Here is a 47,652-nt window from a genome sequence, read left to right on the forward strand (position 1 = left end):
ACGCCCTTGGCGTGCAGGATGTCCAGCGACTCCTTGATCCAGCCGTCCAGGTTGTCGGCGTACGCCTTCTTCGCCGGGGCGGCGGGCTTCGCAGCGGGCATCGGCTTGCGGGCCTCACTACGGCTGGCACGCTCCTGGTCGGCCTTCGCCTGTCCGGCAACCTTGGCCTTGGCGGCGGTCTTCGCCTGGCCGGCGGCCACGTCGGCGGCCTTGGCCAGCTCGTCGTGCTGTGTCACACCGAAGTCCTGGGCGTTCTGCGCGACCGGCTGCACGGCGACCGCGTGCGCGTCGGCGGCGGCGGCCTGCGGCACCAGCGCGAACGCGAGGGCGGCACCCGCCGCGACGGTGATGCCGGCGGCGGCGGCCTTGTGGGCCTTGGGCAGACGGGTATAGCCAGAGATGGTGGAACGCATGACTGAGCTGGACCTTCCTGTCGGGAGCGTCGCAGTGGCCGTCGTGGGCGCATGAGAAGAGCGCCGTGTCTCGGTCGACGGCGCCGTGCGACCCGGTCATTGTTAGCGGCGGCGAAAGGCGCTGGCAAAGGTGTGACCTACGGCGGAACGCCGTAATGCAGCGACCCGCACGAGGGGAATCGCCCGGTTTCCGGGCCCGGTTGTCACTAACCCGCTTCGTATGTGATCTGGCCCCCATGAGGGGCCTCACACGACGGCCCTCGTTTCCGCACGGAGCGGAACGGTTCGTCGCCGCCCGTGAGCGCGCGGCGGCTACGGTGGGGCGGTGATGACGACGTGGACTGCCGACGGCACCGGGGTCCTGCGGCTTCCCTCCGGGCGTCTGGTCCGGGGCCGGGGATTGCGGCGGGCGCTTCCGGACGGGCCGGTGCCCGACTTCGGCGTGTACCTCCTGGGCAAACAGCCCGCCGACGTCCCCTGGGAGGCACGGTGGCTGCAGTGGCGGGACTTCCGGCTGCCGAGCAGCCCGGAGCGGGCCCGGGCCGTGCTGGCCGAGGCATGGCGACGGGCGGGGGCCGAGCGGGTCGAGATCGCCTGCGGCGGCGGCCGCGGCCGGACGGGGACAGCCTTGGCCGCTCTCGCCGTCCTGGACGGGATCCCCGCAGATCAGGCGGTGGAGTTCGTCCGCCGGCACTACGACCGCTACGCCGTCGAGACGCCCTGGCAGAAACGCTACGTCCGGGACTTCGGCGGCTCCCCGGCGTGACCGGCCGAGTACCGGCCGCACGGCGGACAGGGGCCCGAGGGGCGGAAGTCTCTCCCGTGCCTCCCGCCCCCGTCCCCGTCAGACCGCGTCAGCCCCTGTCAGACCCTGTCAGACCCTGTCAGGAAGGCGTACCGGGCAGGTCCTCCCTGACCTCGCGCGCCGCCGCGACCAGGTTCCCGAGCGAGGCGCGGACCTCCGGCCAGCCGCGGGTCTTCAGGCCGCAGTCGGGGTTGACCCACAGGCGGTCGGCGGGGATGGCCTCCAGGCCCTTGCGCAGCAGCGCGGCCGCTTCCCGCGTGCCCGGCACGCGCGGCGAGTGGATGTCGTAGACGCCGGGGCCGACCTCGCGCGGGTAGCCGGCGGTGGCGAGCTCGCCGGCCACCTGCATGTGGGAGCGGGCGGCTTCCAGGCTGATGACGTCGGCGTCGAGGTCGTCGATGGCCGCCAGGACGTCACCGAACTCGGCGTAGCACATGTGGGTGTGGATCTGGGTGGCCGGCCGGACACCGCTGGTGGCCAGGCGGAACGCCTCGGTCGCCCAGGCCAGGTAGGCCCCGCGGCCGGCTTCCCGCAGCGGGAGCGTCTCGCGCAGCGCCGGCTCGTCGACCTGGATCACGGAGGTCCCGGCGGCCTCCAGGTCGCCGACCTCGTCGCGGAGGGCGAGGGCCACCTGACGGGCGGTGTCGGCGAGCGGCTGGTCGTCGCGGACGAACGACCAGGCGAGCATGGTGACGGGACCGGTCAGCATGCCCTTGACGGGGCGGTCGGTGAGCGACTGGGCGTAACGCGTCCAACGGACCGTCATCGCCTCCGGGCGGGAGATGTCGCCGGCGAGGATCGGCGGGCGGACGTAGCGGGTGCCGTAGGACTGGACCCAGCCGTGCTGGGTGGCCAGGTAGCCGGTGAGCTGCTCGGCGAAGTACTGCACCATGTCGTTGCGTTCGGGCTCGCCGTGCACGAGGACGTCGATGCCGGTCTTCTCCTGGAAGGCGATGACCTCGCGGATCTCGGCCTCGATGCGCTCCTCGTAGGCCGCGGTGACGATCCGCCCGGCGCGCAGGTCGGCGCGGGCGGTGCGCAGGTCGGTCGTCTGGGGGAAGGAGCCGATGGTGGTGGTGGGCAGCAGTGGCAGCCCCAGGTGGTCGCGCTGCGCCGCCGCCCGGTCGGGGTAGGGGTGGGAGCGGCGGCCGTCGGCGTCGGTGACGGCGGCGGTGCGGGCCCGTACGGCCGGGTCGTAGGTGATGGCGGAGTTCGCGCGGGAGGCCAGGTCGGCGCGGTTGGCGGCGAGTTCGGCGGCGATGGTGTCGGTGCCGTGGGCCAGGCCGCGGGCCAGGGTGACGACCTCTGCGGCCTTCTGCCGGGCGAAGGAGAGCCAGCGGAGGATCTGCGGGTCGATGTCGCGCTCGGCCGTGACGTCGAGGGGGACGTGCAGCAGGGAGCAGGAGGCCGCGACGTCGACCCGGTCGGCGAGGCCGAGGAGGGTGCCCAGGGTGGACAGCGACTTCTCGAAGTCGTCGATCCATACGTTGCGTCCGTTGACGACGCCTGCGACGAGGCGTTTTCCGGGGAGGCCGCCGACGGCGGCGAGGTCGTCGAGGTTGGCGGCGGCGGACCGTGTGAAGTCCAGGGCGAGGCCCTCGACGGGGGCCTTGGCCAGGACCGGCAGGGCGTCGCCGAGGCGGTCGAAGTAGGAGGCGACCAGCAGCCGGGGGCGGTCGGTGAGGCCGCCCAGTTCGCGGTAGGCGCGGGCGGCGGCGTTCAGCTCGGCCGGCGTGCGGTCCTGGACGAGCGCGGGCTCGTCGAGCTGCACCCACTCCGCTCCGGCGGCCCGCAGGTCGGCCAGTACCTCGGCGTACACCGGCAGGAGGCGGTCGAGGAGCGTCAGGGGTTCGAAGCCCTCGGCCACGTCGGGCGCGGGCTTGGCCAGCAGGAGGTAGGTGACGGGGCCGACGAGGACCGAGCGGGCGGCCAGGCCGAGGGCCAGGGCTTCCGTGAGCTCGGCGACCTGCTTGCCGGAGTCCGCCGAGAAGACCGTGTCGGGGCCGAGTTCGGGCACCAGGTAGTGGTAGTTGGTGTCGAACCACTTCGTCATCTCCAGCGGCGCCACCTCCTGGGTGCCGCGGGCCATCGCGAAGTAGCCGTCCAGGGCGTCGGCCTCGACGGCCGCGCGGTGCCGGGCGGGGATCGCGCCGACCATGACGCTGGTGTCCAGGACGTGGTCGTAGTACGAGAAGTCGCCGGTGGGCACCTCGTGGATGCCGGCCCCGGCGAGCTGCCGCCAGGCGGCTCGGCGCAGTTCGGCGGCCGTCTCCCGCAGGGCCTCCGCGGTGACGCGGCCCTTCCAGTAGCCTTCGATCGCCTTCTTCAGTTCACGGCCCTGGCCCTGGCGGGGGTAGCCGTGCACGGTGGCCCGTGCTGCCGCGGCTGCGGACTTGCTGGTCACGGAACTCTCCTTCGCGAGCTTCATTCCAGGATCTCGGATCGCCCGGGGCGCGAAGGGACGACGGACCGGACGGCGACGCGGCCGTCGCGTCCCGCCTGGTGTGTACGCCGACCCGCCCGAGAGGTCACCGGGATGTCCGTGCGCGATCGGTCGCGCGCGGGCAGCGGCAGGTCTTCGGACTCGCGGGCTCGTCCGGCCGAGGGGCCGGACACCTAGTGGCCGTCGCTTCCCGGCCCGTACGGGCCAGTGCGTATGACGGCGGTCGTTCCCGCTCACCGCTGCGGGGCAGTCCCGGATTCGCACCGGGTTCCCTCTTGCGACGCGCCTGCCTGGCGGGCAGGGCGAACCAGCTGCACCGGCAACCCTAAAGGCTGCTCCCGGTGTTCGCACAGTGCTGTTCACATGCCGGCCACACGACCGGCCGGGAGGGCCGCCCTCCGGAGGGCGAGGCGGAGCGCGAGGCGGCCGGGGCCGCTTCGCGCTCCGCTTTCCCGTCGCCCGGGCCCCCTCAGGCCCGGCCGCCGACCCGGGCCCCTCAGCCCTGGTCGTAGGTGTGGAATCCCCTGCCGGTCCTGCGGCCGAGGTGGCCCGCCTCCACCATGCGCAGCAACAGCGGGGGCGGGGCGTAGAGGGGCTCCTTGAACTCCTCGTACAGGGACTCGGCGATGGCGACGACCGTGTCCAGGCCGATGAGGTCGGCGAGCCTGAGCGGTCCCATGGGGTGGGCGCAGCCGAGTTCCATGCCGGCGTCGACGTCGGCGGCGGTGGCGAAGCCGGACTCGGCCATGCGGACGGCCGAGAGGAGGTACGGGACGAGCAGGGCGTTGACGACGAAGCCGGCCCGGTCCCGGGAGCGGACGACGGCTTTGCCCAGGGCGTTCGTCACGAAGTGCTCGACGGCGACGACCGTGGCCGGTGCGGTGTGCAGGGAGGGGACGACCTCGACCAGGGGCAGGACGGGCACCGGGTTGAAGAAGTGCAGGCCGACGACGCGGTCGGCGCGGCGTGTCGCCATTCCCAGCCGCATCACGGGCAGGGAGGAGGTGGTGGTGGCGAGCAGGGCCTCGGGATCCTCGACGATCTTGTCGAGGGCCGTGAAGACCTCGCTCTTCACGGCCGCGTTCTCGGTCACGGCCTCGATGACGAGGTGCCGGTCGGCCAGGTCGTCGGGGCTGCCGGTGACGACGAGCCGGGACAGGGCGTCCTCGGCCGCCGTCCGCTCCAGTCTGCCGCGCCCGACGGCGCGTTCCAGGGAACGCGCCACGCGGTCGCGGGCGGCGTGCGCGGCGGTGGCGTCCACCTCGCAGAGCACGGTGCCGAGCCCGGCGCGGGCGCAGACCTCGGCGATGCCGGCGCCCATCCGACCGCCGCCGACCACGCCGACGCGCTGGACGTTCATGGTCATGACCTCCTAGTGGAACTGCTCTTCTTCGGTGGAGCCCGCGAGCGCCGTCGTGGAGGAGGCGGGGTTGACGGCGGTGGAGACGAGGTCGAAGTAGCCGGTGCCGACCTCGCGCTGGTGCTTGACGGCGGTGAAGCCGTGCTGCTGGGCGGCGAACTCGCGCTCCTGCAGGTCGACGTAGGCGGTCATGCCGTGCTCGGCGTAGCCGCGGGCCAGGTCGAACATGCCGTGGTTGAGGGAGTGGAAGCCGGCCAGGGTGATGAACTGGAAGCGGTAGCCCATGGCGCCCAGCTCCCGCTGGAACTTGGCGATCTGGTCGTCGTCCAGGGCCGCCTTCCAGTTGAACGAGGGCGAGCAGTTGTAGGCCAGCATCTTGCCGGGGTACCGGGCGTGGAGCGCCTCGGCGAACTCACGGGCCTGCGTGAGGTCCGGGGTGCCGGTCTCCACCCAGATGAGGTCCGCGTAGGGGGCGTAGGCCAGGCCGCGCGCGATCACCGGTGCCATGCCGTTCCGCACCCGGTAGAAGCCCTCGGCCGTGCGTTCGCCGGTGCAGAACTGTGCGTCGGTCTCGTCGACGTCGCTGGTCAGCAGGTTCGCGGCCAGGGCGTCCGTACGGGCCACGATCAGCGTGGGCACGTCGGCGACGTCGGCGGCCAGCCGGGCGGCATTGAGGGTGCGGATGTGCTGGGCGGTGGGCACGAGGACCTTGCCGCCGAGGTGGCCGCACTTCTTCTCGGAGGCGAGCTGGTCCTCGTAGTGGATGCCCGCCGCACCCGCGGCGATCATCGCCTTGGTGAGTTCGAAGGCGTTGAGCGGTCCGCCGAAGCCGGCCTCGGCGTCGGCGACGATCGGCACCAGCCAGTCGGTGGTGTCGGCGCCGCCCTCGGCGGTGGCGATCTGGTCGGCGCGCAGCAGGGCGTTGTTGATGCGGCGCACCACCTGGGGGACGGAGTTGGCGGGGTAGAGGCTCTGGTCGGGGTAGGTGTGGCCGGCCTGGTTGGCGTCGGCGGCGACCTGCCAGCCGGAGAGGTAGACGGCCTGCAGTCCGGCCTTGACCATCTGCACCGCCTGGCCGCCGGTGAGGGCGCCGAGGGCGTGGACGTAGTCGCGTTCGTGCAGCTGCCGCCACAGGCGCTCGGCGCCCCGGCGGGCGAGGGTGTGCTCCTCGCGCACGCTGCCGGACAGGCGGATCACGTCCTGTGCGCCGTAGGTGCGCTCGATGCCCTTCCAGCGGGGGTCGGTCGCCCACCGCCGGGCGAGGTCCTCGGCGGTCGTCCGGGTACCCGTCGCTGCCTGTGCCATGGCTGTCTCCTGGGATCGGGGTGGGAGCAGGGGTCGGGGCTCCGGGGGGTTCCTGCCAAGCATGTGAAGGGCAGGGAATCTCCCTGGGGAGCGCGGCCCGCCGTGCCATCGGTGGTGAGCGGAAGTGGAGTTGACCGGGCCGGCGGGCCGCACTACGACTCTGGCAGTGGCACGCAGTGCCATCAAGCGTGGCCTTCTGCCAAGTGTTGCGAATCTTCTGCGGGCGTTCTGCCAACTCTGCGAAGGTTGGCCCCTGGTACCGGTGCGCAGGGGTGGACAGGAGTCGACGGTGAGCAAGACCTATGCGGGGACGCGGCTGCGGAGGCTGCGCGAGGAGCGGCGGCTCAGCCAGGCGGAGTTGGCCCGTCTCCTCGCCATCTCCCCGAGCTACCTGAACCAGATGGAGCACGACTCCCGTCCACTGACCGTCCCCGTCCTGCTGCGCCTGACCGAGACGTTCGGCGTGGACCCCGGCTTCTTCTCCGAGGCCGACACCACCCGTGTGCTCGCCGATCTGCGCGAGGCGCTGGCCGATGAGATCGCCGCCGCCGAGGTCTCCGCCTCCGACCTGACCGAGCTCGCCTCCCGGCTGCCGGCCGTCGCCGCGGTCCTGCTCGACCTGGGGCGGCGCAACCAGGCGCTGACCGAGCGTCTGGCGCAGGCGGCGGAGGGCCGTGCGGGCGCGGCCGACCCGGGCGCGCCGCGCCCGCCCCACGAGGAGATCCGGGAGTTCTTCTACCGCCGCCAGAACTACCTGCACGATCTCGACCTCGCCGCCGAGGAGTTGGCCGGCAGCCTGGGCATCCGCCCCGGCGGGGTGCTCGCGGCCCTGTCCGCCCGGCTCACCGAACGGCACGGCGTACGGCTGGCGACGGGCTCCGACCGCCTGCACCACTACGACCCGGCGCGCCGGGTGCTGCACCTGTCCAGCGGTCTGCGGCCCGGGCAGCGGGCCTTCCGGATGGCCACGCAGCTCGCCCTGCTCGAATGCGCGCAGGAGCTGTCCGCGCTCGCCTCCGAGGACTACGCCGAGGGTTCCACGACCTGGTCGCTCGCGCGGATCGGCATCGCCAGTTACGTGGCCGCCGCCCTGATCCTTCCGTACCGGGCGTTCCACGCGGCGGCCGAGGAGATGCGGTACGACATCGAGCGGCTGACCGACCGCTTCGGGGTCGGCTACGAGACCGTCTGCCACCGCCTCAGCACGCTCCAGCGGCCGCGGTTGCGCGGGGTGCCGTTCTCGTTCGTCCGCGTCGACCGCGCGGGCAACATGTCCAAGCGCCAGTCCGCGACCGGTTTCCACTTCTCGCGGGCGGGCGGCACCTGCCCCCTGTGGAACGTCTACGAGGCGTTCGCCGCCCCCGGCCGCATCCACGTCCAGATCGCCGCCATGCCCGACGGGCAGCGGTACTTGTGGACCGCCCGCACGGTGACCCGGCAGCGCGGCGGCTGGGGGGAGCCCGGCAAGACCTTCGCCATCGGTCTGGGCTGCGAGATCCGGCACGCGTCCCGGCTCGTGTACTCCGACGGGCTCGACCTCGGCAACGCCTCGGCGGCCACGCCCATCGGCATGGGCTGCCGCATCTGCGAGCGCCTGGACTGCCCGCAGCGGGCGGTGCCGCCGCTCGGCCGGCCCCTCGCCGTCGACGAGAACAGCAGCACGTTCGTGCCGTATCCGGTGGCGGACCGGGAGCGGTGACGGCCGGCCGGCTCAGCCGCGGCGGCGCCGGACGACGTAGGCGGCCGTCACGGCGAGGAGCAGCGGGCCCCACAGGAGCAGGGGGGCGTAGCAGATGGTCATGATCAGGCCGGCCGTGCCCTTCGGCGCCTCGGGGTCGCCCATCTTGTCCGCGTCGTTCCAGTTGAGGGCGCCGCTGACGGTCAGGAAGACGAGGACGGACGCACCGAGCCCCGCGAGCGTCACGGCGAACGAGATGGGCACCCTCCGGCCGCCGATGAGCGGGAACCAGCGCGGGAAGACCTCACCCCACGGCCGGACGAGCCCCAGGGTGAGCAGGCCCAGGCATTCGGAGAACGCGGTCAGGACGATCATGTAGAGGGAGAACCAGCTGCCGAAGGTCACGTGGGCCATCGCGTTCTCGCCCGTGAAGCCGACCGGTATCCCGAGGGCCGCTGCCAGTCGCCAGATGCAGCTCGGCAGGATGGTGAGTGCGGTGGCCTTGGCCGCGATCACGGCCCAGCGCGGCGGCTCCGTCCACCGGCCGTCGCCCGCGGGGGCGTTGCCGGTGCCGTGGGCGGCGGCGAGCGACGAGGTGGGGCTGGGCGCGGTCATGGGTGTACTCCCGGGAAGGGGCTGTGGCGGCGCGGCACTGTCCGGCTGCCCGATCAGCCTCTCCGACGGCCCGGGGCGTGACCATCTGCCGATGGGGAGATCCGCGGACGGTCCGGGGCACTTTCTCCGCCCTTCGGCACAGACGGGGCATGGCGAGGGGCGCCTGCCGACAGACGACGACGGGCCCGTGGCCGCCGCTCGGGGCGGTGGTCCACGGGCCCGCTGCCGGTGGTGGCCCCGGGGGCGTCGCCTGTCGGCGGGCGCCCCCGGAGGCACCTAGGTCAGCCGGGCGGTGTGCTCGTGCCCGGCCGCTTCCGTCAGGTGCGGTAGGCGTAGTAGTTCGCGTCCGGGTAGGACGCGATGATGCTCGCCATCGACTTCCGGAAGGTGTTGGTGGAGTGGTAGGTCAGGTAGGGCATGCCCACCCGGCTCCGGTAGGTGGTGATCATGGAGTGGTCCTTGGACCCGTCCCGGTCGAAGTCCATCTGGAGGATGTCGCCGACCTCCAGCTGGTACACGTTGGACAGGCTGGTGACGCGCTTGGAGTTCTGCGCGTACCACGACCACTCGTTGGCCCCGACCCAGGAGTCGGACTGGGCCGAGGAGTCGTACCACCACTTGGTGTAGTCCGAGGTCTTGCCGGCCTCGGGCTTCCAGCCGCCCGCCTTGAGGGCCTGGCTGATGAAGTTGGTGCAGTCCCCGCCCGCGCTGTTGAACTTGCGGTACTCGGGGTTGTAGTTGCGCCAGTACTTCTCCGCGTACGCCGCCATGGCGGCGTAGTTGTAGCCGGAGGTCTGCTTCTTCGGAACCGCCTTGACCGGCCACGTGGTGGCGGCGCGGGCGGCGTTCGGCGTCGAACCGGCGTCGGCGGTCGCGGCCGCCGGCACCGGTGCGTTGACCGCCCGGAGGCCCCGGTCCGCGGACTGGATGCCCGTCAGCTCCCACTTCCCGCCCTTGGCGGCGGAGAAGGTGAGCTCGTGGCGGGCCTTGAAGCCCGTCGTCGTCGGCTCGTCGCCGCGCACCCGCTTGTAGGTCAGCGTGGTGCTCTCGGTCACCTCGACGGTGACGCGGCTGCCCTTGACCTCGGTCTTGTCGACGACGACCTTGGTGTCGGCGGCGCTGTACGCCTCGCCGAGCTTCGCCAGCAGCTTCTTGCGGTCCTGCAGGGACGACACCGCGGTGTCCTCGCTGTGCACGAGGCCGGACGACAGACGCACCTTCTTGCCCGCGCCGGACGGGGCCTTGCGGCCCGTGGACCGGTTGTCCACCAGGGCCGACGTGCGGTCCTGCAGCACGGCCTCGGCCATGCGGCCGAAAGACTCCACCGTGTTGCTGTCCACCGTGCGGCCCGGCGTGGCGTCCGCGGAGAAAGCAGGTATGAGGGCAGCCGTGGCGCCCACTGCCAGGACGGACCCGACAGCCGCTCTCAACATCATTTTAGATCTCACGAAGATCCCCTTCATCCCCGGCCCACCACGGGCCAGGGAAACGGAATCCTCGCACACACATTCGTCATGTGAGTACATGTCCGGTTCACGGATCGAACGGCACGTCAGGCGGCCTGTGCACCCCGGCCCCGTACGTCCGGAATGACCGCTTCCGCAGGGGTGGTCACCCCCTCAGGCGGAGCCGCCGAAGAGCTGGGTCCAGTACGTGCCCGCCCGGCCGCCCGTCGCGTGCCCCACCCCCAGGTGCGTGAAGCCGGGCGTGAGGATGTTGGCGCGGTGGCCGGGGCTGTCCATCCAGCCCCGGACGACTTCGGCGGACGTGCGCTGTCCGCAGGCGATGTTCTCGCCGGTCGCCCGGTGCGGGGCACCGGCGGCCCGCGCCCGGTCCCAGGGCTCGCGCCCTTCGGGCGTGGTGTGGGAGAAGAAGTCACGGCCCGCCATGTCCGCACTGTGCATCCTGGCCGCCGACGCCAGCCGCGGGTCGGCGGCCAGCGGGGGCAGGCCGGCCGCGCACCGCTCCGCGTTGGTGAGGGCGAGGACCTCCGCCGCCAACCGCTCGACCCCTGCCGTCGAGTACGGCTGCGCCCACAGCACCGTCCAGTACGTCCGGCCCGATGCGCCGTCCACGGCGTGGCCGGAACCGATGTGCGTGAACGTCGCGTCGTGGAAAGGGGCACGCGACCGGTGGCCCGACAGACAGTGGTCCACGAACTCCCCCGGGGTGCGCGGGCCCGCGACCAGGTGCTCGTTCAGGACGAGGTAGGCGTAGCCGCCGGCCGTCACGCGCTGGAAGAGCGAGAGCCCTCCGGGGCCTTCGGCGGACAGGCGGCCGGACGCGGCCATGTCCCGGGCGTGCGCGAGCGCGGCGGCTGCGAGCTTCGCGTCCACCGTCACGGGCCGCACGCCGACCCGGGACCGCTCGGCGTTGACCAGGGACAGGAAGGGGGACGGGCATACGGTGCGGTCGGATCCGCCGCCGTCGGGGCGACCGGGGCCGGGCGGGGCGGGGGGCGGCGCAGGGGCGGCCGTCGTCTGCTCGTCGGCGACGTCGACGCCGAAGTCCCGGGCCAGCCCGGCCAGCCCGTCCGCATAGCCCTGCCCCAGGGCCCGTATCTTCCATGCGCCGTCGCGCCGGTAGAGCTCGGCGAGCAGCATCACGGTCTCGCTGGTCGCCCGCGGCGGGACGAACCGGGCCAGGACCCGGCCGCCTCCGTCCGCCACGGTCATGACGGGAGCGGGCAGCGACGCCAGCGGGGTCCGGCCGTCGGCCGGGCTGAGCACCACCGTGACCCGCTCCGCGCCGGGGCGCAGCCGTGCCGGGTCCACCGTGACGGTGTCGCCGTCCAGCCGGGCGCCGGGCACCGAGGGCTGGTTGTAGAACACGAAGTCGTCGTCCCCGGCCGTCCTGCCGCCGCTGCCGGTGACGAGCACCGACACGTCGAACGGCCCGGGCACCCGTATCCGCAGCGCGCCTGCGGGCAACGCCCGGTTCCCGCCGGCCACCAGCTCGCTCGTCATGTGGGGAGGAACGCACCACGCCCGGGAGCCGTTCCGGCACCCGGGGGCGGACAGGGGAATCTCCGGTGCGGTCACCGGGCGAGCGGCCCTTGAATGATATAGATTGCCCCAATAAGCCCTTTCGGAGAGGAGGCGTCATGTCCTCGAAGCGGCGCCGTAAGAAGAAGGCGCGTCGTAAGCACGGGGCCAATCACGGCCGTCGTCCTCAGTGCTGAGCGCGGCCGATTAGGTCGTCCGCGTTCCGCCGGTCGTGGCAGCCGGGCCATGCGCCCGAGTGGGTGGTCGTCCCGCTCGGGCTGATCGCCGTCGTCTGCGTCGTCGACGTCCTGTCCCCTCCCCACATCCACCTCGGACCCCTGCTGGTGGCGGCACCCGCTCTCACCGTGGCGTTCGCCGGCGCCCGCCTGACCGCGCTCGTCGGCGCCCTCGCCGTGGCGGCACAGGTCGTGATCGGTGTGGTGCGAGGGGTGTTCCTCACCGCCAACATCCAGGCGCAGATCGCCGCACTGGTCCTCGTCTCGGCCCTGCTGGTCGCCCTGTGCCTGGTGCGGGACCGCCGGGAGCAGGAGCTGTACCGGGTCAGGTCGGTCGCCGAGGCCGCCCAGCGCGTCCTCCTCCAGCCGCTGCCCCGCCGCAGCGGCCCGTTGCAGATCGCCGACCTGTACCTGCCCGCCGAGACCGGGGCGGAAATGGGCGGCGACCTGTACGCGGCGGCGCGCACCGTGATGGGCAGCACGCGGCTGCTCGTCGGGGACGTCCGCGGCAAGGGCCTGCCCGCCATCAGCCTTGCCGCTCTGCTCCTGGGCGCGTTCCGGGCCGCCGCCCACCGGCAGGCCACGCTCCCCCGGCTGGCCATCCACCTGGACGGTGCGATGCGCTGGGACACCGTGCAGTGGCGCACGGGCGCGGAGGTGACCGACGAGTCGTTCGCCACCGCCGTCCTGCTGGACGTCCCCGACCTCGAACCGGTGGTCCACCTCATCTCCTGCGGCCATCCCCCGCCCCTGCTGCTGCGGCGGCACCAGGTCATCCCCCTGGAGCCCGAGGTGAGCCACGTACCCGTCGGGCTGGGCACCCTCTCCCCCTTCCCGGACTACGAGGTGACGACGTTCCCCTTCGAACCGGGCGACCTGCTGCTCCTGTACACGGACGGCGTCATCGAGTCCCGCAATGCCGAGGGCGAGTTCTTCCCCCTCGCCGAACGGGCGGCCGCGTGGAGCGGCGAGGACCCCGACGAGGTGGTGCGGCAGCTGCGCAAGGAGCTGATGGCGCACGTCCGGGGCCACCTTGAGGACGACGTCGCAGCCGTCGCCCTGCGCCGCCGGGCTCCCTGACGCTTCTGCACACGTCCGTCAACTGCTGGGGCGTACGGGAACCATGGGGGCACCGGAGACGCCGGTCGGGCCGGAGGCCCTCGGCAAGCTCTTCCAGGCCCATGCGGCGGCGTACCCGGCAGGGGGAACGGCCGTGCCACCCGCCCTGACGAACACCCGGAACGCCCAGCGCCCGCTGATCCTCCAGCACGTGCAGCACCACGTACCGGTCCGTCATCGCCGTACCGGTCGTGGCCGGCCCCCAGGAATTCGGCGTCCTCGTCGTCGATGTGCGGGCGGCGCGGGAGGAATGTGATGCGAGGGTCGCTGCCGCGAGCGGGTCGTTCGGGTGAGGGAACGTCAGCCTGCCCTCAGGTGGCGGCACGCGCGGCGGCCGCGCCGACGGGCCATGACGGTCCGTTAGCCGGGCGGCGCCGCCGGGCCGGGTCCCAGCAGTTCCCTGGCGACGATGTGGCCGGAGCCGCCGTTGACGCCGTGGCCGGGCCATGTCGCGGCGCCGAGCATGAAGAGGTTCGGGACGACGGTCCGGTGCGAGGGCTGGCCGGGCAGCGGCCTCAGGAGGTAGCTCTGGCTGAGGTCGTGGCTGCCGCCGTAGGGGTCGCCCGGGCCGCAGTTCGGATTGAACGCGGCCAGGTCGGCCGGGCCGATCACGTGCCGGCCGATGATCGCGTCCGGCAGGTTGGGGGCGTGCCGGCCCGCGAGCTCGATCACCCGGTCCGCGAAGGCGTTCTTCACTCCCTCGGTCCAGCCGTCGCCGGTCCCGATCCGCCCGGCGGCGTCGCCCCGGAGCCGGAGGGGGACGTCGAGCATCTGCAGCCGCGCCACCGCCGCGCCGGGCGGGCAGCGGGTGGGGTCCACGGCGGAGGGCGAGTCGAAGGAGATGGTCGGTTCGGCGGGGAGGAGCCCCCGGGTGGCCTCGTTGACCGAGCGCGACAGCGCGTCGAGGCCGCCGGTGAGGTGCAGCTGTCCGGTGCGGGAGAGGCGTTCGTCCTCGAAGCACGGGGGTTCGGAGAGCGCCAGGTGGATCTGGACGCACCCGTGGCCGTAGCGGTAGGCGCGTGCCTGTCGCCGGATGGCGGGCGGCACCACGCCGTTCTCGTGGGCGAGCAGCTTCAGGTACAGCTGGTCGGGGTTGACGGAGGCGATGACCGCTCGTTCGGCGTGGACGACCTCGCCGTCCGCCGTCCGCACCGCGACGGCGCGTCCCTCCCGCACGATGATCCGGTCGACCCACCGCTTCGTCGCGACGCGTCCGCCGTGCTGCCCGACGAGGGCCACCAGGGCCCGGGCGAGCCGCTCGCTGCCGCCTTCGGGCGTGGGCATGCCCGCCGTGGTCAGCGCGATCAGCACCAGGATGGTCCACAGGGCGCTGTTCGCCTCGTCGGGTCCACGGCCCAGGTGCAGTGCCCACGGCGCCAGCAGTCCGTGCACGACCGGTGAGGAAAAGCGGTGTTCGAGCAGGTCGCGGGCCGTGCGCAGGAACAGCTGCGCGAACGGCGAGAGGTGACCGTCCTCGTGCATCAGGCCGTGGACGACCTCCGCGGCCCCCGCGCCCGCGAGCTCGGCCGAGAACAGGGCGAACACCGGCCCGGCGTAGGGCGCGAACTCCTCCAGCAGCGCTGCGAGCGCGACTCCGTCGCCCGGTGCCAGGCGCTCCGCCTCGGCGACGTTCTCCTCGGCGCTGGTCGACAGCACGGCCGTCGGCGACCCCGGCATCGAGACGCCGGTGCAGTACCGGGAGGTGCGGTACGTCAGGCCGAGTGCGGTCAGTTCGGGGCCCAGCTCGGCGTAGGCGGGGCCGGAGGTGAACAGGGGGTGGGCCGAGGAGTAGGTGTCGTGCCGGAAGCCGGGCACGGTGAGCTCTTCGGTGCGGACGAGACCGCCGGGCCGGTCGTTGCCCTCCAGGACGAGGACCCCCCACCCCGCGCGTGCCAGGTACGCGGCCGCGACCAGTGCGTTGTGGCCACTGCCGACCATAATCGCGTCATATCGCTGCATGGTGGATTCTGGCACCGGAGCCGTCGCGCGGTGAAGGGCGCAGCAGACGGAGACGGGCCGGTCCCCGCGTCTACGCCCCGTCCGCTCTCACGGGCTGACGGCCAGCACGATGTAGGCGGCCAGGAGCGAGAGGTGCACCCCGCCCTGGAGCGGGGTGGCGCGGCCCGGGATCACGGTGAGGGTGCCGACGACGAGGGTGAGGGCGAGGAGCACCATGTGGGTCGCCCCGAGGCCGAGCAGGAGCGGCCCCTCCAGCCAGACGGAAGCCGCCGCAACGGCGGGAATGGTCAGGCCGATGCTGGCCATGGCCGATCCGAGGCCGAGGTTGAGGCTGGTCTGGACGCGGTCGCGGCGGGCGGCGCGCAGGGCGGCGATCGTCTCGGGGAGGAGGACGAGCAGGGCGATGACGACGCCGACGACCGAGGCGGGCAGGCCGGCAGCGGCCACGGCGGACTCGATGGCCGGGGAGACGCCCTTGGCGAGGCCGACCACGGCGATCAGGGCGACGGCGAGCAGGCCGACGCTGGTCAGGGCGGTCCGGGGCGAGGGCGGGTCGGCGTGGTCGTCGGTGTCGATGACCACGCCCTCGGCGGTCACCGGCAGGAAGTAGTCGCGGTGGCGCACGGTCTGGGTCGCGACGAACAGTCCGTAGAGGATCAGAGCGGCCAGGGCGGCGAAGACGAGCTGGGGAGGGGAGAACTGGGGGCCGGGGGTGCTGGTGGTGAAGGTCGGCAGGACCAGGCTCAGCCCGGCCAGCGTCGCCACCGTTCCGAAGGCGGCGGCCGTGCCCTCGGCGTTGAACACGGCGACCCGTCGTCTGAGCGCCCCCACCAGCAGGGACAGGCCGACGATGCCGTTGCACGTGATCATCACGGCGGCGAAGACGGTGTCGCGGGCCAGGGAGCTGCTCTTGTCGCCTCCGTCGGCCATCAGCGTCACGATGAGGGCCACTTCGATGACGGTGACCGCGACGGCGAGCACCAGCGATCCGAAGGGCTCGCCGACCCGGTGGGCGATGACCTCCGCGTGGTGCACGGCGGAGAGCACCGCGCCGCCCAGGAGAAGGCCGGCCAGGGCCACCAGCGCGGCGGACAGGGACCGCCCCCAGGTCAGGGCCAGGACCAGGGCGGCCAGGACCGGCATGACGACGGACCAGTGCAGGCCGGACAGCCCGAGCCGAGATCTCATGCGGACAACTTTCGCAGATCACCCGGAAAAGCCCGTTCCTTTCCGGCGCCCGGCGCCCGGTAAAGCGGAGGCGTCAACGGCCGCGACTACGTAGCGTTCCGCCCATGCCAGAGCTGCAGCGTCTCCGTCCCGACCACGCGCCGGCCCTGCTCGCGTTCGAGCGGGAGAACCGTGCCTACTTCGCCGCGACGATTCCCGACCGTGGCGACGACTACTTCGCCCACTTCGACGCACGGCACGCGGCGCTGCTCGCCGCGCAGGAGGCCGGGCTGGACCACTTCCACGTGCTCGTCGACGGCGACGGTGCCGTGCTGGGACGGGTCAACCTCGTCGAGGTGAGGGACGGTTCCGCGGAGCTCGGCTACCGGATCGCCGAGAAGGCGAGCGGCCGGGGCCTGGCCACGGCCGCCGTCCTGCGGACGTGCGCCCTGGCCGCCACGACGTACGGGCTGACCGCGCTGCGGGCCGTGACGACGCTCGACAACGCCGGCTCGCGAGCGGTCCTGGACCGTACGGGATTCATTCCGGGCGACGGAATTCTCCTCGACGGCCGTCCGGGAATGCGTTATGCGCGCGACCTGACCGAACTCCGTGACGATCTCAGGCGTTCGGCGGCTTGATCCATCCCGTCTTCACCAGCTCGTCGCAGTGCCACTTGGCGTAGGCCGGGCTCTCTCCTTTCTTCTTGGCGGCGACAAGGCAGTCCGCGTACGGAAAGGGGGGCTGGTCGGCGTGCACGCCCATCGGGGTCCGGGGCGGGGGCGCGGCCTGGGCGGCCGCCACCGGAACGCTCATTCCGATGAGCACAACGGCCCCCGCCAGGGCGATAGTCATACGACGCACAGCGCTTTTCCTCTCCTCGCTCCGAAGGACGGTGCTCCGCAGCCAACTGAACAAGACCGCCCGGCGCCGCACAACGAGCCACGCCACAAGGCGCTTCAGCCACCGCGCCGTGCGGGGACAACGGCTGAAGCGCCCTGAGGCGGTGAAGGAGAACGCCGCGTCAGCGGCCGGCGGAAAGGGCGCCGTTAGTTGGACGTCGGCAGGTCGTACCCGAGCTGCGCGGTCTTCTCCGCAACGGGCGCCTGGAGCGCATTGTCCTTGCCGTAGAGGGCCACGGTGGCCTTCGCCGTGGAACCGGGCGGGAAGGCGCCCCCGCCGTTGCCGGTCCACTCGTAGAAGCCGCTGTGGCGGGCCCCGTCGCACTGGAGGTCCTTCTTGGCGCGGACGCCCTTGAGGACGGTGGGCTTGCCGCTGCCGGGGTCGGAGGCGAGCGTCACCTCCAGGTGGTCCGTGGCGGCGGTGCAGGTGTAGTCGAAGGAGACGTCGAGCGAGGCCACGATGCCCTTGCCGAGGAAGATCTTCCTGACGCTCACCGACGGCGCCGCGGCGGCCTTCGCCGCTTCGGCAGCCTTGCGGGCGGCCTCGGCGGCGGACTTCGCAGCGGCTTCGGCAGCGGCCCTGGCGGCGTCGCCGGCCGACTTCGCCGCGGCCCTGGCGGCTGCCTCCGAAGCGGCCTTGGCGGCGGCCTCGGCCGCACGCCGCGCCTCGTCGGCGGACTTCGTACCCGCGCCCCGGTCGCTCTTGGCCACCGGCTCGACGGTCGCCGCGGTCGCCGCGGGTGCCGCGATGCCCAGAGCGACGGCAGCCAGTGCCGAGACTCCGGCTGCACGAAGGGAGGTGCGCTTCACTTACGTACTCCTCAGAACTTCACTCGATAATGCAAGGAAGGAGGCATGCAGAAAGCCGCGATGCATCCGACTGCATGCGACTGTGCCCCCACTCCCGTCGCATGGAATTCCTGCGCGCGTCGCAGAACAGCACTACCTGCGCACGCGCCATCGCAGCTCGGTGACAATTTATCACCTCATCGTCACGGAGAGGTATTTCAGCGGTTGTGATCGCGCCATTCCTCTCGACGCTTTCCGGCCGGAGGCCGCGCGCCAACGCGCATGCATGGCCGGCGGAACGCCCCTTGTTGCAGAAACCGCAAGAACGTTTGCTCCTCACGACCGGCCGGGCGCATGGTCGTCGGCAGGAGGTTTTCCCATGAACGATTTCGACTGGGCCGCAATGGCCGACCTGCTGGAACGCGAAGGAGAGGCGCACGGCCCCTACGTGGAGCAGGCCCTCGAACAGCTCCGGCACCTCACCCCGCGGCGGATCCTGGACATCGGCAGCGGGCCCGGGGTCGCCGCCTGCCGGCTGGCGGCGGCGTTCCCGCTCGCCGAGGTCACCGCGGTCGACGGTGCTGCGGAGCTGCTGGCCCGCGCCGCGGAGCGGGCGGAGCGGCTCGGTGTCCGGCTGCGGACCGAGGCGGCCGAATTCCCCGAGGGGCTCGCCGGCCTGGAGCCGGCGGACCTGGTGTGGACGGGGCAGGTCGTGCACCACGTCGGCGATCAGCAGGACGCTCTGGACCGGCTCGCCGGACTCCTCGAACCGGGCGGCGTGCTGGCCGTCGTCGAGGGCGGCCTGCCGGCCCGTTGGCTGCCGCGCGACATCGGGTTCGGGCGCCCCGGCCTGCAGGACCGGCTGGCCGCGGCGACGGCCGAGCGGTTCAGCCGGATGCGTGCCGAGCTGCCCGGTTCGGTGGCGGTGGTCGAGGACTGGGCCGGCATGCTGCGCACCGCCGGGCTCACGGAGGTGCGCAGCAAGACCTTCCTCGTCGACCACCCCGCACCCCTGGCCCCGGACGTGCGGCAGTCGGTACGGCAGATGCTGCAACGGCAGCGCACGGTCCTCGGCGAACTGGACGCCGACGACCTGGCGACGATCGACCGGCTGCTCGATCCGGCCGACCCGGCGGGCATCGACCGGCGCCCGGACGTGTTCCTGCTGACTGCGAAGACCGTGCACTTCGGGCGCCGGCCCGCGGGCTGACGACGCACTGCACCCTGGCCGCCGACCGGCCCGCGGGGTCCCGCTCGTACGGGACCCGCCGGCCGGTGACCGGCTGCCAGCGCGTCCGGCCGGATGGGCGCAGGGGGCCGCGTTCCCCCGGGCGGCGCCGTGGCGCTGCCGTGCGGGAGAGCCGGCCGGGTGCATCCTGACGGTCTTAGCGCCGGACGGCGAGGAGTTCCGGCGGCGAACGAGCCAGGAGATGTGCCCCATGGCAGCGTGCGAGGTATGCGGGAACGACTACGACATGGCCTTCGAAGTGCGTGCCGCGGGAGCCGTGCACGTCTTCGACAGCTTCGAGTGCGCCGCCCACAAGCTGGCACCGATCTGTGACAACTGCGGCTGCCGCATCCTCGGTCACGGCCACGAGACCGACGGCATGTTCTTCTGCGGCGCCCACTGCGCCCGCGTGAAGGGCTACACGAACCTCGTCGACCACTCCTGACGCCCCGGCACCCCCCGCCCCGGGCTGCCGCACCTCGGGGGTAGACAGTGTCTACGCCGCGCTGGTAGACACTGTCCATGACACAAGAGACGTCCCTCCGCGAGCGGCTGGTCGACGCCGGAGTGGAGCTGGTGATGACCAGCGGCACCGCTTCGCTGGGGCTGCGCGAGATCGCCCGGCAGGCAGGGGTGTCGCACGGGGCGCCGCGCCGGTACTTCCCCACGCACCAGGCCCTGCTCTCCGCGATCGCCCGCCGAGGCTTCGCGGACCTCCAGGCCCGTTTCGCGGCCGCGACCGCCGGCACGACGTCGCCGCGCGGCCGGCTCCAGGCGCTCGGCAGGGCCTACCTCGGCTACGCCCTGGAGCACCGCGGCATGTTCGAGCTGATGTTCCGTCATGAGCTGCTCACCAGCGAGCAGGAGGAGCCGGGCCGGCCGCGGCTCCGGGAGTCGACGCTTCCGCTGTTCGCGCACATGGCCGGGCTCATTGCCACCCACCGGGCGGAGCAGGCCGCCACGGACCGGCCTGGCGCGCCGGAGGATTCCGTGCCGCCGGCGTCCGTCACGGCCGCCGCTCTCTGGTCCAACCTGCACGGCATCGCCCAGTTGTGGGCGTGGGGCAGCCTGCAACTGGTCCTCGGCTCCGCACCGCCGGCGGGCGGGCCGGCGGGCGGGACGCCGGACGGCGACCAGCTCGACCGGCTCGTCGCGGCGGCCCTGGACGCCCATCTCGGCCGGGGCGGCGCATGACCACGACCGTACGGCGCCGCCTCGCCCTCACGGCGAGCGTGGCCGGCGCGATGATCGTCGCGTTGGACGGCACGGTGTTGTCCGTGGCCCAGCCCAGCCTGCAGCACGACCTCGGCGCCGGCGTGGCGCAGGTCCAGTGGACCAGTACCGCCTACCTGCTCACGGTGGCCGCCTTTCTCGTCATCGCCGGGCGGCTGGGCGACCGTTACGGGCACCCGCGGATGCTGTGCATCGGCGTGCTCGGCTTCGGGGCCGCCTCGGCGGGCATCGCGCTCGCCCCCGGGGCGGGGTGGGTGATCGGCCTGCGTGCCGTGCAGGGGATCTTCGGTGCCCTGCTCCAGCCGGCGACGCTCGCCCTGCTGAGGCTGGCCTACCCCCCGGACCGGCTCGGCAGGGCGGTCGCCGTCCGGACCAGCGCGATCGGGGTGGCTGCGGCGGCCGGCCCGGTGCTCGGGGGCGTCCTGGTGGCGCACTTCGGCTGGCGGGCGGTGTTCGTGATCAACGTTCCGGTGGCGCTGGTGATCGCCGCGCTCACGCTCGCCGTCCGTGCGCCCGCACCGGCGCGGACCGTTTCCCAGCGGCTCGACGCCGTCGGCGCGGCCCTCCTCGCGACGGTGCTCGCAGCGCTGGTCCACACGCTGGCCGGGGTGCCCGCGCAGGGGTGGACGGGCCTGCCGACGCTGCTCGGATGCGCCGCCGTCGCGGGTGTGGCTGCGCTGCTCGTCGTGCACGAACGGCGCGCGGAGCACCCCATCGTGCCGCCCGTCGTGGCGCGTTCCGTTCCCGTGACGGCGTCCATGGCCCTTCTGCTGTGCACGAGCGGCGGGATGTTCGGGGCGCTGTTCGTGGCCACGTTCCTGCTGCAGGACGTCGTCGGGCTCGACCCGTTCACCACCGGCCTGTGGGTGCTGCCACTGACCGCGCTCATGGTGCTCGGCGCGCCCGTGGCGGCCGCCGCGCTGCGCCGGTTCGGGCCGCGTCCCACTGCGCTCGGCGGTACGGTTCTCATGGTCCTCGGCATCGCGGGCCTCTCGCGGCTCGGCCCGGGCAGCACGCCGGCGGTCACCGGCGTGGCCTTCGCCGTGCTCGGTGCGGGGTTCGCCACGGTGATGGTCACCGCGACGGGAACCGTCGTCGGTGAGGCGCCCGCCGGGTACGCGGGGGTCATCGGCGGGCTCAAGCAGACGGCGATGAACGTCGGCCCCACACTCGGCATCGCCGTCGCGGCCGGCCTGATGCTCCTGGCCCCCGCCGGCCCGGCCCCCGCCTCCGCCGCGGGGGCGACACCTGCGACCACGTTGCTGGTCCTGGCCGGACTCGCCGCCCTCGGCCTGCTGCCGGCGTCGTTGCTGCCCCGACGGCCGGGGGCCGCATCCGGTCGGCCGCCGCGCGACGGCGGGCTGCAGCCCGAGGTGACCGGCAGTGCCCCACGGGTTCATCACACCTGAGGAGACGTCTCGTGGGCCCGGTCCGGCGGCGGTGTCACCGCGGCCGGACCGTCGCCCGAGGCGGTGACGCGCGGCCGGCGACGGGCGAGGGCGGCGCAGGCGGTCAGCTGGATCGTGTGGTAGAGCATCAGAGGGAGGACGACCAGGCCGACGTCGTCCGCGGCGAACAGCACCGTGGCCATGGGCAGCCCGCCGGCCAGGCTCTTGGTGGAGGCGCAGAAGACGGCGGTGACCCGGTCCTTTGGGGTGTACCCCAGGAACCTGCCCATCCGGTCCGTGAGCATCAGGACCAGCGCCAGCAGGGCGCCGCACAGGGCGAGGAGGACCAGCAGCCTGCCCACCGGGACGCGCTCCCATATCCCGGCGTTCATGCCCTTGCCGAAGGCGGCGTAGACGACCAGCAGGATGGAGCCCCGGTCGCAGGCCGTGGTGAGGGTGCGGTGCCGTGTCACCCACCCGGCCGCCCAGGGGCGGGCGGCCTGCCCCAGCGCGAACGGGAGCAGCAACTGCACGGCGATGCCGGCCACGTGGCCCGCGGAGAAGTGCACGTCGCCCCTGCCGTCACCGTGCAGCAGCCAGGCCGCCAGGAGCGGTGTGAGGAACACTCCGAGCAGGCTGGAGAAGGAGGCGGAGCAGATGGCCGCCGCGACGTTGCCGCGTGCCATCGAGGTGAAGGCGACGGCGGACTGCACGGTCGACGGCAGCAGGCACAGGAACAGCACACCGGTGGCGAGTTCGGCGCCGAGCACGGCCGTGGGCAGTTGCCGGACCGCGAGCCCCAGCAGGGGGAAGACGGCGAAGGTGAAGAGCAGGATCGGCAGGTGCAGCCGCCAGTGCCGCAGGCCCGCGGCCGCGGCCTGCGGGGTGAGGCGCGCGCCGTAGAGGAAGAACAGCAGGCCGACCGCCACCTGGGTGGCGATGTCGACGGCGTGGGCGGGGCGCCCGCTCGCGGGCAGGGCGGCGGCCAGGCCGACGGTCGCGAACAGCGCCACGACGTACCCGTCGACGCGACGCAGCCGGGCGCGCGCAGCGCTGGTGCGGAGCATGAGGACGCGTTCCCTTCTGAGGAGCGGCAGGGGCTTCTCCCGGGGGTGCGGACGACGGTGGGCGGGCGTGCCGGACAGGCTCCGTCGGCATTCCGCCGCACCGGGGCCTGTCCGTTCCCCGTCCCGCCCGGTGTCGCCCTCCGCCTGCGTCAGCCGGCGGCTTCGCGCTCGTGGTGCCGGCTGATGTTCTTCTCCAGCAGGGCCAGCGACTCGGCGACTCCCACGCTGTCCGCGGTGTGCTGCGGCAGACGGCCGTCCGCGCTCTTCAGCTCCGTCAGGGCGCGGTCGATGGCGGTCTGGGCGGCGAACAGGCAGGGGGTGCTGTAGATGGCGACGTTCACGCCCAGTTCGCCCAGCTCGGTGAGCGAGAGCCGCGGCGACTTGCCGCCTGCGATCTGGTTGAACAGCAGCGGCTTGTCGCCGATGACCCTGCGCACCTTGGTGATCCATTCGACGCTGCGCACGCCGTCGACGAGGATCACGTCCGCGTCCGTCGCCGCCAGCGCCTTGGCGCGTCGCAGGATCTCGTCCTCCTCGGTCGCGTCGGTGCGGGCGACGACGACCAGGTCCCGGCGCGTCGCCAGGACCATGTTCAGCTTTTCGAGGTACTCCTCCAGCGGCAGGACCTGCTTGCCGTCGACGTGTCCGCAGCGGCGCGGGCGCTTCTGGTCCTCCAGGATGACGCCCGAGGCGCCGATGGCTTCGAGGTGCCGCACGACGTGGCAGGCGGTCTCGGGGTCGACGTAGCCGTCGTCGATGTCCACGAGCAGGTGCTGGCGCGGGAAGGCCAGGCGCAGTCGCTGGACGAAGGCGACGATGTCCGGCCAGGCGATGAAGCCGATGTCGGGTAATCCGTAGTGGGAGGCGGCGAATCCGAAGCCGGAGACGAACATGCCGTCGTAGTGCTGGGCGGACACGGAGGCGGAGAACATGTCGAAGACGCCGATCAGGGGCGTCGTTCCCGCGTCCTCGACGGCGGCACGTAGCCGTTGCGCGTGACTCATGGGTATCCTCCAGGGCACTGGTCTGCGGTGGGGTTGTCCTTGCCGACCTATCGCCTGCGAAGCTCGGTCGGCAGTCCTGTCCTGACATGCCGTGGGCCGGTGCGCCGGGGGCGGCTGCCCCGTTTCCGACGGGGCGGTGCGCTCCCGGACGTGCTCTTCTCTTCGCTCTGACGCCGCACCCCGGCATGCCGTTCCGAGGCAGAGGTACGCCTCACGGCCAGAGCGCTGCAGCATCACGTGCCGCTGCTCACTCACGGCCGATCATCTGGCTGGAGGTTACCAAGGGACGGTCACGCAAAAACTAAGCATTGGTAAAAGGCCCTGCGCAGCGGCACATTCGCGCCGCGCTCCGAGCGGCTTGAACTCGCGGGTCGCACGACGGACGACAGCTTCGCGCACGGGCGCATCACGTGCCGGGCGGCACGCCGGGGAGGCCGCCCACCTCCGGCGTTGCCGCGGCGCGTACCGTACAGCCGTTCTCGGTTCGTACACGCAGACGTACCGGACGGGCGGCGCGACACCGTACCCGTACCCGGACGCGGAAGGCTTGCTTCTATCGGTGGGCACGCGGGTGTTCGCGGTACGTCCGCGCCGGCTCCCTCCCGCAACGGCAGCGGCCCCGGCACGTCGTCCCCTCGGCTACGGCGAGGGGTGACGTGTCCGGGGCCGGTCGTCCGGTCGGTTCACCGTCCGGTCGGGCGGTCGTCCGGTCGGGCGGTCGTCCGGTCGGGCGGTCGTCCGTTCAGACGAGGGAGCCTGCGGGCTGCGGCTCGGGGGCCTCGACCGCGGGCTCGGGGGCCTCGTCGAGCACGGGGTCGGGGTCGGGGAGCCCCGCGCGGTGGGCCTGGACGCCGGCGCGTACCGCCCAGAAGTAGAAGGCCACGGCCGACAGACCGACCAGCGCCGTGTCGAGGCCGCCCGGGATCACTCCGTGCCCGCCGAACTCGGCGCTGCCGAGGGCGGACAGCAGTGCCGTCCACAGCAGGAATCCGACCATCCACCAGGCCGGTGCGAACTGCCGGCGCAGGCTCGTCTCGCCCCGGCGGCGCAGGACGGCGGCGGCGATGGGCACCGAGACCAGGGTGAGCAGGGCGACCTTGCCGGTGTTGGGCCACTTCGACCAGAACAGGGCGCAGGCCGCGAAGGCGAAGGTGACCGGGCAGAGCACCTTCGCGGCGGGCAGGCGGAAGGGGCGGGGCAGGTCCGGCTTGGTCTGCCGGAAGACGCCGACCGCGATGGGCCCCATGAGGTAGGAGACGACCATGGCGGCGGAGACGACGCTGGCCAGGGCCTCCCAGCTGTGGCCGATGGTGAGGAGCAGCAGGACGGAGAAGCCCAGGTTCAGCCACATGGCCGGGCGGGCGACGCCGTAGCGGGGGTGCACCTCGGCGATCTTCTTGGGGAAGAAGCCGGTCTCGGCGAGGTTCTGGGCCAGGTACGCGGAGGACGCCACGTTGCCGATGTTGGCGCCGTTCGGCGAGATGAAGGCGCCGAACTGGAGCATGGTGACGACCCAGTGCAGCATCAGCAGCTTGGCGAGGTCGGCGAAGGGCGACGCGAAGTTGACGCCGCTCCACCCGCCGGCCTCCGCGAGCCGCTCCGGCGGCACGGCGCCGAGGAAGGCCACCTGCAGGGCGAGGTAGATGAGCAGGCCGAGGGAGAGCGCGCCGACGAGGGCGCGGGGGATGGCGCGGCCGGGGTCCTTGGCGGCACCGCCGAGGTTGACGACGGCCTGGAAGCCGTTGAAGGCGAAGACGACGCCGGAGGCGGAGACCGCGGTGAGCACGGCCGACCAGCCGTTGGGGGCGAAGCCGCCGTGGTCGGTGAAGTTGCCGGTGTGGAAGCCGGAGGCGATGAGCGCGGCGACGGCGAGGACCGGGATCGCGAACTTGACCAGGGTCAGGAGGTTGTTGGCGCGCGCCAGCAGGGCGACCGACCAGTAGCAGGCCAGCCACAGCGCGCACGTCAGGAACAGGGCCGTTGCCAGGCCGGTGCCGGTGAGGCTGCCGTCGGACACCAGTCCGCGGGCCCAGCCGAAGCTCCACGAGGCCATGTACTGGGTGCCCGCGATGGCCTCGATCGGGATCAGGGAGGCGGTCGCGATCCACACCGCCCATCCGGTGATGAAGCCGAGCACCGGGCCGTGCGAGATGGAGCCGAACCTGGCCATGGCGCCCGGGAGCGGGTACGCGGCGCCCACCTCGGCGTACGACATGGCGATCATGCCGATGAAGACGGCGCCGATCACCCAGGCGACCAGGGAGGCGGGGCCGGCGACCTGTGCCGCCTGCCCGGCCCCGAAGAGCCAGCCGGAGCCGAAGATGGACCCCAGCCCGATCATGATCAGGGCGAAGAGACTGAGGCCCTTTCGATTGGCCGCGCTCATGTCCACGATGTGCTTTCCGTTCTGCCGGGAGACAAAGACTGGAAGCCGCCACCTGCCGGGCTGAGCGAAGAGCAACCGCCTGCACTGCACACCGGCACCAGCCTCTTCGGCTTTGCCGGAACGGCCACCGGGAGCGGACACCGGGCATGGCCGAGGATGCAAGAGCGACGCCGGACATAGTACGACAACCTGCAGAAATGGCTGAAATCGCACCTGCCGCCGCGCCCGTGGGCGCCGGGCTGCCGTACCGGCTCGAAGATCTCTTCACCCTACAACGATGCGCGGGCCGCTCCGGCCGCGGCATCAGCCCAGCGGCTTGTCGAGCACCGCCTTGCGGTGGCTGAACGTCTCGATCGAGTAGCGCCCGTGGTAGTTGCCCATGCCGCTCTCGCCGACGCCGCCGAACGGCAGGTCGGGGACCGTGAGGTGGGCCAGCGGCAGGCCGAACCCGAGGCCGCCGGAGGAGGTTTCGGACGCCAGGCGCCGCCGGGTGGTGTCGGAGCCGGTGAAGGCGTAGAGCGCCAGCGGCTTCTCCCGGTCGTTGATGAAGGCGATGGCCTCGTCCAGGTCGCGGACCGTGACGATGGGCAGGACGGGACCGAAGATCTCCTCCTGCATGACGGGCGCCCCCGGATCGACGTCGGCGAGAACGGTCGGGGCGATGTACTTCGTGGCGCGGTCGCTGCCGCCGCCGGTCACCGGGCGCCCGGAGCCGAGCAGGGCCGCCAGCCGGTCGAAGTGACGCTCGTTGACGATCCGCCCGTAGGACTCGGACGCGGCCGGGTCGGATCCGTATAGCGCTTCGACGGCGCGTATCAGCGCGGGTTCCAGGGCGCGGGCGGTCTCCGGGTCGGTGAGCACGTAGTCGGGCGCCACGCAGGTCTGGCCGGCGTTGAGGAACTTTCCGGCCGCCAGCCGCTCCGCGACGGCGGCCGGGTCGGTGTCGCGGTCGACGAAGACGGGCGACTTGCCGCCCAGCTCAAGGGTCACCGGGGTGAGGTGCCGGGCGGCGGCGGTCATGACGATGCGGCCGACCGTGCCGTTGCCCGTGTAGAAGATGTGGTCGAAGCGCTCGGCGAGCAGGGCGGTGGTCTCGGGGACGCCGCCCTCCACGACGGCCACGGCGTCGTTGTCGAGGTAGCGGGGCAGGAGGCCGGCGAGCGCGGCCGAGGTGGCCGGGGCCAGCTCGCTGGGCTTGGCGACGACTGCGTTGCCGGCGGCCAGGGCTCCCACCATCGGGGCGAGCAGCAGCTGCGCCGGGTAGTTCCAGGGTGCGATGACGAGGACGACGCCCAGCGGGTCGTACTGGGCCCAGGCCGTGGCCTCGCCGAGGTGGGGCGGGACGGGGGCCGGTTCGGGGCGCAGCCAGGCATCGAGGTGGTCGAGGGTGTGATCGATCTCGCGGAGGGTGAAGTCGATCTCGGTGCGGAACGCTTCGTACGCGCTCTTGCCCAGGTCCTCGTGGAGGGCGGCGACGAGGGCCGCGTCGTTCTCGGTGAGCATCGCGCGCAGCCGGCGCAGCTGTGCGGTGCGCCAGGCGGTGGGCTTGGTGCGGCCGGTTCGGAAGGTGGCGCGCAGGCGGGCGACGACGTCGGCGGGCTGCTCGGAGGTGGGGTGGGGCATGGTCCCTCGATTGCGGTGCGGTGCGGACGGCGATTACTTGATGGCCTCAAGCAACTGGTTCGATGTAAATACCAACAGTTAAAAATGTCAAGTAACTGCCCCGACCGCTGCCCGCCCACGAGAAAGCGGCCCCGCCGGAATCCGGCAGGACCGCACGCATGACCCCTTGCCGGCCGCTCGGCCGGTCAGACGGTCAGCCGGTCAGCCGGTCAGCCGGTCAGCCGGTCAGCCGGTCAGAGGATCCCCACCGCCCGGAAGGCCGAGCGCACCACCTGGACGCCGTTCCGGTGGGTGACCACCTTGTCGCGGACGAGGATCCGCGCCTGGGCGCTGATCACGGTGGCCGCGTCCGGGAAGGTGGCGGTGGGCCAGAGGTTCATCAGGCCCTGGAACCAGATCAGACCGGCCTCGTCGGCGCCGATCTCCGAGGCCGTGAGGTAGAAGGCCCGGTTCGGGATGCCGCTGTTGCGGTGGACGCCCTGGTTGTCCAGCGGGCCCGCGTAGTAGTCCTGCATGTGCGCGGGCTGCGGGTCCCTGCCCATGACGGGGTTGTCGTAGGCGGTGCCGGGGTGGGCCATCGAGCGCAGCGCCTCCCCGTACAGACCAGGCGCCATGATCTCGTCGCCGATCAGCCAGTTGGCGCTCTGTGCGGTCAGCCCTTGGGAGTGCTGGTCGGCCAGGCTGCCGAAGACGTCGGCGAAGTGCTCGTTCAGCGCCCCGGACTGGCCGCTGTACTCCAGGTTGGCGGTGTGCTCCACCACCCCGTGGGCTAGTTCGTGGCCCATCACCTCGCGGGACTGGCTGAAGTCGGTGAAGATCTCCCCGTCCCCGGTCCCGAGGACGATGTGGGAGCCGTCCCAGAAGGCGTTGTCGAAGTTCTCGCCGTAATTCACATAGGCGTTGATGTCCATGCCGAGGCCGTCCAGGCTGTTCCGCCGGAGGACCTTGCTGTAGTAGTCCAGCACCGCCCCGACGCTGTCGTACGCCGCGTCCGCGCTCTCGGGCTTGCCGACAGGAGGGTCGCCCTCTCCCCTGACCTTCCGGGCGGCGTCGAAGTCGACGCCCCGGTCGCAGTCGAAGATCACACGCCCTGCCTTGCCCTCCTCTGCGGCGGTGAGGGCGACGAGGTCGACGACCGAGCGCCTCCGCTGGTCGCGGAGCTGCTTACTGGCCGCCGCGGTCAAGGTGGCCGGGTGGGGCTTCGCGTCGCTCACCGCGGTGACCTTGGCGATGTGATCGAGAATGTGCGGCGGGACGAAGAGGCACCTGCAGGGGCTCCTGTTCCCGATCCTGATCGACATGATCCGCATCCCTTCTGTGCTGCCTGCACTGCCCCGAGGGACCCCTCTACCAGCTCAACACCGCTGCGCCACCCGGGACAGGCGGGCAGCGGGGGTACACGGCGGGCAGGGAGCCGCACCCCTCTCGACCAGCGCGGACGCGGAGAGGAAGGCGAGGACGTTAGGCCGAACGGGTGAGGCGATCGGGACCGGCACAGAAGAAGGCTGCGGCCCCGGCCCAGGGGCCGGCCGGGGCCGAACGGAGCGTCCGAGGGGAGCGGACCACCCGTACGGGCACACCGCGCGGGTCGACGAGGAGGCCGTCACCCCGGCGCTGTGCCATGTGCAGTAAATATATTTACCGCCGAGTACGCAAGGGTATGAAAAATTTCATGCAGATCCCGGGGCTGAAAACGTCCCGTTCGGGGCGGGTGCCGGACGGGTGCGAGGGCGGTGGGTGAGGACGGTGGGTGAGGACGGTGGATGAGGACGGTCCCGCCGTCAGTCGAGGAAGAAGGCGTGCTGCTCCGCCGCCTGCTCGTACTTCTCCAGGCGCAGCTGGGTGCGCTCGGGGTCCGCGTCGGCCATGGCCTGGAGGATCGCCGCGGAGAGCACCCCGGGTGCCGCGTAGGAGTCGAAGACGAGACGGGAGCCGGTCCCGGCCGTGAACGCCACGTCGGCCTCGTCCACGAGCGGCCCCAGCGTGACGTCGGTGATCAGGGCGACGCGCAGCCCCGTACTGCGGGCGGCCCGGATGGCGGCCAGCGTCTCGTTGGCGTGCCGCGGCATCGCGAACGCCAGCACCCACGTGCCACCCGCCTCCCGTGCCTGGAGCAGCGCGTCGTAGGCCACGGTGCCCCCGCGGGAGACGAGGCGGACGTCGGGGTGGATGCGCTTCGCCGCGTAGGCGACGTACTCGGCCAGCGAGACGGAGATGCGCAGGCCCAGGATCGTCAGCGGGACGGACCGGGCGAGCTCGCGGCCGAGTTCGAGGACCCGGTCGGTGTCCGCGAACACCCGGCGCAGGCTCTCCAGGTTGGCGATCTCGGCGTCGACGGCCGCCTGCAGCTCGTTGCTGCGGTCCCCCTCCCCCGCCCCCGGGGAGCCGGCCACCGCGCTCAGGGCGATGGGCTGCAGCGCCTCGCGGAGTGCGGGGTAGCCGGTGAAACCGAGGGAGGTCGCGAAACGGGTCACGGAGGGCTGGCTCACCCCGACGCGCTCGGCGAGGTCCGTGATCGACAGGAACGCGGCCTCGGTGAGGTGGTCGGTGATGTACTGCGCGATGCGCCGTTGCGCGGGGGACAGCCGGTGGCCGCCGAACAACGCGCGGACCTTGTCCGCGGGGGCCGGCTCCGTCTCCGGAGAGCGCCTTCCCGGAGTGATCGCAGACGCCTGCGCACGTGCCCGCTGCCCTGATCGCACCGGTGGGCCTCCTTCTCGCCTTTCCCGCTCAACATAGCTCACCGGCCAGGGCGGCCAGGGCGGCCAGGGCGGCCAGGGCGGCCAGGGGCGAACGTCCCTGGCCGGGGGCGGCGGCTCTCGCAGGGGTCAGCCGAGCTCCTTCTGGAAGTGGAAGGCGGCGATGGCCATCCGCTCGCGCAGGTAGAAGCGGTGGGCGTCCGTGCGGTGCGTGGCGGAGTCGAGGGTGAAGAGGTGGCAGCCGGTTTCGCGCGCGTGCTCCTGCAGGTACGTCAGGAGGTGGCGGCCGACGCCGGTCGAGCGCGCGTCGGAGGCGGTGACGAGATCGTCGACGTACAGCGAGCGCACGGTGCTGGTGTTGACGACTATGCGCCAGCCCGCCGCACCCACGCACCGGCCGTCGTCGTCGTACGCGGCCGTGAAGCGCAGGCCCAGGCCGTGCCCCTCGTCGTAGATCTCACGGAACAGGTCCTCCGTGAGGTGCGGGCGCAGCTCGCGCAGGACGGGCAGGAGGTCGGACAGGAGCCGTGTGTCGCCGGGTGCCAAGTCGATGATCTTCATGCGGGGCACTCTAGGGTGTGTCCCGCCTTTTCGCTGTGACGCATCTGGCGTCACGACGTCATGGGCCGCTCCGGGGGCCCGGGTGCGCTCAGCGCAGTTGCATGCCGATGACGCAGGTGTCGTCGTCGGTGTCGGCGCTGCTGCGGGACAGCAGCTTGTCCAGGCGCTGTTCGAGGGTGTCGGTCGAGCAGTCGCCGGTCGTCAGGAGCTGGCGCTGTGCGTCGTGCAGCGAACGGTCCTTGCACTCGATGAGCCCGTCCGTGTACATGAGCAGGACGTCGCCCGGCTCCAGTTGGAGCCGGTCCTCCTCGTACCACGTCTCGGGCACCGCGCCGAGAAGGAGACCCTTGATGAGCGGGAGGGCGTCCGCGTGCCGCCGGCGGATCAGCACCGGCGGCAGGTGCCCGGCCCTCGCCCAGCTCAGGACGCGGCTCGCGGGGTCGTAGAGGGCGCAGACGGCGGTGGCGGTGACGCGTTCGGTGAGGTGGAAGGTCACCACGTTCAGCCAGGCGAGCAGTTGGGCCGGGCCGGCGCCGGTCGCGGCGAGGCCGCGCAGGGCGTTGCGGAGGACGACCATGTCCGTGGCGGCGTCGATGCCGTGTCCGGCGACGTCCCCGACGCACAGCAGGGTCTGCCCGGTGGGCAGGGTGGCGACGTCGTACCAGTCGCCGCCCACGAGGTGGTCCTTCTCCGCGGGGCGGTAGCGCACCGCGATGTGCAGGTGCGGGGTGTCCATGGGGCCGCGCGCGGGGGGCATGATGGCGTGCTGCAGTTGCAGCGTCAGGCGGTTGCGCTCGGCGGCCTGCTGCTCGCTGTGGGCGAGCTGGTCCCTGGTGGCGGCCAGGGCGACCTCGGTCCAGTGCTGGGCGGAGATGTCCTGGTAGGCGCCCCGTACGGCGAGCAGCCGGCCGGCTGCGTCGAGGACGGGCTCGCCGACGATGCGGATGTGCCGGGCGATGCCGTCGGGCCTGCGCAGACGGAAGTCGGTGGAGGCGGGGCGGCGGTGGTGCAGGAGGGTGCGCAGGAAGCGGCCGATGGTCGCGGAGTCGTCGGGGTGGGCGAAGGCCGGCAGCTGTTCGAGGGGGACGGGCCGTGCGGTGCGGGGCAGCCCGTAGAAGGAGAACAACTGCTGGTTCCAGGTGATCTCGCCGGTCGTGGTGTTCTCCTCGAAGCCGCCGATGCGGCCGAGGCGCTGGGCGTGCTGCAGGAGATTGGCGAGCCGTACCGCCTCGTCCTCGACCCGCCAGACGAGCAGCAGGCAGGTGCCGTGGCGGCTGATGCTGATGTCGGCGAGGGAGCTGACCGGTATCTGGTGGTCGACGACGGTGGTGAGGGTGATGCGCTCGGCCCGGAACGGTTCGCCGGTGGCGTGGACGCGCTCGATCGTGTGGAACAGCCCCTCGTCGCCCGCGGCCATCGGGTACGCCTCCAGCAGCAGGGCGCCGGTGACCGCACCGGCCGGCCGGCCGAGCGGGTCCACGAAGTGGCGGTTGACGTGGTGGATGCGGAAGTCGCCGAGCCTGCCGTGGGCGTCGAGGGCCGGAAGCAGGACCAGGGCGGGGTCGCGGATGCCGTCCGCGAGGTCGACGAGCTCGCCGACGCCGCCGGCCGCGCAGGGCGGCAGGGCCGGGCAGGGGCCGGCCGCGGCGGGTGCGGAGTACTCCAGGGTGTGCGCGCACAGCTCGGCGAGGGCTTCGAGCTGGCGCCGGATCTGCGGCGACTGCGGGGGCAGAGGACGGGGCCAGCAGATCTCCAGCACGCCCAGGATGCGCCCGCCGGCTTCGGCGGGGACGGCCACGCGGCCGCCGTCGGGGAGTTCGCGGTGCCCGACGGACGGCAGGCAGGCGTCCTTGAGCACCGGGAAGGACACCTGGCGCCGCTCGGTGAGGGCGCGCCGGGCGGGGGTGGCCACGGCGGGCGGCACGTAGTGCCAGCGCGCTGCTTCCTCCGGCGGGAGTCCGGCGCATCCCGCCAGGACGAGGGAGGCGTCGGTCCGCGCGGCCCACACGGCGACGGCGACCGCACCCAACGGGGCGAGGGCGTGGGCCAGCAGTGATTCGGCGACCGCCTGGGTGTCGTCGGCGGCCAGCGCGCCGCTCTCGGCAGTGCGCAGCCGGACCGCCACGGACGGGGCCGGGGTGGACGCTGTGCCCGTCTCCAGGACGGCCGTCCCGCCGGCCGGCCTGTCGGCCGTCCTGTCGGTCGTCCCGCCGGCCGTTCCGTCCGCTGCGGGCGGGACGGCGCCGACGTCGGCGATGAAGCTCGCGGTCACCTCGGCGAGGCGGTCGTGGGCGGCCTGGCTGATGATGTCGGCAGCCAGTTCCAGGCGGGTGACGCCGGCCCGGGCGGACAGCGAGGCCAGCTGACGGTCCGCCTGCACCGGGCCGCACCGCAGGCGTTCGACCAGGATGCCCTTGGCCATTTCGATGAGGGCCCGGCCGTCCGCCGCCGCGTGGGCCTCACGCACCTCACGGCGCAGCCGGTCGACGGTGTCGGCCAGCCTGCCCAGGGCCGAGGCGGTGCCGACGGGGCCGCCGGGTCCCTCCGGGCTGCCGGGGACGTCGGGGCTGCCGGGCCGGGCTCGTTCGTCGTCCGTGGCCGCGGTGCTCCGCTGCTCGCTGCGCTCGGGCTGTCGGGGGGTGCCCACGTGGCTGCTCCTCGGTCGTGGCGACGGTGTCGGCCCGGGGCGAGTACCCCGAACGGGCCCGGAGGGGGCGGGTCTACACGTTCAGTGAGCGCTGGATGCAGGCGATCAGGTCGTCGGCGTCGAGGGGTTTGGTGATGTAGGCACTCGCCCCGGAGGCCAGTGCCTTCTCCCGGTCGCCGGGCATGGCCTTGGCCGTGACGGCGATGACCGGCAGGTCCGCGTGGCGGGGCATGGCCCGGATCGCAGTCGTGGCCGTGTAGCCGTCCATTTCCGGCATCATCACGTCCATGAGGACGACGTCGGTCTCCGGGTGCCTCTGCAGGGTCTCGATGCCGGTGCGGCCGTTCTCCGCGTGCAGCACGCGCATGCCCTGCAGTTCGAGGATGCCGGTGAGCGCGTAGACGTTGCGGGTGTCGTCGTCGACGACCAGCACGGTCCGCCCGGCCAGTGCGCCGCCTCCCGCCGGCGGCTCGGCCTGTGCGGGGGTGTCCTCGCGGACCGGGGGCAGGGCGTCGGCGGGTGCGTCGGCGGGTGCGTCGGCGGACAGGTGCAAGGTGATGCGTTCGCGCAGTTCGTCGAGGCTGGAGAGGAGTTCGACCGGCCTGTTGACGGCGCGCTCCCGGAGGGCTCGTTCGCGTGCGGCGTCCAGGCGACGGCCGTTGTGCGCCAGGACGGGGACGCTGCACAGCGCGGGATCGCCGTCCATGGCCTCCAGGAGGCGCAGGGCCGCCCCGGTCGGCATGCCGGCCTCCAGCACCACGCAGTGACACGGTCCGGTGGCGAGCGAGGCCGCCGCTTCCTGGGCGTCGACGGCCGTGACGACCTCGGCCGTGACGCTCTCGGCCGTGACGCTCTCGGCCGTGACGGCGTCGACCGGCACGGTCCGGCCGGGCGTCCGCCGGGTGTCGGCGAGGTCGGCCACGGCGCTCTCGGCGACCAGGGACAGCAGGCCGCGCGGGCGTTCCTCCAGCACCAGCACCCTGCGACGGGCGGGGGCGGCGGGGAGGGCGGCCGGTGCGTCCGTGCCGTCGGCGCCCACGGCCCGCTCCAGGCCGCCGGTCTGCGGAGCGGTGCTCCTCTCCTGGAAGTCCGGGCGGGCGACGGGCAGGTACAGGGTGAAGGTGCTGCCCTGGCCGAGGGTGCTCCGGGCCGTGACGGCACCGCCGAGCAGATAGGCGATCTCACGGCTGATCGACAGGCCCAGCCCCGTACCGCCGTAGGTGCGGCTGGTGGTGCCGTCCGACTGCTGGAAGGCGCCGAAGACGGTCTCCAGCTGGTGTTCGGCGATGCCGATGCCGGTGTCCTTCACCTCGAAGGCGATGACGGGCCCGCCGCGGTGGACGGGGTCGGGCAGCTGCGCCTCGCCGACGGGAACGATCCGCAGCTCGACGCCGCCCTCCTCGGTGAACTTGACGGCGTTGGAGAGCAGGTTGCGCAGGACCTGCCGCAGCCGGGAGTCGTCGGTGAGGACGTCGGCCGGCAGCCCGGGGCCCGTGGTGATCCGGAAGTCCAGGCCCTTCTGTGCCGTCATGGGGCGGAAGGTGGCCTCGACGTACTCCAGCAGGTGGTGCAGCGGGATGCGTTCGGGCGTGATGTCCATCTTGCCGGCCTCGACCTTCGACAGGTCGAGGATGTCGTTGATCAGCTGCAGCAGGTCGGATCCGGCGGAGTGGATGATGCCGGCGTATTCGACCTGCTTGGCGGTGAGGTTCCTGGTGGGGTTCTGGGCCAGGAGCTGGGCGAGGATGAGCAGGCTGTTGAGCGGGGTCCGCAGTTCGTGGCTCATGTTGGCCAGGAACTCCGACTTGTACGTGGAGGCCAGGGACAGCTGCTGGGCCCGCTGCTCCAGTTCCTGGCGGGCCTGCTCGATCTCCAGGTTCTTGTGCTCGATGTCGCGGTTCTGGGAGGCGAGCAGCGCCGCCTTCTCCTCAAGCTCGGCGTTGGACCGCTGGAGTTCGTCCTGCTGGACCTGGAGCTCCTCCGAGCGGGCGCGCAGCTCCGCGGCCAGGCGCTGGGACTCGGCAAGCAGCTCGTCGGTGCGGGCGTTGGCCAGGATGGTGTTGACGTTGACGCCCACGGTCTCCATCAGCTGGTCGAGGAAGTCGCGGTGCACGGGCGTGAACGCGGTCACCGACGCCAGCTCGATGACGCCCAGCACCTGGTCCTCGGCGACGATGGGCAGCACGATCAGGCTGGCCGGGTCGGCACGGCCCAGCCCCGAGCTGATGGTGACGTAGCCGGCCGGGAGCCCGTCCACGACGATGGTGCGCCGCCCGCGGGCGGCCTGGCCGACCAGCGAACGCCCCATGGGGATGCAGGGCGGGCGTTCGGCGTCGTCCGGGTAGCCGTAGGAGCCGATGAGCCGGAGGACGGTGCCGGTCGCGGCCTCCTCGACGAGGTGGAACGCGCCGTACTGGGCGCCGACGAGGGGCGTGAGCTCGTCCATGATCAGCTCGGCGACCGTGGCGAGGTCGCGGTGGCCCTGCATGAGCCCGGAGACGCGGGCCAGGTTGGACTTCAGCCAGTCCTGCTCCTGGTTGGCGCGGGTGGTCTCGCGCAGCGACCCGACCATGGAGTTGATGTTGTCCTTGAGCTCGGCCACCTCGCCCGACGCGTCGACGGTGATGGACCGGGTCAGGTCCCCCTCCGCGACGGCGCTCGCGACCTCCGCGATGGCCCGCACCTGGCGGGTCAGGTTGCCGGCCAGTTCGTTGACGTTGTCGGTCAGCCGCTTCCAGGTGCCGGACACGCCCTCGACCTCGGCCTGGCCGCCGAGCCGGCCCTCGCTGCCGACCTCGCGGGCGACGCGGGTGACTTCGGAGGCGAAGGCGGAGAGCTGGTCGACCATCGTGTTGATGGTCTCCTTCAGCTCCAGGATCTCGCCGCGGGCGTCGACGTCGATCTTCTTCGACAGGTCTCCCCTGGCGACGGCCGTGGTCACCTGGGCGATGTTGCGCACCTGGTTGGTCAGGTTGTTCGCCATCGAGTTGACGTGGTCGGTGAGGTCCTTCCAGGTGCCCGCGACGTTGGGCACGCGGGCCTGGCCGCCGAGGATGCCCTCGGTGCCGACCTCGCGGGCCACGCGCGTGACTTCGTCGGCGAACGCGGACAGGGTGTCCACCATGACGTTGATGACGCCGGCGAGCGCGGCGACCTCGCCCTTCGCCTCCACGGTGATCTTCTGCGAGAGGTCGCCGCGGGCCACGGCCGTGGCGACCTGGGCGATGGACCGCACCTGGCCGGTGAGGTTGGAGGCCATGACGTTGACGTTGTCGGTCAGGTCCCGCCACGTGCCCGAGACGCCCTTGACGTCGGCCTGACCGCCCAGGATGCCCTCGCTGCCGACCTCGCGGGCCACGCGGGTGACTTCGGAGGTGAACAACGCCAGCTGGTCGACCATCCCGTTGAAGACGGTGGCTATCTCGCCGAGCAGCCCTTCGCCGTCGTCGGGCAGCCGGGTCCCGAAGTCCCCGTCGCGCACGGCGGTCAGCCCCGCCAGCAGTTGCCGCAGTTCCGGCTCCACCGGATCGCCGGTGGCGCGCGGCGCCCCTCCGCGGGACCCGGGCAGGCAGTCGTCCAGCGTGCTGTCGCTCATGTACCAGCCTCGTTCCGCTCGTCCGACACACGGTGAAGAGGAAATGCGCCCACACGCACCGGTCCGTCACCATCTGCGCCGGCCAAGGGGCGGGGCCCGGACCGACCGGTACGACACATACGCCGTTGCGAGGCTATCGCAGGTGAACCCACCCGGCGTGATCCTTTGGCACGAGCGGCAGTTGACGTCCAGCACGCCATGGACCGGTCCGGCCCGCGCGATCGGTGGCCGCGGGGCGGTATCCAGCAGCCCCCCTCACCCCGTCGGCGCCGCCGCCGGCGCGGGCTCCTCCCGGCCGCCCGGGTGGCGGTGGCGCCAGGTCCAGAAGACGGTGCAGGAGACGGCGGACCAGGCCGCCAGGACGGCGAAGGGGAAGACGTGCTGGTGGCCGCCGAAGTAGACCGCCGTGTGCTGGGCGTTGACGGAGGCGCCCGGGGGGAGCCAGCGGCCGATCTCGCCGAGGAGGGAGGGGAGCAGGGGCCAGGAGACCGCCCCGCCGGAGGACGGGTTGCCCAGCAGGACCAGCAGGCCCCACGTGGGGAGCATCGCCCACCGTCCGATCAGGGTGTGGAACATGGTGAAGACCATGCCCGAGGTGAACATCGTCAGGGCCAGGATCAGCCAGGACTCCGCGAACGGCAGGCGCAGCGCGCCCAGTCCCCAGTCGACGACCGCCGCGATGGTGAACCCGCCCAGCAGTGCGTAGCCGGCGGTGAAGGCGATGCGTTCGGCCGGGTTGAGTTCGAGGGCGTGGACGCCGAACTGGATGGCGCCGACGAAGCCGACGATCACGGCGGCGAGGGTGATGTAGAAGAGGGCGAGACCGCGCGGGTCGCCTTCCTGGAGCGGGTTGACGTCCCGCACCGTCACCGGCACGCCCATGGCCTTGCCGACGCTCGGCGCGGTCTCGGCGAGCAGTTGGGCGACGGTGGCGCCGGAGGCACCGGAGACGTCCAGTTCGGCCGCGCCGGGGCGTTCCTGGAGGATGGCGTAGACCCGCTGCTCGTCCACCGCGTTCCGGGCGGCCTCGTACGTCTCGTAGTGGTGCAGTGTCAGCTCGGCGCCGAGCGCCTCTTCCATGCCCTGGATGAATTCGGCCCGCTTCACCTCGGGCGCCGGCACTCCGGTGACGGCGGTGGGGACCCTGTGGGGCGTGGGATTGGCCATGGCGTAGGTGTACGAGCCGGCGAAGAGGCCGGCCGCCGCGGCCACGATGAGGACGAGCATCGTGGCCGGGAAGAACGGCGAGTGACGGAAGGCCCTCCACCGTTCACCGGAACGAGGCCGTCCCCCCGTGGAGGTCCGGGCGCCGGGGCCAGGGCCGTCGCCGTCGCTCGTTCCACCCATACGAGCACCATAAGCAGCCGGGGCGGATGTCGCAGATCGTGGGACCGGCGGTGCACCGGGAACGCCGCGACGGGCCGGATCACCGGCGCGGCGTTCCCCCGGCCCGGGGGCGGTGCCCGGCTCCGGCCCCGCCCCGCTGCACCAGCAGGGCGCCCAGCGCGGTGCGCCGGTGCAGGACCGCCCGGCCGGCGCGGGCCGTGCTGATCAGGCCCGCGCCGCGCAGGGCCGCGGTGTGGGCGGAAACGGTGGCGTTGCTGACGCCCAGCCGGCGGGCGAGCCCGCTCGTGGTGTGCTCGTCCGCGAGCAGGACCAGCAGGTCGAGACGGGTGCGCCCGAGGACCCCGGCCAACGCCTCCTCCGTGCCACCGGCACCACCCGCCCCGGCCGGGGAGAGCGGCAGGCCCGGACCGGCCGCATAGGTGACGTGGAGGGGACGGCCCGGCAGGTCGGCGACGAGGGGGTGACCGGTCCAGTGGAAGGTGGGTACGAGCACCAGCCCACGGCCGCACAGCCTGACGTCCCGTTCCCCCGGTGCCCCGACCTCCCAGATGCCCTCGTGGAGCCGGCTGCCGGGCACGAGCGCGGCGAGCGCGGCGCCGATGCCGTGCTCGGCGGTCGTCAGCGCATGGCGGGCGAACTCCCTGTGGTGCAGGTCCTGCACCAGGGGCCACACGGGGCGCAGGATCGCCTCGAACGCCGCCTGCTGCGCACGGCGCAGGAGCTGCCAGGCGTCGGCTTCCCCGCGGTGCAGGTCGCGGATCCACAGCGGGGCCGGCGCCGCATGACGGGCGTACACGCGCTCGATTTCGGAGCGGACCAGCTCCGGGGACGACGCCCGGACGGTGTCCAGCCCGTCCGTCAGCGTGTCGCTGAACACGTCGATGAACGCGGGGGCCTCACGCGCGGGAACGAGGTCCGCCAGCGGCTCCACGGCGGCCGGCAGGGACCGGAGCAGCCGCTGTCTCCAGCGGCCGTAGAGCAGCTCGTCGTCACGGACGCACATCTTCAGCAGAGCCGTGTTCAACTCCTGCAGCGGCGCCGGCCGGGGGGCGAACCGCACGCCGGCGAAGTCCGCTGCCGTGAAGTGGATCCGGATCACTACTCTCCCTGACGGCCTCGCACCATCGTTTCGGCCAGGGCCTCAACCTTGGCCCGCGCTCCCCGCCGCGCGCCAGCATTCACGTCATGCCCCCGTCATTCACGCAGGGGCCACCGGCAGGCGCAAGGACCGGCGTCACAGTGCCGCAAGCGACACCCAAGGGGAGAGCCATGCATCAGATGGGCAATCGGATGGTCAATCGGCGCACCGTCACCACGTCCGCCGTCGCGGCGATGGCGCTGCTGTTCAGGGGCGCCGGCGCCGCGCAGGCCCGGGCAGCGGGCAGGGCGGACGCCACCGGCACCGTCACCCTGCGGCTGCCGGCGCCGACCGGCCCGCACCGGATCGGGGTCACCACGCTGCACCTGGTCGACCGTTCCCGGCGCGACCCGTGGGAGAGCGCCCTCCCGGTCCGCGAGGTGATGACCACCGTCTTCTACCCGGCCCGATCCGTCCACGGCTGTCCGGTCGCCCGCCAGATGACCGCCGGGGCCGCCCGGTCCTTCGTGGACTCCGGCCACGCAGTGCACCCGGAGCTGCCGGAGACCGGTGTGGACTGGGCTGCCACCGCAACCCACGCGCACACGAACGCACCGGCCGATGCCGTACCGCGCCCCGTGCTGCTGTACAGCCCGGGCGGCGGCGATCCCCGCACTCTGGGTACCGGGCTCGCCGAAGAACTGGCCAGCCGCGGGTACGTGGTGGTGACCATCGATCACCCCGGTGACGCCAGTGAGGTGGAGTTCCCCACCGCGACGGCCCACCGGGAGAAGCTGCGCTCCACCGTCCTGCGCGGAGCGCCCGGGCCGGAGCTCTTCCGCACCATGATCGGCACACGGATCGCGGACACCCGCTTCGTCCTGGACCAGCTCGAAGCGCTGGCGGCCGGGCGCAACCCCGACGCGGAGGACCGGCCGTTGCCGCCGGGCCTCGGCCGGGCGCTCGACCTGCGACGCGTGGGCGTCTACGGCCACTCGGCGGGCGGCACCACCGCTGCCGAGGCGCTGTACGAGGACCGTCGCATCCGCGCGGCGGTCAACCTGGAGGGCTACCTCGACTACCCGCCGGACGCCTCGGGCCGGGAAGGGGAGTTGTTCCCGGTCGCCCGTGACGGGGTGGACCGGCCGCTCCTGCTGCTGGGGACGGACGGCTTCCGTGACGAGCGGTTCGAGCGTTCCTGGTCGGCCATGCTCGCCCACCCGCAGGGGCGCACCCGCCGGGGACTGCTCCGCAACGCCACGCACGGGGTGTTCACCGACTACGCCGCCCTGGCACCCCAGTTGCAGGCCGCCGGGCTGATGACCGCCGAGAACCGGGTCCGACTCATCGGGGCGATCGATCCCGCCGTCTCGGTGCCCTCGGTCCGCGGTTGTGTCCTCTCCTTCTTCGCCCGGCACCTGCCGTCGCACTGACCGCACACCCCTCCTCGGACCGCATCCGCCCACCGGGGCCGCCCGGCTTCCGGCCCCGCCAAGGAAATTCGCTCCGCAGGGGAATGAGGTCCCGGCTGACGGGCAGAAGCCGGACCGACAGCAGAGCAAAGGAGGGGTGTGCGCGTGACCACCACACATGCGACGCGGTCGGCAAGGACCGAGAGGAACAGCACACGAGGAGAGACGGGGACGGAGACCGGCGTGCTGCCGGACATCGCGAACCCGGCGGGCCTCGACCCGCGGGACGCCCGGTCCCTGACCAAACTGTTCCTGGACCGGCTGACGGTTCTTGAGGAGGGGACGCACGAGTACCAGTACGTGCGCAACACCCTCATAGAGATGAACCTGTCGCTCGTCCGCTTCGTCGCCGGCCGCTTCCGGTCACGTGCCGAACAGATGGAGGACATCGTCCAGGTCGGCACCATCGGCCTCATCAAGGCGATCGACCGCTTCGACCTGACGCGGGAGGTGGAGTTCACCACCTTCGCCATTCCCTACGTCACCGGCGAGATCAAGCGCTTCTTCCGTGACACCAGCTGGGCCGTCCACGTGCCGCGGCGGCTGCAGGAACTGCGGGTCGAGCTGGCCCGGGCGACCGACGAGCTCTCCAGCCGCCTCGGCCGTTCCCCCAGCGTCAAGGAGCTGGCCGAGGTGATGGACCTCTCCGAGGAGGAGATCATCGAGGCGCAGATCGCCAGCAACGGCTACCGGGCCAACTCCCTGGACATGCCCACCGACGAGGACGCCCCGCAGCGCGGCCGCACCGGCACCCGCCCCTGGGCCGACCGCATCGGGACCACCGACGAGAACCTGGAGAAGATCGAGAACATCCAGGTCCTCAAGCAGCTCCTGCCGGGCCTCGACGGGCGCGAGCGGGAGATACTGCGGATGCGCTTCGGCAAGGAGATGACGCAGTCCCGGATCGGGGAGGAGCTGGGCATCTCCCAGATGCACGTCTCCCGGCTGCTCAGCCGTACGCTCACCAAGCTCCGCGGGCACCTGCTCACCGAGCAGTGATCCCGGCCGCGGTGCGGGAGAGGTACCGGTTCCATGATGTCGTGCCCCACCGCCCACGTTGCGCCCCATCCTGGGAGGGCACTGGTCCGGCGTGTGGGTGATCGGGGTGACGGAGTGAGGGAATCGACGGCGGGCGCGGAGGTGTTCACGCACCCGGCGCTGTTCTACCGCGACCAGTTCGAGTACCTCTCCGCCAACGTGGCGTTCGTCCGGGCCGGGCTGGAGGCCGGGGACCCGGTCGCGGTGGCCGTCCCCGAGGACAACCTGAAGCTGTTGCGCGGGGAGCTCGGCAAGGACGGGTCGGGCGTGACGTTCGTGGACATGCAGCAGGCCGGGCGCAACCCGGGCAGAATCATCCCCCGGGTGCTGCTCGCCTTCGCCGACGCCCACCCCGGCCGGCACGTCCGCCTCATCGGCGAACCGATCTGGGCCGGCCGCTCCCCCACCGAGTACCCCGCCTGCGCCCAGCACGAGGCCCTGATCAACCACGCGTTCACCGGCCGCCGGGTCACCATCCTGTGCCCGTACGACGCGTCCCGGCTGGCCCCCCACGTGCTGACGGACGCCCACGCCACCCACCCCGTCGTCATCAGCGGCGGGGTGGAGCTCGTCAGCGGGTCCTACGCCCCGGACCGGGTCATCGCCGCGTACAACGAGCCGCTGCCGGGCCCGCCCGGCGGGCTGGTGTTCTCGTTCTCCTTCGACGGCGACCTCCTTCCCGACGCCCGCCACCTCGTCCTCGAACGCGCCGTCGCGCTGGGCCTGGCGCCCGGCCGCCGCGACGACTTCGCCCTGGCCGTCGCCGAGCTGACCACGAACAGCGTCCTGCACGGCGGCGGCCGCGGCACCGTGCGGATCTGGGCCGATGCGGAGCACGTCGTGTGGGAGGTCGAGGACCGCGGCCACATCGGCGACCCGCTGGCCGGCCGGTGCCCGCCCCCGCCGGACCGGCCGGGCGGCCGCGGCCTGCTCCTGGTGCACTTCCTCAGCGACCTCGTCCGTACCCACACCCTGCCCGGCTCCACCACCACACGGTGCTACCTGCGGCGCTGACGTGCGCTCGCGCCGGGCCGGTGCCCCGCCCGCGCCGCTGGCTACGATGCCGCCATGACGCCCTTCCTCGTCCGGCACCGCTCCCGGTCGTCCACCGGTGAGGCGTGGCGCCGGCTGACCGACTGGGAACGCCACGCGGACCATGTGCCGCTCACCCGCATCGTCGTGACGACGACACCGCCGACGGGCGTGGGGACGCGCTTCGTGGCACGGACCGGGGCGGGCCGGGCGGTCGTCGACGACATCATGGAGGTCGTGCGCTGGCAACCGCCCTCCGACGCCACCCCCGGCCGCTGCCGCCTGGAGAAACGCGGTGCGGTGATCACCGGGTGGGCCGAACTGGAGGTGGGCCCTGACGGCACGGGCTCCTACGTCATCTGGCGGGAGGCGCTGCGCGTCAAGGGACAGCCGCGCCTGGCCGACCCCCTGATGAACCGGTGCGGCCGCCTGGTCTTCGGCCGCGTGGTGAGGCGGCTGCTGGGCGAGTGAGGCGTGCGCCGGAAGATGCGCGCAGGATGGCGTGAAAAGGGGGCGGCGGCGGGGCCTGCGGGCGGGTAGACGAGTCACCGACGGAAGCGCTCCGACGGATCGAGGTGGCTACGTGGGAACCACGAGGATTCTGACTGTTCCGTTCGCCCTGGGGCTGGCGCTGACCGCCGTGGCGGTCACCGGGCCCGCGTCCGCATCCGCACCCGCCGTGCCGGCACCGGCGCCCGCGGGCGAGACGGTGCTGACGAACAAGGACCACGGCCGGACCGTGACGGTGAACAGCGGTGACGTCGTGACGGTCCGGCTCACCGGGTCCCGCACCCCGGGGGCGACATGGGTCTGGAGCAAGCCGGTGACCGGCGATTTCTGGGTGCTCCTGCCGACCGGCTCCTCGGCCTCGCCGGACGGGAGCGTCACCGCGGACTTCCGGGCGGGGGAAGCCGGGACGACGACCGTCGGCTCTTCCGGCAGGTGCGTTCCCGACGCCGGTCACGTCTGCGCCCAGGTCATCCTCCCCTGGAAGGTCACGGTCGTCGTGAAGTGAGCGGAGGTCCGTGCTCCAGGGCCGGCTAGCCGTCCGCCGACGGGTCCTGCGCCGCCCCGTTGTACCGCAGGAGGTAGTCGGCGAAGCGGCTGAGGTCGGCCTCGTTCCAGTCGGCGAGCCGCTCCTGGAAGGCCGCCAGCCGGCTGGCGGCGACCTGGGCCAGCGTCTCGGCACCCGCGGCGGTCAGGTGCAGCACCTGCACGCGCTGGTCGTCCGGGTCGACGCGACGCTCGACGAGACCGAGGCGCTGCAGCGTGGCGACCTGACGGCTGACCGTCGACTTGTCGAGCAGGTAGTGGGCGGCGAGGTCCGTCGCCCGGCAGCCCTGCTGGTCCTCCAGGTGCGCGAGCAGGGTGAAGGAGACGAGCGAGAGCTCGGGGTGCATGCGGGCGGCGGTGGCGCGGGCACGTCGGGCGAAGGCGGTCAGCTCGCGCTGGATGGTCGCCACGGATTCGTCACGGTGGGCCACGGGGATTCCTCTCAAGGTCGTAGTTGTATAGTACAACCTCTGGGGTAGGTTGTATTTGCCAACCATCTCGGGGGTGTGTTCCGACCGCCCCCTGCCCACGTCCCCCGCTCCCCAGCCCCTGCCCACCGCCGACCTCCCGAGGAAACGCCGATGAGAAACACGACCGGCGGCGCACTGCGTCACGTACTCGCCCACCTGCTCACCCCCCTCCTGATGTGCATCGGTATGGGCCTGGCCTACCTGGGCGCCTTCGCCCACCCGGCCCCGCACGACCTTCCCGTCGCGGTCGTCGGGCAGGGCACGGACGCCCGGGCCCTGGCCAGGACGATCGAGGACAAGGCCGGAGACCGTCTGGCGGTACGGACGGTCACCGACCGCACCGAGGCGATACGGCAGCTGAAGGAGCAGGACGTCTTCGGCGCCTACGTCCCCGACCGGCGCTCTCCCGAGCTGCTGATCGCCTCCGCCGGGTCGGACACCACCGCCATGGCGGTCCAGAAGGTCTTCACGCCCGTCGCCCTGCACCAGGGCAGCCCGCTGAAGGTCACCGACGTCGTCCCGCCGGCCGAGGGCGACCCCACCGGCCAGGGCATCTTCTTCCTGCTCGTCGCGCTGAGCATCGGCTCCTACGCCTCCGTCGCGGTGATCGGCGGCGCGGGCGGGGCGCTGGCCATGCGGATGCGTGTGACGTTGGCCGCAGCGATGTCGCTGGTGGTGAGCGTGATCGGCGCGGTCTTCGCCGGACCGGTCTTCCATCTGGTCGACCGCGGGCTGGCGGGGCTGTGGACGATGGCGTGGGTGTACTCGGCGGGCATCCTGCTCGTCGGCACCGGGCTGCACACCTTCCTCAAGCGCTGGACCACGCTGGGCGTGATGGTGCTGTTCGTCATGCTCAACTTCACCACCGCCGGCGGCGTGTACCGGCCCGAGCTGCAGAACGGCTTCTTCGCAGCCCTGCACTCCTTCTGGAACGGCGCCGGCTTCGTCGAGGGCACGCGCAGCCTCGTCTACTTCGACAGCACGGGGCTCGGACGGCACGTGGGGACGCTGGCGGCGTGGCTGGCCGTCGGCGTCGTCACGGTCGCCGTCGCCGCGGCCGTCGAGGCCCGGCGCGGCAAGCCGGCGCCGGCGGCACCCGCCCCCGCGACGGAGGAGGAGATGGAGGAGGCGGTCGGGGTGTGACCCCGCCTACACGCCCGCCCGCCGGGCCGCTGCCCGGCGGGGTGCGCGGGCGGCCGGCGGGCGGCGGCGGGGCGGAGAAGGCGGGCGGGGCTGGCAAAATGACCGGGACGGTACTTTTAGCCGCTGTTCATCCGAACAGGGGCTCTTTTTGTGACCGCACCTGTTGACCGCCGCACACGAAGACGTCGAGGCATGAACGTTTCTCTCTCTGACCACCGCGCCGAACGCAGCGCCGCCGACGGCACCGCCGGCGCGACGGGCGGCCGCACCACCCGGGTGGGCGTGCTGGTGGCCGCGCTCCTCACGGCCTGCATCGCCTTCCAGCTCAACGCCAGCATGCTCAGCCCCGCGCTCAAGAGCATCGAGGACAGCCTCGGCGCCACCTCCGCCGAGATCGGGCTGACGCAGACCGCGTTCTTCACCTCGGCGGCCCTGTTCTCCCTGTTCCTGCCCCGCCTCGGCGACGTCATCGGCCGGCGCAAGGTGCTGGTCGGCATGCTGGCCCTCATGGCCGTGGGCTGCGTCGTCGCCGCCCTGGCGCAGAGCGTGCCCATGCTGTTCGTCGGCCGTGTCATCCAGGGCGCGTCCGGCCCGACGGTTCCGCTGTGCCTGATCATGCTGCGGGTCGAGGTCACCGAGCCCAAGCGGTACGGCACCCTGCTGGGCGTGATCACCGCCGTCAACGGCGGCATCGCCGGCGTCGACTCGCTCGCCGGCGGGTTCCTCGCCGACAACCACGGCTTCCAGTCCGTCTTCTGGGCCATGGCCGCCGTGGCGGCCGTCGCCACCGTCCTCGTCGCCACCCTGACGCCGGAGACCAAGGTCCCGGCCGCGGACCGCATGGACTGGCCGGGCGTCGCCCTCCTCGTCGTCTCGGTCGGCTCGCTCCTCATCGCGCTCAACGAGGCCGGCAAGCTGGGGGCCGCCCGCTGGGGCATGGTGGCCGCTCTGGTGGTCCTCTCCGCGATCGCCTTCGCGCTCTTCTGGCGGACCGAGGACCGCAGCAGCCACCCGCTGGTCGCCACCCGTCACCTCAAGCAGCGCGGTACGTGGGCGACGCTGCTGACCACCGTGCTCACGATGACCGGCGTGTTCGCCGTCATGAACGGGCTCATCCCGTCCTTCGCCCAGGACGCGCAGGCGGGGCTCGGCATGAGCGCCGAGGAGTCCGCGTGGTGGACCCTCACGCCCTACGCGCTCGCCGGACTGGCCATGGGCCCGCTCGCCGGCCGGCTCGCCGCGACCTTCGGCTACCGTCGCGTCCTGCGCATCGGCCTGGTGGGCGCGGTGGCGTCCGTCATCCTCATGATCGCCACCCTTCCCGCCCACTCGCACGGCATGCTCCTCGCGACCTCCGTCCTCGTGGGCATCACCTACGCCGGTGTGGCGAACATCGTCCTCAACGGCCTGGGCATCGTCCTCTCCCCCTCCGAGAACCCGGGTTTCCTCCCCGGCCTGAACGCCGGTGCGTTCAACCTCGGCGCCGGCCTCAGCTTCGCCCTGCTGTACGCCGTCAAGACCGCGGTCCTGCCCGACGACCCCGCCTCGGCCGACGGGTACACCGCCGGCATGATCGCGGGAGTGGTCATCCTGGCCGCCGCCATCGCGACGTCCTTCCTGATCCCCAAGCCGGTGGCAGCCGAAGCGCACGAGTGAGCAGCAGCGCAGAACACACGAAAGGGCGGCGGCATCCGCAGTGGATGCCGCCGCCCTTTCGGCGAGTGACTGCCCGGCTGGATCAGTACGCGGAGTTGACGTTGTCCATCGAGCCGTACTTGTCGGCCGCGTAATTGCAGGACGCGGTGATGTTGGC

At 72.5% G+C, this 47,652-nt stretch carries 38 protein-coding genes, 2 pseudogenes and 1 riboswitch; of the genes and pseudogenes, 16 read left to right on the plus strand and 24 right to left on the minus strand.

Annotated elements, in window-relative coordinates:
* Positions 1 to 413, minus strand: a pseudogene (locus IE182_RS29155) (transglycosylase SLT domain-containing protein); the annotation flags it as partial.
* Positions 414 to 741: 328 nt separating this feature from the next.
* Here IE182_RS29155 and IE182_RS29160 point away from each other — a divergent pair.
* Entirely contained in the window at positions 742 to 1,179 is a 438-nt protein-coding gene (locus tag IE182_RS29160; protein WP_190112979.1) for a protein-tyrosine phosphatase family protein, read from the plus strand.
* Positions 1,180 to 1,297: 118 nt separating this feature from the next.
* On the opposite strand, the gene metE is transcribed toward IE182_RS29160, so the two are convergent.
* From metE to aceA, 3 genes are all read right to left on the minus strand, one after another.
* Positions 1,298 to 3,622 carry a 5-methyltetrahydropteroyltriglutamate--homocysteine S-methyltransferase gene (gene metE, locus IE182_RS29165; protein ID WP_190112980.1) on the minus strand — a complete coding sequence of 775 codons (2,325 nt, stop codon included), beginning with the start codon at positions 3,620 to 3,622 and terminating at the stop codon, positions 1,298 to 1,300.
* A 148-nt stretch (positions 3,623 to 3,770) separates the two neighbouring features.
* A riboswitch (cobalamin riboswitch) is annotated at positions 3,771 to 3,989 on the minus strand.
* A 168-nt stretch (positions 3,990 to 4,157) separates the two neighbouring features.
* A complete protein-coding gene (locus tag IE182_RS29170) occupies positions 4,158 to 5,027 on the minus strand; it encodes a 3-hydroxybutyryl-CoA dehydrogenase (protein ID WP_190112981.1) in 870 nt (289 codons plus the stop codon).
* Positions 5,028 to 5,033: 6 nt separating this feature from the next.
* The gene (gene aceA / locus IE182_RS29175) at positions 5,034 to 6,326 is read right to left on the minus strand and encodes an isocitrate lyase (protein ID WP_190112982.1); all 1,293 of its coding nucleotides are present in this window, start codon (positions 6,324 to 6,326) and stop codon (positions 5,034 to 5,036) included.
* 289 nt (positions 6,327 to 6,615) lie between these two features.
* Here aceA and IE182_RS29180 point away from each other — a divergent pair, with 289 nt between their 5' ends.
* A complete protein-coding gene (locus tag IE182_RS29180) occupies positions 6,616 to 8,025 on the plus strand; it encodes a short-chain fatty acyl-CoA regulator family protein (RefSeq protein ID WP_190112983.1) in 1,410 nt (469 codons plus the stop codon).
* Between the two features lie 12 nt (positions 8,026 to 8,037).
* On the opposite strand, the gene IE182_RS29185 is transcribed toward IE182_RS29180, so the two are convergent.
* The 3 genes from IE182_RS29185 to IE182_RS29195 form a co-directional block, all read right to left on the minus strand.
* Positions 8,038 to 8,619, minus strand: coding sequence for a hypothetical protein (locus IE182_RS29185; protein WP_229845211.1), 582 nt, complete (start codon positions 8,617 to 8,619; stop codon positions 8,038 to 8,040).
* A gap of 317 nt (positions 8,620 to 8,936) precedes the next feature.
* On the minus strand, positions 8,937 to 10,055 hold the full coding sequence (locus IE182_RS29190) for an amidase domain-containing protein (RefSeq protein WP_190113013.1): 1,119 nt from the start codon (positions 10,053 to 10,055) through the stop codon (positions 8,937 to 8,939).
* 183 nt (positions 10,056 to 10,238) lie between these two features.
* Entirely contained in the window at positions 10,239 to 11,585 is a 1,347-nt protein-coding gene (locus tag IE182_RS29195) for a CAP domain-containing protein (protein WP_190112984.1), read from the minus strand.
* Positions 11,586 to 11,722: 137 nt separating this feature from the next.
* Here IE182_RS29195 and IE182_RS32950 point away from each other — a divergent pair, with 137 nt between their 5' ends.
* Positions 11,723 to 11,800 (plus strand): 50S ribosomal protein bL37, encoded by a 78-nt coding sequence (locus IE182_RS32950; protein WP_470572749.1) that lies wholly within the window; start codon positions 11,723 to 11,725, stop codon positions 11,798 to 11,800.
* A gap of 63 nt (positions 11,801 to 11,863) precedes the next feature.
* Positions 11,864 to 12,919, plus strand: coding sequence for a PP2C family protein-serine/threonine phosphatase (locus IE182_RS29200; RefSeq protein ID WP_190112985.1), 1,056 nt, complete (start codon positions 11,864 to 11,866; stop codon positions 12,917 to 12,919).
* A gap of 399 nt (positions 12,920 to 13,318) precedes the next feature.
* Here the strand turns inward: IE182_RS29200 and IE182_RS29205 are convergent, their stop codons facing one another.
* Together IE182_RS29205 and IE182_RS29210 are read right to left on the minus strand one after the other, a co-directional pair.
* Positions 13,319 to 14,917: a phytoene desaturase family protein gene (locus IE182_RS29205; RefSeq protein WP_190112986.1), complete on the minus strand. Its 1,599-nt coding sequence runs from the start codon at positions 14,915 to 14,917 to the stop codon at positions 13,319 to 13,321.
* Between the two features lie 87 nt (positions 14,918 to 15,004).
* Positions 15,005 to 16,105 carry a calcium:cation antiporter gene (locus IE182_RS29210; RefSeq protein WP_190112987.1) on the minus strand — a complete coding sequence of 367 codons (1,101 nt, stop codon included), beginning with the start codon at positions 16,103 to 16,105 and terminating at the stop codon, positions 15,005 to 15,007.
* Positions 16,106 to 16,209: 104 nt separating this feature from the next.
* On the opposite strand from IE182_RS29210, the gene IE182_RS29215 reads away from it, so the two are divergent.
* The gene (locus tag IE182_RS29215) at positions 16,210 to 16,725 is read left to right on the plus strand and encodes a GNAT family N-acetyltransferase (protein WP_190112988.1); all 516 of its coding nucleotides are present in this window, start codon (positions 16,210 to 16,212) and stop codon (positions 16,723 to 16,725) included.
* Here IE182_RS29215 and IE182_RS29220 read toward each other — a convergent pair.
* Complete coding sequence (locus tag IE182_RS29220; protein WP_190112989.1) at positions 16,706 to 16,948, minus strand: hypothetical protein; 243 nt, start codon at positions 16,946 to 16,948, stop codon at positions 16,706 to 16,708. The two genes, IE182_RS29215 and IE182_RS29220, sit on opposite strands and share 20 nt — an antisense overlap.
* 185 nt (positions 16,949 to 17,133) lie before the next feature.
* Positions 17,134 to 17,796 carry a hypothetical protein gene (locus IE182_RS29225; RefSeq protein ID WP_190112990.1) on the minus strand — a complete coding sequence of 221 codons (663 nt, stop codon included), beginning with the start codon at positions 17,794 to 17,796 and terminating at the stop codon, positions 17,134 to 17,136.
* 358 nt (positions 17,797 to 18,154) lie between these two features.
* Between IE182_RS29225 and IE182_RS29230 the strand changes: the two genes are divergently transcribed.
* From IE182_RS29230 to IE182_RS29245, 4 genes are all read left to right on the plus strand, one after another.
* On the plus strand, positions 18,155 to 18,985 hold the full coding sequence (locus tag IE182_RS29230; RefSeq protein ID WP_190112991.1) for a class I SAM-dependent methyltransferase: 831 nt from the start codon (positions 18,155 to 18,157) through the stop codon (positions 18,983 to 18,985).
* A gap of 229 nt (positions 18,986 to 19,214) precedes the next feature.
* Entirely contained in the window at positions 19,215 to 19,448 is a 234-nt protein-coding gene (locus IE182_RS29235; RefSeq protein WP_190112992.1) for a metallothionein, read from the plus strand.
* 77 nt (positions 19,449 to 19,525) lie between these two features.
* Positions 19,526 to 20,197: a TetR/AcrR family transcriptional regulator gene (locus tag IE182_RS29240; RefSeq protein WP_190112993.1), complete on the plus strand. Its 672-nt coding sequence runs from the start codon at positions 19,526 to 19,528 to the stop codon at positions 20,195 to 20,197.
* Complete coding sequence (locus IE182_RS29245) at positions 20,194 to 21,645, plus strand: MFS transporter (RefSeq protein WP_190112994.1); 1,452 nt, start codon at positions 20,194 to 20,196, stop codon at positions 21,643 to 21,645. Before IE182_RS29240 ends, IE182_RS29245 begins: the two co-directional genes overlap by 4 nt.
* Here IE182_RS29245 and IE182_RS29250 read toward each other — a convergent pair.
* From IE182_RS29250 to IE182_RS29300, 11 genes are all read right to left on the minus strand, one after another.
* Positions 21,636 to 22,691, minus strand: coding sequence for a bile acid:sodium symporter family protein (locus IE182_RS29250; protein WP_190112995.1), 1,056 nt, complete (start codon positions 22,689 to 22,691; stop codon positions 21,636 to 21,638). The genes IE182_RS29245 and IE182_RS29250 overlap by 10 nt on opposite strands.
* Before the next feature lie 149 nt (positions 22,692 to 22,840).
* The gene (locus IE182_RS29255) at positions 22,841 to 23,695 is read right to left on the minus strand and encodes an isocitrate lyase/PEP mutase family protein (protein ID WP_190112996.1); all 855 of its coding nucleotides are present in this window, start codon (positions 23,693 to 23,695) and stop codon (positions 22,841 to 22,843) included.
* 742 nt (positions 23,696 to 24,437) lie between these two features.
* On the minus strand, positions 24,438 to 26,087 hold the full coding sequence (locus IE182_RS29260) for an APC family permease (RefSeq protein WP_190112997.1): 1,650 nt from the start codon (positions 26,085 to 26,087) through the stop codon (positions 24,438 to 24,440).
* A 297-nt stretch (positions 26,088 to 26,384) separates the two neighbouring features.
* A complete protein-coding gene (locus IE182_RS29265) occupies positions 26,385 to 27,704 on the minus strand; it encodes an aldehyde dehydrogenase family protein (protein ID WP_190112998.1) in 1,320 nt (439 codons plus the stop codon).
* A 233-nt stretch (positions 27,705 to 27,937) separates the two neighbouring features.
* The gene (locus IE182_RS29270) at positions 27,938 to 29,005 is read right to left on the minus strand and encodes a M4 family metallopeptidase (protein WP_190112999.1); all 1,068 of its coding nucleotides are present in this window, start codon (positions 29,003 to 29,005) and stop codon (positions 27,938 to 27,940) included.
* A gap of 480 nt (positions 29,006 to 29,485) precedes the next feature.
* The gene (locus IE182_RS29275) at positions 29,486 to 30,406 is read right to left on the minus strand and encodes a MurR/RpiR family transcriptional regulator (protein WP_190113000.1); all 921 of its coding nucleotides are present in this window, start codon (positions 30,404 to 30,406) and stop codon (positions 29,486 to 29,488) included.
* A gap of 126 nt (positions 30,407 to 30,532) precedes the next feature.
* Complete coding sequence (locus IE182_RS29280; protein WP_190113001.1) at positions 30,533 to 30,964, minus strand: GNAT family N-acetyltransferase; 432 nt, start codon at positions 30,962 to 30,964, stop codon at positions 30,533 to 30,535.
* Between the two features lie 88 nt (positions 30,965 to 31,052).
* Entirely contained in the window at positions 31,053 to 33,611 is a 2,559-nt protein-coding gene (locus tag IE182_RS29285; RefSeq protein ID WP_190113002.1) for a SpoIIE family protein phosphatase, read from the minus strand.
* 73 nt (positions 33,612 to 33,684) lie between these two features.
* Positions 33,685 to 37,206: a HAMP domain-containing protein gene (locus IE182_RS29290; RefSeq protein WP_190113003.1), complete on the minus strand. Its 3,522-nt coding sequence runs from the start codon at positions 37,204 to 37,206 to the stop codon at positions 33,685 to 33,687.
* Positions 37,207 to 37,461: 255 nt separating this feature from the next.
* Positions 37,462 to 38,553: an ABC transporter permease gene (locus IE182_RS29295; protein WP_190113004.1), complete on the minus strand. Its 1,092-nt coding sequence runs from the start codon at positions 38,551 to 38,553 to the stop codon at positions 37,462 to 37,464.
* A gap of 79 nt (positions 38,554 to 38,632) precedes the next feature.
* Complete coding sequence (locus IE182_RS29300) at positions 38,633 to 39,652, minus strand: ArsR/SmtB family transcription factor (RefSeq protein WP_190113005.1); 1,020 nt, start codon at positions 39,650 to 39,652, stop codon at positions 38,633 to 38,635.
* A gap of 170 nt (positions 39,653 to 39,822) precedes the next feature.
* On the opposite strand from IE182_RS29300, the gene IE182_RS29305 reads away from it, so the two are divergent.
* From IE182_RS29305 to IE182_RS29325, 5 genes are all read left to right on the plus strand, one after another.
* Positions 39,823 to 41,064: an alpha/beta hydrolase family protein gene (locus tag IE182_RS29305; protein ID WP_229845212.1), complete on the plus strand. Its 1,242-nt coding sequence runs from the start codon at positions 39,823 to 39,825 to the stop codon at positions 41,062 to 41,064.
* 144 nt (positions 41,065 to 41,208) lie between these two features.
* Positions 41,209 to 42,102 carry an RNA polymerase sigma factor SigF gene (locus IE182_RS29310; RefSeq protein WP_190113006.1) on the plus strand — a complete coding sequence of 298 codons (894 nt, stop codon included), beginning with the start codon at positions 41,209 to 41,211 and terminating at the stop codon, positions 42,100 to 42,102.
* A gap of 114 nt (positions 42,103 to 42,216) precedes the next feature.
* Complete coding sequence (locus IE182_RS29315) at positions 42,217 to 43,155, plus strand: anti-sigma factor RsbA family regulatory protein (protein ID WP_229845213.1); 939 nt, start codon at positions 42,217 to 42,219, stop codon at positions 43,153 to 43,155.
* 54 nt (positions 43,156 to 43,209) lie between these two features.
* On the plus strand, positions 43,210 to 43,644 hold the full coding sequence (locus IE182_RS29320; RefSeq protein ID WP_190113007.1) for an SRPBCC family protein: 435 nt from the start codon (positions 43,210 to 43,212) through the stop codon (positions 43,642 to 43,644).
* Positions 43,645 to 43,756: 112 nt separating this feature from the next.
* Positions 43,757 to 44,188: a hypothetical protein gene (locus tag IE182_RS29325; protein ID WP_190113008.1), complete on the plus strand. Its 432-nt coding sequence runs from the start codon at positions 43,757 to 43,759 to the stop codon at positions 44,186 to 44,188.
* 25 nt (positions 44,189 to 44,213) lie between these two features.
* Here the strand turns inward: IE182_RS29325 and IE182_RS29330 are convergent, their stop codons facing one another.
* Positions 44,214 to 44,657, minus strand: coding sequence for a MarR family winged helix-turn-helix transcriptional regulator (locus IE182_RS29330; protein WP_229845215.1), 444 nt, complete (start codon positions 44,655 to 44,657; stop codon positions 44,214 to 44,216).
* Between the two features lie 150 nt (positions 44,658 to 44,807).
* On the opposite strand from IE182_RS29330, the gene IE182_RS29335 reads away from it, so the two are divergent.
* A complete protein-coding gene (locus IE182_RS29335) occupies positions 44,808 to 45,839 on the plus strand; it encodes a YhgE/Pip domain-containing protein (protein ID WP_190113010.1) in 1,032 nt (343 codons plus the stop codon).
* Positions 45,840 to 46,031: 192 nt separating this feature from the next.
* Positions 46,032 to 47,495 (plus strand): uridine transporter UriT, encoded by a 1,464-nt coding sequence (gene uriT / locus IE182_RS29340; RefSeq protein WP_190113011.1) that lies wholly within the window; start codon positions 46,032 to 46,034, stop codon positions 47,493 to 47,495.
* An 82-nt stretch (positions 47,496 to 47,577) separates the two neighbouring features.
* Here the strand turns inward: uriT and IE182_RS32290 are convergent.
* Positions 47,578 to 47,652 (minus strand): annotated as a pseudogene (locus tag IE182_RS32290) (transglycosylase SLT domain-containing protein); the annotation flags it as partial.

Origin of the sequence: Streptomyces cinnamoneus, assembly GCF_014650495.1 — a bacterium.
Classification (GTDB): Bacteria; Actinomycetota; Actinomycetes; order Streptomycetales; family Streptomycetaceae; genus Streptomyces; species Streptomyces cinnamoneus.

Bases quoted from the DNA above. Each gene is read 5' to 3' on its own strand.
- IE182_RS29295 (WP_190113004.1), bottom strand. From the start codon at position 38,553: ATGGGTGGAACGAGCGACGGCGACGGCCCTGGCCCCGGCGCCCGGACC.
- IE182_RS29190 (WP_190113013.1), bottom strand. From the start codon at position 10,055: ATGATGTTGAGAGCGGCTGTCGGGTCCGTCCTGGCAGTGGGCGCCACG.
- IE182_RS29265 (WP_190112998.1), bottom strand. From the start codon at position 27,704: ATGCCCCACCCCACCTCCGAGCAGCCCGCCGACGTCGTCGCCCGCCTG.
- IE182_RS32950 (WP_470572749.1), top strand. From the start codon at position 11,723: ATGTCCTCGAAGCGGCGCCGTAAGAAGAAGGCGCGTCGTAAGCACGGG.
- IE182_RS29235 (WP_190112992.1), top strand. From the start codon at position 19,215: ATGGCAGCGTGCGAGGTATGCGGGAACGACTACGACATGGCCTTCGAA.
- IE182_RS29335 (WP_190113010.1), top strand. From the start codon at position 44,808: ATGAGAAACACGACCGGCGGCGCACTGCGTCACGTACTCGCCCACCTG.
- IE182_RS29185 (WP_229845211.1), bottom strand. From the start codon at position 8,619: ATGACCGCGCCCAGCCCCACCTCGTCGCTCGCCGCCGCCCACGGCACC.
- IE182_RS29230 (WP_190112991.1), top strand. From the start codon at position 18,155: ATGAACGATTTCGACTGGGCCGCAATGGCCGACCTGCTGGAACGCGAA.
- IE182_RS29305 (WP_229845212.1), top strand. From the start codon at position 39,823: ATGCATCAGATGGGCAATCGGATGGTCAATCGGCGCACCGTCACCACG.
- IE182_RS29195 (WP_190112984.1), bottom strand. From the start codon at position 11,585: ATGACGAGCGAGCTGGTGGCCGGCGGGAACCGGGCGTTGCCCGCAGGC.
- IE182_RS29270 (WP_190112999.1), bottom strand. From the start codon at position 29,005: ATGTCGATCAGGATCGGGAACAGGAGCCCCTGCAGGTGCCTCTTCGTC.
- IE182_RS29160 (WP_190112979.1), top strand. From the start codon at position 742: ATGACGACGTGGACTGCCGACGGCACCGGGGTCCTGCGGCTTCCCTCC.
- aceA (WP_190112982.1), bottom strand. From the start codon at position 6,326: ATGGCACAGGCAGCGACGGGTACCCGGACGACCGCCGAGGACCTCGCC.
- IE182_RS29205 (WP_190112986.1), bottom strand. From the start codon at position 14,917: ATGCAGCGATATGACGCGATTATGGTCGGCAGTGGCCACAACGCACTG.
- IE182_RS29210 (WP_190112987.1), bottom strand. From the start codon at position 16,105: ATGAGATCTCGGCTCGGGCTGTCCGGCCTGCACTGGTCCGTCGTCATG.
- IE182_RS29255 (WP_190112996.1), bottom strand. From the start codon at position 23,695: ATGAGTCACGCGCAACGGCTACGTGCCGCCGTCGAGGACGCGGGAACG.
- IE182_RS29290 (WP_190113003.1), bottom strand. From the start codon at position 37,206: ATGAGCGACAGCACGCTGGACGACTGCCTGCCCGGGTCCCGCGGAGGG.
- IE182_RS29240 (WP_190112993.1), top strand. From the start codon at position 19,526: ATGACACAAGAGACGTCCCTCCGCGAGCGGCTGGTCGACGCCGGAGTG.
- uriT (WP_190113011.1), top strand. From the start codon at position 46,032: ATGAACGTTTCTCTCTCTGACCACCGCGCCGAACGCAGCGCCGCCGAC.
- IE182_RS29320 (WP_190113007.1), top strand. From the start codon at position 43,210: ATGACGCCCTTCCTCGTCCGGCACCGCTCCCGGTCGTCCACCGGTGAG.
- IE182_RS29215 (WP_190112988.1), top strand. From the start codon at position 16,210: ATGCCAGAGCTGCAGCGTCTCCGTCCCGACCACGCGCCGGCCCTGCTC.
- IE182_RS29170 (WP_190112981.1), bottom strand. From the start codon at position 5,027: ATGACCATGAACGTCCAGCGCGTCGGCGTGGTCGGCGGCGGTCGGATG.
- IE182_RS29245 (WP_190112994.1), top strand. From the start codon at position 20,194: ATGACCACGACCGTACGGCGCCGCCTCGCCCTCACGGCGAGCGTGGCC.
- IE182_RS29280 (WP_190113001.1), bottom strand. From the start codon at position 30,964: ATGAAGATCATCGACTTGGCACCCGGCGACACACGGCTCCTGTCCGAC.
- IE182_RS29250 (WP_190112995.1), bottom strand. From the start codon at position 22,691: ATGCTCCGCACCAGCGCTGCGCGCGCCCGGCTGCGTCGCGTCGACGGG.